The following is a 54,943-nucleotide window of genomic DNA, read 5'->3' as shown; positions in this document are numbered from 1 at the left end:
CCGGCCGGCGGACGTGCCCTGGGCCATCGTCTTCCCCCACGGCGGCGACGTACCGCGCCACCCCAGCCAGCTCTACGAGGCGGGCCTGGAAGGCCTGGTGCTGTTCCTGGTGATGCTGCTGGTGGTGCGGCTCGGCGGGCTGAAACGGCCGGGGTGGCGGCGGGCATCTTCGGCATCGGCTACGGCGTCTCGCGCATCGTCGGCGAGTTCTTCCGCGAGCCGGACGCCCAGCTCGGCTACCTGGCCTTCGGCACCACCATGGGCATGTGGCTCTCGGTGCCGCTGGTCCTCGCCGGGCTCGGCCTCCTGCTCTTCGCCCTGACGCGCAAGCGGCACCCGTGACCACGCCGCTCGCCGAGGAGATCCGCACCCTCATCGCCGCCGAGGGTCCCATGCCGGTGAGCCGCTACATGGCCCTCGCCCTCGGCCATCCCCGCCACGGCTATTACATGACGCGCGACCCGCTCGGCGCGCACGGCGACTTCACCACCGCCCCCGAGATCAGCCAGATGTTCGGCGAGCTCCTGGGCCTGTGGGCGGTGGCCAGCTGGCAGCAGATGGGCGCGCCTGACCCTTTCCGCCTGGTGGAGCTCGGCCCCGGCCGCGGCACGCTCATGGCGGATGCGCTGCGGGCGGCGCGCCTCGTGCCCGGCTTCGGCGCGGCGGCGCGCATCCATCTGGTGGAAACGAGCCCGGTGCTGACGGTGACACAGGCGCGAACCCTGGCGTCGCAAGCGTCCGCCGCCTCCTGGCACCAGCGGATCGAGGATGTGCCGGACGGTCCGGCCCTGGTCCTCGCCAATGAATTCTTCGATGCCCTGCCCATCGACCAATATGTGCGGACCGCCGGGCACTGGCACGAACGGCGGGTAGGGATGGATGCGGGCGGCCGCCTCGCGTTCGGCCTTGATCCGGCCCCGTCCCGCGCCGCCCAGTTGCTGGCCGGCCACCTGCCCCCGGCCCCCGATGGCGCGGTGCTGGAACATATGGAGAGCGGCCCCGCCCGCGCCCTCGCCGCGCGGCTCTTGGCGCAGGGCGGCGCCGCCCTGATCGTCGATTACGGCCATGCGGGCGGCTTCGGCGACACGCTGCAGGCGCTGGAAAAGCACCGCTTCGCCGATCCGCTGGCGGCGCCGGGGGCGGCGGACCTCACCGCCCACGTGGACTTCTCCGCCCTCGCCCGCATCGCCGTCGCGGCGGGACTGAAGGCTTTCGGCCCGCTGGAGCAGGGGGATTTCCTCGCCCGGCTCGGCCTTGCCGCCCGCGCCGAGCGGCTGAAGCGCGATGCCCCGGAGGCGACGCGCGCCGCCGTGGATGCCGCCGCCCGCCGCCTCGCCGGAACCGGGGACGCAGACATGGGGCGGCTGTTCAAGGTGCTCGTCCTCGCCCATCCTGACCTTGGGGCGCCGCCCGCGTTCGACCTGTCCGAGGAGTTCTGCCCATGAAGATCGAGGCGCCGTCGCTCGCGGCCCTGCCCGGCATCCGCCACGCCTTCTTCACCCGGCAGGGCGGCGTCTCGCAAGGCATCTATACGAGCCTCAACGGCGGCCTGGGCTCCAGCGACGATCCCGCGGCGGTGATGGAGAACCGCGCCCGCATGGCGGCGGAGATCGGCGTGGAAGCCCCGGCCCTCCTCGCCTGCTGGCAGGTGCACTCGCCCGACGCGGTGGTCGCCACCGAGCCCTGGACCCGGGAAACCGCGCCCAAGGCCGACGCGATCGTGACGCGGACGCAGGGCATCGGCGCCGCCGTCTCCATCGCCGATTGCGGGCCCATCCTGTTCGCCGATCCTGAGGCGCGGGTGGTGGCGGCCGCCCATTCCGGCTGGAAGGGCGCGCTCACCGGCATCGTCGCGTCCACCGTTTCCCGCATGGAGGAGCAGGGGGCGCGGCGGGCGGACATCCGCGCCGTCGTCGGCCCGCTCATCCGCCAGCAAAGCTACGAGGTGGGAGAGGACTTCGTCGCCCGCTTCCTCGCCGAGGACAAGGGCTTCGCCCGCTTCTTCGCCCCGGCCGACCGGGCCCACCATGCCCTGTTCGACCTGCCCGGCTTCATCCGCCTGCGCCTCGAGCAGGCCGGAATCGGCCATGTGGAGGATCTCGGCCTCGACACCTATTCGGACGAGGCGCGCTTCTTCTCCTATCGCCGCACCACCCACCGCAAGGAACCCGACTACGGCCGGCTGATGGCCGCCATCGCCCTCGCCTGAGCCTCCCGGACCAACCCATGCGCTCCACCGACGCCACCCTCCTCATCGTCCCTGGCTGGCAGGGCTCGGACGCCGACCATTGGCAGAGCCGGTGGGAGCGCGCCCTCTCCTCCGCCCGCCGGGTGGAACAGGCCGACTGGGAGCGGCCCGACCGCGTCGACTGGCCGCGCCGGCTCGCCGCGGCGGTGGCTGCGGCGGACAAGCCGGTGGTGGTGGTGGCCCATTCCCTCGGCGTGCCCACCCTGCTCCACGCCGCCCCCCTGCTGCCGCCCGGCAAGGTGAAGGGCGCGTTCCTCGTGGCACCGCCGGACCTGGACGCGCCCGGCCTTCCCGCCGTGCTCGCGCCCTTCGCCCCGGTGCCGACGGCGCCCCTGCCCTTCCCCTCCGTGCTGATCGCCAGCCGCACCGACCCCTATTGCGCCTTCGACCGGGCGGAGGGCTTCGCCCTCGACTGGGGCTCGGCGCTCGTGGATGCCGGGGATGCCGGCCACATCGGCTCGGCCTCCGGCTTCGGCCCCTGGCCGGAGGGCTCCATGCGGCTTCTCGGCTTTCTCCAGTCGCTGAAATAGAACGCTCTCGAGCGAAGCGGGCACCGGGGCGCGCGAAGAAAGCGCGTCAACTGAAAGACTTGTGGCACGCTGGCGATGCGATGCACCGCCAAATGCCCCAAGCGGCCCGGCCCGCATTTTCACAGGCCCGTTAACCGCATCTTAACCGTTTTTCTGGACCCGGCCGCCGTTTCCCGCTACGCCTGCGGCGACGAGACAAGCGCCGGGAGCCACCATGCGGGGACACAAGGCAGAGGTCGTACCGCCAGCGCCACCGCGCCGCCCGTGCGAGCTTTCCGCCAGCGTTCAGCTCCCGCGCGTATCCTGGCTGGCGGCCCGCTGCGCCGGGCTTTTCCTGTGCGTGGCCCTCGCCGCCTGCCAGACCGATGGCCCGGGCATGGCCGGGGCGGGCGGGCGCACCCTCGCCTTCGACACCATCGACGGCCCGCCCCCGGCCACCTTCGACAAGCTGGTGGGCGACCTGACAAGCGAGGCGCAGACACGCCGGGTCGCCGTGGTATCGCGCTCAACGCCCGCCGCCTACCGCGTGAAGGGCTATCTCGCCATGCACGTGGAGCGCGGCAAGGCCACCGTCGCCTATGCCTGGGACGTCTACGACCAGAACCAGACCCGCGTCGCCCGAGTGGTGGGCGAGGAGCCCGCCGGCCCGGTGAAGGGCGGCGCCGCCAACGGCTGGGCCGCCTGCGACGACGCCGTGGTGGCGCGCATCGCCGACCAGTCCATGGCGAGCCTCGCCGAGACGCTGGGCGCCTCCGGCGCCGTGCCAGCGGCGGCGCCGCAGCCCGCGGACACCCCGCGGCCCGACGGCGGATCCGGCGTGCCGGTGGCCGCCCTCACCACACCCGGCTCAGGCCTCCCTGCCTCCGGCGCTGCCCTGGCGTACGCCGACCGCTGACGTGGCCCAATCGCGCGGGGTCGAGCTGGCCCTTTACAACATTGTGACGGCCCGCCTATCAGAACCACGCACGCTTTCGATCAGGCTCGGAAGCACCGGCGGAGCATCCCATGTCAGCGGAGAACGGTCCCATGAAGCTCGTCGCGGGCAATTCCAACCGCGCGCTCGCTGAAGCCATCGCCGCCTACCTTGCCACCCCGCTCACAAAGGCCGTGGTGCGCCGCTTCGCGGACATGGAGATCTTCGTCGAGATCCAGGAGAACGTGCGCGGGCAGGACACGTTCGTGGTGCAGTCCACCTCGTTCCCGACCAACGACCACCTGATGGAGCTCTTGATCATCATCGATGCGCTGCGCCGCGCCTCGGCCAAGCGCATCACGGCGGTCCTGCCCTATTTCGGCTACGCCCGCCAGGACCGCAAGCCCGGCCCCGCACGCCCATCTCGGCCAAGCTCGTCGCCAACCTCATCACCCACGCCGGTGCCGACCGGGTGATGACGCTGGATCTCCACGCCGGCCAGATCCAGGGCTTCTTCGACATCCCCACCGACAACCTCTATTCCGCGCCGGTGATGGTGCGCGACATCAAGGAGCGGTTCGAGCTCTCCAACGTGATGGTGGTGTCGCCCGACGTGGGCGGCGTGGTGCGCGCCCGCGCGCTGGCCAAGCGCATCGACGCCCAGCTCGCCATCGTCGACAAGCGGCGCGAGCGCCCCGGCGAGAGCGAGGTGATGAACGTCATCGGCAATGTGGAAGGCCGCTCCTGCATCCTCGTGGATGACATCGTCGATTCGGGCGGCACGCTGGTAAATGCGGCGGAGGCTCTGCTCGCCCGCGGCGCCAAGGAAGTGCATGCCTACATCACCCACGGCGTGCTCTCCGGCGGAGCGGTGGCGCGCATCACCGCCTCCAAGCTCAAGGAACTGGTGATCACCGATTCCATCCAGCCCACCGAGGCGGTGCGGGTGGCGCGCAACATCCGCGTCCTCTCCATCGCCACCCTCATCGGCGAGGCCATCGCCCGCACGGCGCACGAGGAATCGGTCTCCAGCCTGTTCGACTGACCTGCGCCCTCGGCCGCCGGCCGTGCGCGCTCAGCGCCGGGTCGGCTGGACGCTGCCTTCCGACTCCACCTCACCCCGGCGCTGCAGCCACAGCATCAGCAGCCAGGACGCGGCGGCCCAGGCGGCACCCAGCGCCCAGCCGCCGAGCACGTCGGTGGGCCAGTGCACGCCGAGATAGATGCGGCTGACGCCGACGATCACGGTCAGCGCCGTCGCCGATCCCAGCAGGAACACCTTCACCCGCGTCCGCGCCTGGGTCCGCGCCAGCAGCGCCCCGAGGGTCAGGTAGACCACCGCCGAAAGCATGGCGTGGCCCGAGGGAAAGCTCTGGCTGTAGACCGACATGCCGTGCGGCACGAGATCCGGCCGCGGCCGGTCGAAGCCCCATTTCAGCACCTGCGACAGGAGCGTGCCCCCCGCCACCGACACCGCGACGACGATCGCCGCGTGACGCTTGGCGGTCATCATGAGGAAGATCAGCACCAGAACGGTGAGCAAGGTGAGCACCGCAGTCCCGCCCAGCGCGGTGAAATCGCGCATGCTTTCCTCCAGCCAGGGCGGCCCGAGCGGGTCCGACGGATCGGCGGGATTGCGCAGGGCGACAAGGATGCCGCGGTCGAGCGCCCCGGGCGCCCCCTCCATGACCTCGTCGGCCACCTTGATGAAGGTGTAGAAACCGAGGGCGCTGAAGGCGACCACGGCGAGCGTGGCGCGTTCCATGCCCCCCACGGAGGCAAGCAGCGGGCCGACGACGGGAAGGGCTTCGAGGTGGCGCCAGCCACGGCGGATCAAGGAACGCATGGGCGCAAGGGTTGGCTTGGCCGGGCGGCGGCGTCAACACCCCCTTTTGCGGTCCTCCTCCCCCGCCATGCCCCGGTCACGGCGCACGATCGCCCGCAGGCCCGCCTTGCGCCCCGGCCGCGCACCTGTCATCAGCCGCCCATGACCGCCCGTCCGGAGCCCATCGCCCTTTATCTCGACGCCGACGCCTGCCCGGTGAAGGAGGAGGCCTACAAGGTCGCCTTCCGCCATCAGGTGCGCGTGTTCGTGGTGGCCAACACGCCTTTGGCGGTGCCGCGCGATCCCATGGTGGAGCGCGTGATCGTGCCGGCCGGCCCCGACGCCGCGGACGACTTCATCGCCTCCCGCGCCCGCCGGGGCGACGTGGTGGTGACCGCCGACATCCCCCTGGCCGCGCGCTGCGTCGCCGCCGGGGCCGATGTGATCGGCCCCACCGGCAAGCCTTTCACCAAGGATTCCATCGGCATGGCGCTCGCCACCCGCAACCTGATGGAGGACCTGCGCTCGGCGGGGACGGTCACAACCGGGCCTCGGCCGTTCGCGCCGCGGGATCGCTCCGCCTTCCTCTCCGCCCTCGACCTCGCCTTCGTGCGGCTGAAGCGCGCGGGCTTTTCCACGAGCCCGCCCGGCCGGCCGGTGGACTGAGCGTTCGGACGGGCTTCTCCCGGGTCCGGTTCCCGTGCGCCGGGCCGGCGCGCGGGAACCGGGCACCCTGAGGGCCGCATCCGGTGTGACAACGCCCTGAAAACGCCGCGTTTGCCACGATGCAGCCGCATGGATACTTTACGCGCCCTTTTGCCGGCGTGCCGGCCCACACGAAGTCGCGGACCCATGACGGACATTTTTCACGAGATCGAGGAAGACCTCCGGCGCGAGCGCCTGCGCAAGCTGTGGGACCGCTTCGGCGGAGTCATCATCGGCCTCGCCGTTCTGGCGGTGGTCGGCGCGGGCTCCTGGAGCGGCTACCAGTACTGGCGCCACCAGCAGGCGGTTTCCGCCAGCACCGCATTCCAGGCTGCGGCAAAGCTGGCGGAAGACGGCAAGCTCGCGGAGGCGGAGGCCGCTTTCAACGCCCTCGCCAAGGACGCCCCCGGCGGCTACCGCATGGTGGCCCTGTTCCGCGCCGCCGGCGCGGCGGCGGCCCGCGACAAGGCGGCCGGCGTCGCTGCCTTCGACGCCATCGCCGCCGACACGCGCCTCGATCCCCTGGTGCGCGACCTCGCCCAGCTGCGCGCCGGCCTGATTCTCGTGGACACAGCAAGCCTTGCCGACGTGACACGGCGCGTCGGCCCTCTTGCCGCCGGCACCGGGCCGCTGCGCCATTCGGCGCGCGAGGTGCTGGCCCTCGCCCAGCTCAAGGCCGGCGACGCCGCCGCCGCCAACAAGACCGCGACCGAGGTCACCGCCGACGCCGCGACGCCCCCCGGCGTGCGCTCGCGCGCGGAGCTCATCCGTCGCCTGACCGCCAACGCCGCGCCAGCCGTCACCACCCCGGCGGCCGGCGCCCCAGCCGCCACGCAGTAGGATCAGAGCCAGTGAGGAGCCGCCCATGAAGATTGAGAACGGCGTTTTCAGGTCGCTGCGTCTGGTGCTCGGCCTCGGGCTCGCCTTGTCGGTCGCGGGCTGCGAATCGACGGATTTCTTCAGCTTCCTGGAGCAGCAGAAAAAGCCGCTGCCCGGGGCGCGCAATCCCGTGTTCCCCACCGGCGTACCGGGGGTGGACTACTCGTCCAGGAGCCTCGGCCAGCCCAGCAATCCGGCAGCCGTCGAACCGCCGCCGACCCCGCCGCCGAGCGGCCAGCAGCAACAGCAGCGCTGAGGCGCGGCTCCCCACCGCACCGGCCGGAAGGCCAAGCGCCGATCCCGTGGCCCTCCTTCCCTGGTGCCCATTCCCATGACCTTCTCCCTGGCCATCGTCGGCCGCCCCAATGTGGGCAAGTCCACCCTCTTCAACCGCCTCGTGGGCAAGAAGCTCGCGCTGGTGGACGACCGCCCCGGCGTGACCCGCGACCGGCGGGAGGGAGACGCCCGGCTCGGCGACCTCTCCTTCCGCATCGTCGACACCGCCGGCCTCGAGGAGGCGGACGCGGCCACCCTCGAAGGGCGCATGCGCGCCCAGACCGAGGCGGCCATCGGCCATGCCGACGCCATCCTCTTCATGATCGACGCCCGCATCGGTCTCACCCCCACCGACCGGGCCTTCGCCGAGCTGGTGCGCAAGTCCGGCAAGCCGGTGATCCTGCTCGCCAACAAGAGCGAGGGCCGCGGCGGCGAGGCGGGCACCATGGAAGCCTTCGCCCTCGGCCTCGGCACGCCGGTGCCGCTCTCCGCCGAACACGGGGAAGGCCTCGGCGACCTCTACGACGCCATCTGCGACGCCCTGCCCGAGCAGACCCGCCCGGACCCGGAGGAGGAAGAAGAAGAGGACGCGCCGGCCGAAGAGGATGCGGCGGAGGGGAAGCCCCGCCGTCCCATCAAGGTGGCGGTGCTGGGCCGGCCCAATGCGGGCAAGTCCACCCTCATCAACCGCCTGCTTGGCGAGGACCGGCTCCTGACCGGGCCAGAGGCCGGCATCACCCGCGACTCCATCTCCGTGGAAGTCACCTATGCGGGCGTGAAGCTGGAGGTGTTCGACACCGCCGGCCTGCGCAAGCGCGCGCGCATCGAGGACAAGCTGGAGAAGCTTTCCGCCGCCGACGCCCTGCGCGCCATGAAGTTCGCCGAGGTGGTGGTGCTGCTGGTGGACGCCACCCATCCCTTCGAGGAACAGGACCTGCGCATCGCCGACCTGGTTGCCCGCGAGGGCCGGGCGCTGGTCATCGGCTACAACAAGGCGGACCTCGTGGCCCGCGGCGGCCTCGCCACCCGGCTGCGCGAGGAGGCGGACCGCCTTCTGCCGCAGGTGAAGGGGTTGCCCATCGTTCCGGTCTCGGGGCTCATGGGGCACGGGCTCGACAAGCTGGTGGGGGCGATCTCGGCCGCCCACAAGGTGTGGAACAAGCGCATCGCCACCAACCCGCTCAACCGCTTCCTGCAGCAGGTGACCGACACCCATCCGCCGCCGGCGGTGTCGGGACGGCGGGTGAAGCTGAGTTACATCACCCAGCCCAAGGCCCGCCCGCCCTCCTTCGTGCTGTTCTGCTCGCGCGCCGATGCGGTGCCGGAGAGCTATATCCGCTACCTGGTGAACGGCCTGCGCGAGAGCTTCGACCTACCCGGCGTGCCGATCCGGCTGACCCTGCGGCAGAAGGACAATCCCTACGCGGAGTGAGGGGCGCCAAAGGTCCCCCGGCCGAAATTCCCCGGCCAAGCGACGGCGCAGCCGAAGCGCCGGGCCGGGGTCCAGCGCACCTCTCGCGTCTCCTTGCGCGGGTCCCGGCTCTCCTTCCACTGCGCTTCTCTCCGTTCCGGCCGGCCGGGACACGAGGGCCCCTACCCCGCCAGCGCCGCGATCACCGCATTGAGCACCGGGAAGCCGGCATCGGTCACTTTCAACCGGTCGCCGGCAAGCGTTACCATCCCCTCGGCCACCAGCGCCGCGATGCGCTCCGGCACCACCCGTCCGCCGAGCCGGGCGTGGCGGGCGAGGTCCACGCCTTCCTTCAGGCGGAGCCCCATCAGCAGCATCTCGTCTGCCTGCTCGGCGGGGGAGAGGGCCTCGTCGCTGACGATGCCGTGGCCGTTGGCCTCGACTTGCGCCAGCCAGCCCTCCGGCGCGCGTTCGGTGAAGAGGGCGCGGCGCGCGCCCTCCACCAGCAGCCGGCCATGCGCACCGGCACCGATGCCGGCATAGGTGCCGTAGCGCCAATACACCAGATTGTGCCGCGCCTCCGCTCCCGGACGGGCATGGTTGGAAACCTCGTAGGCGGGAAGGCCGGCCGCGGCCGTCACCTCCTGCGTCACGTCCCACAGGGCGCGCGACACCTCGTCGTCGGGCAGGATCAGCTTGCCGGCGCCGTAGAGCCGCTCGAACGGCGTGCCCGGCTCGATGGTGAGCTGGTAGAGGGAGAGGTGCTCGCAGCCCTCCGCCAGGGCGCGCTTCAGCTCTGCGGCCCATCCCTCCGGCGTCTGCCGCGGGCGAGCGTAGATGAGATCGAAGGACACGCGCGTGAACGCCCTCCGGGCGATGGCGACGGCGGCCAGGGCCTCGGCCACCGAATGCATCCGCCCGAGGCCCTGCAGGTCCGTGTCGTCAAGGGCCTGCACCCCGAGCGAGACCCGGTTCACGCCCGCCGCACGATAGCCGTGGAAGCGCTCCGCCTCCACCGAGGTGGGGTTGGCCTCCAGCGTCACCTCGGCATCCGCCGTGAGCGGCCATGCCGCGTCGATGGCGGCAAGGATGGCCGCCACCGTCGCCGGCGCCATGAGGGAGGGCGTGCCCCCGCCGAAGAACACGGTCTGCGCCCGCAGCGGTCCCGACAGGTCGCGCATGTGCGCGATCTCGCGCCGGAACGCGGCGATGAAGCGGTCCTGATCCGGCGGCGCCTGCCGCACATGGCTGTTGAAGTCGCAATAGGGGCACTTGGCCTTGCAGAAGGGCCAGTGGACGTAGACGCCGAAGCCGCCCTCTGCGGCGCCCAACCCGAGCGGGGGCGACCGCTCCGCCGGCGTCAGGGGCAAGGTGTCCGGCGTGCCGCCGGCGGTCTGCGGTCGAACGCTCATCCCTTCAGGCACGCCTGCGACAGCTTGAGGAACGCCCGTGCCCGGTGCGACAGGCCGAACCCCTTGGGCGGCATGGAATGCTTCTCGTCCGCCGTCATCTCGGCGAAGGTCTTCACATGGTCCTGCGGCAGGAACATGGGATCGTAGCCGAAGCCCTTGGCGCCCCGGGGCGGCCAGACCAGGGTGCCGTCGACCACCCCCTCGAATTCCTCCAGGTGCCCGTCCGGCCAGGCGATGCACAGGGCCGAGACGAAGCGGGCGCGGCGCTGTTCCGGCGCCGTGGCGCCCACCTTCTGCAGCTCCACCTCCACCTTCTCCATGGCCATCTCGAAGTCCCGCTCCGGCCCGGCCCAGCGGGCGGTGTGGATGCCCGGAGCGCCGCCGAGGGCATCGATGACGAGCCCCGAATCGTCGGCGAAGGCGGGAAGCTGCGCCGCCTGCGCCGCCGCCACCGCCTTCAGGCGCGCGTTGCCGAAGAAGGTCTCCTCGGTCTCCTCCGGCTCGGGGAGGCGCAGCTCCCCGGCGGAGACCGCCTCCACCCCGTGCGGTTCCAGCAGCATGCGCATCTCGATGAGCTTGCCGGGATTGTGGGTGGCCACCACGAGGCGGCCGTCAAGGCGGCGGTGGCCCATCAGCCCACCGCGAGCTTCTGCAGGCCCACCAGCTTGTCCACCCCGGAGCGGGCGAGGGCGAGGAGGGACAGGAGCTCGTCCTGGGTGAAGGGGGTCTTTTCCGCCGTGCCCTGGATCTCGACGATGCCGCCGGTGCCGGTCATGACGAAATTGGCGTCGGTCTCGGCCACCGAGTCCTCGGCATAGTCGAGGTCGAGCACCGGCGTGCCCTCATAGATGCCGCAGGACACCGCCGCCACGTGCTGCTTCAGCGGCATCTCCTTGATCATGGAGCGCTGGCGCATCCACGACAGGCAATCGTAAAGCGCGATCCAGGCGCCGGTGATGGAGGCGGTGCGGGTGCCGCCATCGGCCTGGAGCACGTCGCAGTCGAGGGTGATCTGCTTCTCGCCCATGGCCACGAGGTCGGTGACCGAGCGCAGGGAGCGGCCGATGAGGCGCTGGATCTCCTGGGTGCGGCCGGACTGCTTGCCAGTGGTGGATTCGCGCCGGGTGCGGTCGTGGGTGGCACGGGGCAGCATGGCATATTCCGCCGTCACCCAGCCGCGGCCCTGGCCCTTGAGCCATGGCGGCAGACGCTCCTCCAGAGTGGCGGAGACGAGCACGTGGGTGTCGCCGAACTTCACGAGGCAGGAGCCTTCCGCGTGGCGCATGACGCCCCGTTCGAAGGAAACGGCGCGCATCTCGTCGGCGGCGCGCTTGCTGGGGCGCATGGGAACTACCTCTTTCTTGGTATTCTATCGGGTCTCGGGCGCTCCTTTTAGAGCGGCCGGGCCCGCGTGGGAAGCAAGGCCGCGCGCAGGCCCCCGCGCAGGACGCTTGAACACAGGCCCGGTCATGGACACATAATGGGGCGTGCGGGCCCATGCCCGCCGAAAGGAAGACAAGCACAGTGGCGCTCGATCCCCTCCTGCCCCTCGCCGCCGGCGGCCTCGCGCAGATCGACCAGCGCGCGCGGGAGATCTTCCGGCAGATCGTGGAAAGCTACCTCGCCACCGGCGAGCCCGTGGGATCGCGCAACCTCTCTCGCCTCATCCCCATGACGCTCTCGCCGGCCTCGGTGCGCAACGTAATGGCGGACCTGGAGGGCGCGGGCCTCGTCTACGCCCCCCACACCAGCGCCGGGCGGCTGCCCACCGAGCGCGGCCTGCGCTTCTTCGTCGATGCCCTCCTGGAGATCGGCGACATCAACGAGCGCGACCGCACCAATATCGAGACGCAGGTGATGGCTGCCGCCAAGAACACCACGGTGGATGGCGTGCTGCAGGAAGCCTCCGCCCTGCTCTCGGGCCTCGCCCGCGGGGCCGGCGTGGTGACCACGAACAAGACCGATCCGCGGCTGAAGCACGTGGAATTCGTGCCGCTGGAGCCGGGCCGGGCTTTGGTCATCCTCGTCTCCGAGGACGGGCAGGTGGAGAACCGCGTGCTGCCGCTGCCTACCGGGCTGCCCGTTTCGGCGCTGACCGAGGCGACCAACTTCCTGAACGCCCACATCCGTGGCCGCACCCTCGCCGAGGCCCGCTCGGAGATGGAGACCCTGCTCTCCGACCTGCGGCGCGACCTCGACACCCTCACCGCCCGGGTGGTGGAGGCGGGGCTCGCCTCCTGGTCCGGCGACGCGCCGGGGGAACGCAAGCTCATCGTCCGCGGCCAGGCCAAGCTGCTGGAAGACCTGCACGCGCTGGAGGACCTGGAGCGCATCCGCCTGCTGTTCGACGACCTGGAGACCAAGCGCGAGGTGGTGGACCTGCTCGGCCGGGCGGAGGAGGCGCAGTCCCTGCGCATCTTCATCGGCTCGGAGAACCGGCTGTTCTCCCTCTCCGGCTCCTCCACCATCGTCGCCCCCTACCGGGACGGGCAGGGGCGGGTGGTGGGGGTGCTCGGCGTCATCGGCCCGACGCGGCTCAATTACGGGCGGATCGTGCCCATGGTGGACTTCACCGCCCGCCTCGTCAGCCGCGTGCTCGGCGCTCCGGGGGCGGATGCCGCCTGAACGCGATCTCGCGCAGTCTTGATTTTTCCCCGCGCCGCCCCGATATGCGCGGGGAAAGTTTGGCCTTTGCCTCCAATGGTGCGAAACCGGGGGGCAAAACTTGAGGCAGGGGAAGAAACCGGATGAGCGAGCAGAAGCGCGCGCCCGAGACCGGCGGCGACGCAAGCGAAAACGGTGCGGGCACGGCGGCCGTCAATGAAGCGACGGCCGAGGCGGAAGCCCTCGCCACCGCAGATGCGCAGATCGGCGTGGACGACGGCGAGAAGCAGCGCCTCGAGGCCGAGATCGCCGGGCTGAAGGACAAGTTCCTGCGCGCCTTCGCCGAGGCGGAGAACATCCGCCGCCGGGCCGAGAAGGAAGTTGCGGACGCCCGGACCTACGGCATCGCCTCTTTCGCGCGCGACGTGCTGAATGTCGCCGATGACCTGGCGCGGGCCCTGGGGTCGGTGGACGATGCGGCCAAGGCCACCGCCGAGGGCGGCCTGAAGGCGCTGCTGGACGGGCTGGAGCTGACCGAGCGCGGCCTGATCAAGGCGCTGGAGAAGCACGGCATCCGCAAGATCGAGCCGAAGGGCGAGAAGTTCGACCCCAACATCCATCAGGCCATGTTCGAAGTGCCCGACCCGAGCGTGCCCTCGGGCACCGTGGTGCAGGTGGTGCAGGCGGGCTACGTCATTGGCGAGCGCGTGCTGCGGCCCGCCATGGTGGGCGTGGCGCGTGGTGGCCCGAAGGCGGAAGCCGCCTCGCCCGGCAAGGAAGCCGGCGCGGCCTGAGGCCATGCGCCTTTTGCATTTCCGGAATGCTCGCTTCGGCGGATTGCGCTTCTCGTGATCCGCCTGTTCTGCCGCGCAGGCGTGAGCGTTCCGCTCAGGCCTCGCTCGGGGCGGCCCGGGCACCGCTGCCGCCGGCCGATCCGACTGTGCCGCCCGACAACAGGTCGGCGAGGGCGTCCGCGATGACCTGGCTGGTGTAGGGCTTGCCCACGCGGGGAGCGTCGGCGAATTCCCGCGGCACGCGCACCGCGCCCGTATAGCCAGAGCAGAAGATGAAGGGGATGCCGCGGCCGGCGAGGATGGCGGCGGCGGGGTAGACCGGCTCGCCATTGAGGTTGACGTCGAGGATTGCGGCATCGACGCGCTCGTGGGCCGCAGCCTCCAGCGCCGCCCGAAGGCTGGAAATGGGGCCGACGACGCTATAGCCGAGGGAGCGGAGATTGTCCTCCAGCCCCAAGGCGACGAGGAACTCGTCCTCGACCACCAGCACCCGCAATCCTGTGAAGTTCATCGCCAAACGCCTGACCCGCTGCCATTTTCCACCACAACAGACAGAACTGGTAAAAGTTCCATCCGTCGTGGCTGGCGGCTGAAATGCGTGTTCCCGGCCGGCGCCGGGACGAGGCGATCAGTCCTTCGCGCGTTCCACGTAGGAGGCGTCGGCGGTCATGATGACCACGCGGGTGCCGGCGGCGATATGCGGCGGCACCATGGTGCGCACGCCATTGGAGAGCATGGCCGGCTTGTAGGAGGAGGATGCCGTCTGGCCCTTCACGGTCGGCTCGGTGTCCACGATCTCCAGCGTCACCCGCGCCGGCAGCTCGATGGCGATGGGATTGCCGTTGTGGGTGGAGAGCATGCACTCCATGCCTTCCTGGAGATAGACCGACAGGTCGCCCATGATGTCCTTGGGGACGGTGACCTGGTCGAAATTCTCCGGGTTCATGAAGGTGTAGCCGTCCGAATCCTCGTACAGGAAGGTGTGGGGGCGGTCTTCCACGAAGGCGCGCTCCACCTGCTCGGTGGTGCGGTAGCGCTCCGAGATCTTCACGCCATCGGAGATCCGGCGCATGTCGAGCTGGGTGACCGGCGTGCCCTTGCCGGGATGAATATTCTCGGCGGTGAGCACCACATAGAGCTTGTCGTCGATATCGACCACATTGCCTTTGCGCAGAGAGCTGGCGATGACCTTGACCACGTCGCGTCTTCCTCGAACTTTGTGCGGCGGCGTGCCGCTCCTGAACCGTTGGCGGGCAACATAGCGATCTTCGCGCGCAACGCCAGTCTCGCCCCCGCCTTTCTGCCACCCGCGCCAGCGGGAACAAGGATTTTCAGCCACATGGTGGTATCTTCGTCCGCCCCGAGCCCCTGGTGGAGCCCCTCCATCCATGCCGACCGGCGGCCTTTCCTGCTCGCCCGGTCGCGGATCACGGCGACGGTGCGCGCCTGGTTCGGCGCCGATGGCTTCGTGGAAGTGGAAACCCCCGCCCTCCAGCTCTCGCCGGGCAACGAGGCCCACCTGCACGCCTTCGCCACCGACCTCCACGCCCCGGATGGCAGCGTCCACCGGCTCTATCTGCGCACCTCGCCGGAATTCTCCGCCAAGAAGCTGCTGGCGGCGGGGGAAGAGCGCATCTTCGAGTTTGCCCGGGTGTTCCGCGACCGCGAGCGCGGCATGGCGCACCACCCGGAATTCACCCTGCTGGAATGGTACCGCGCCGGCGCACCCTACACCCGGCTCATGGACGACTGCGCCCGGCTCCTCGCCCTTGCCGCAGAGGCCGGTGGCGTTTCCCCCTTCTCCTGGCGCGGCCGGAGCTGCGACCCGAGGGCCGAGCCCGAGCGCATCACCCTGGTGGAGGCGTTCGCGCGCTTCGCCGGCATGGACCTCACCCGCGTGCTCCCCGCGCCCGGCGGCGCGAGCGAACCCGGCCCGTTCGCCGCCCTCGCCGCGCATGCGGGCATCCGTACCGCGCCGGACGACACCTGGGCGGACATCTTCTCACGGGTGTTGGTGGAGCGAATCGAGCCCAATCTCGGCATCGGTCGGCCGGCGATCCTGTGCGACTACCCGGTGAGCGAGGCGGCGCTGGCGCGGCCGAAGCCCGACGACCCACGCTTTGCCGAGCGGTTCGAGCTTTATGCCTGCGGCCTGGAGCTCGCCAACGCCTTCGGCGAGCTGACCGATGCACGCGAGCAGCGGCGGCGGTTCGAACAGGAAATGGCGGAGAAGGCGCGGCTCTATGGCGAGCGCTATCCCCTGGACGAAGATTTCCTCGCGGCCCTGGCGCAGATGCCGCAGGCCAGCGGATGCGCGCTGGGATTCGACCGGCTCGCCGTGCTGGCGAGCGGCGCGCGGCGCATCGAGGACGTGCTGTGGGCGCCGGTGGCGGCACCCTGAGCCGCCACCGGCGTCCTCGAATTCAGAAGATCTCGATCTCAGGAAATCTCGAACAGGGTGGAAAAGCCGGAAATGTCGAACACTTCCCGGATCTGCGGCTGAAGCGAGGCCAGCGCCAGCTTGCGCTTGGCGCCACGCATGGCCTTGCCGGCCACGAGCAGCGCGCGCAGGCCCGAGGAGGAGACATAGTCCACCCCCGCGAGATTGACGACGATGCCGCCATCGGTCGTGGACACGACCTCCATCAGGCTGGCCTCGAACGGCTTGGCATTGGGCGTGTCGAGGCGCCCCGCCACCTTCAGCAATACGTCGCTTCCGACTTGCTCACGCTCGATGTGCATCGGCCTCTACTCGCTTCAGATCCGTGTCCGCGGCGACGGATGCCTCCCGCTTAGCCTCATTATCGGGGGTGCGCAACGCCACCGCAATGCGGCGCACAAGCCAGACCGCCCGTTCGAACAGGCTGGTGGCGAAAAGCAGTTGCCGCGTATCCACATCCGACCCCAGGGCGGAGGCGGCCAATTGGCGGCGGATGCGGTTGAGCAGCTCGCTGCGATCGCCCGCGAGGGTGATGATGATGTCGAGGTCCGCCGCCTCCGCCCCGGCCGCGTCGGCGAGTGACAGGACGATGGCGCGCAGCGCCTCCGACAGGTTGAAGCCGAGGGGGGGAACGTCCTCGAAGCCCTCGATCACCTCGGTGAAGTCGTGCAGCGTGTCCTGGAGCGTGCGCACCGTCTCCAGCAGGGACTGGTGGTGCAGCGCGATCCTCAGGCTCTCCCGGGGCATGCCGTGGGCGATGAGGTCGGCGAGGAAATGGTCGACCGCCAGCGCCACCGACGCCCCGCCCCGCCAGGTGCCGAGCCGCACCTGGGCATCGCCGGCCTCGGCGCCGTCGAGGTCGGGCAGCAGCAGGGGCAGCTGGTGCAGGAGGCGCAGGGTCTCGCGTTCCGCGAGGTCGAGGGCGGTCGCCGGGTCCTGGCGCGCCTGCGCGTCGATGAAGCGGGGACGCGCCGCATCGTCCTCCACCGTCGGCGGGCTGAGGCGCATGGCGATGGCCTCGGCGGTTCCCCGCAGCAGGGCGACGGGGAGCGCCCCGGCCACCTGGAGCAGGAGGAACAGGACCGACACCGAGGCGGTCGGCGTTCCGCCGCCGGCGCCGGCGAGCAGGGCGAACGGGTCGGCCCCGGCCGCGCCCAGGACGGCGAAGGCGGCGCCCACGAGAAGGCAGCCGGCGACCTTCACCAGGACGTGGACGTAGCACAGCTGCCGCCCCGTTCCCGCCAGGCCGCTGGACGAGATCAGCACCGCGAAGCCGGAGCCGAGATTGGCGCCGAGCACCAGGAAGAAGGCGTCGTGCAGGCCGAGCAGCCGCGCCTGGATCAGCGCCACCACGAGGATGGTGGGGGTGGAGGAGGATTGCGTCACGGCCGAGGCGAGGAAGCCGAGGCCGAAGGCGAGGAGAGGGGTGATGCCCGCGCTGAGCGTCCCGGCCAGGGCCTCCACGTCGATGTCCGCCGGCCCGTGCTTGATGAAGTCGAGGCCGAGCAGTGCCAGCGCGAGGCCAAGGCCCACACCCATCCATTCGCGCCAGGCGCTGCGGCGATCGAGCCTGAGGTGGAAGGTGAAGCCCACCGCGGCGACGAGATAGAGGACGACGAGGCGGAAATCGATGGCGGCGATGAAGACGAGGCCCGCCGTGCCCACGTTGCCGCCAGCCACCACCGGGATGGCGTCGCGGGTGGCGAACACGCCGCCGCGCACCAGATTGCCGCACACCACGGCGACCGCGTTGCTCGATTGCGTGGCCAGCCCGGCAAGGGTGCCGCAAGCGAGGCCCGCGAGCGGGGACCTTGTCGCGCCGCGCAGCAGGCGGCGCACCTTGCGCCCCGTCGCCTGCTGCAGGTGCGTCGCCATGATCCTCAGCCCGACGAACAGCAGCCCGAGCCCGGCGAGGATCTCCGCCAGCACCGTCATCGCGCACGCACCGTCACGCGCAAGCTCATTCCAGCCGCGCTCGTCTCAAACGCGCTCGTCTCAAACGCGCTCATGGACGAGGCATCAGGCCCCGCCTCCGGCGACGCCGGCAACCAGCGTCAGCTGGTTTTCCTCGCCTTCGCGGGCATAAGCGAGGGTCTCCAGGAAATGCCGCATGAGTTGCACCCCGTGACCGCCGATCTTGGCGTCCTCGATGGAATCGGGCGTCTCCGGCTCGCTCACGTTGGTCGGGTCGAAGGGGACGCCGTTGTCGATGAGGCGCACCGCCACCCGCCGCTCGGGCAGGCGGTAGCACTCGATGCGGATGTGCGGGGCGGCGTGCGCGCCGCGGAAGCCGTAGGACACCACGTTGGTGAGCGCCTCCTCGAGGCTGAGCTCAAGGGCGAAGCGGGTCGCGTCCGGCCACCCCTCCTCCAGCGCCACGACGCCGAGCCAGCTCGTCGCCTCCGTGATGTCATCGATCTGCGCCCCCACCTCGATGGCGGAGATCAGCGTGCCGGCGGCGGGGGCGGCCATGGCGCCGTCCGTCACGTGGCGGTGGGGCTGGCGGGGGACACGCCCGCCACGGCGAGCGCCTCGTCCCGCGTGCCGTAAATGGAGACCAGCTGATCGACGCCGGTGGCACGCAGCACCTTCTCCACCTGCGGATCGCAGGCGAACAGGCGCATGACGCCGCCCTTCCGGTGCAGGCCCTTGGCCCCGGCCAGCAACAGCCGGATGCCGATGGAGGCCATGAAGGGAGTGCCCGAGAGATCGACCAGCAGCACCTGCGCCTCGGCGCAGGCGGCCTTGAACTCCGGTTCCACTTGCGCGGCGCCACCGATGTCGAGCCGTCCATCCAGGACGACGAGCACGAGGTCAGGGCCGAGCGACTTCTTCTCGATCTTCATGCGACGCCGTCTCTCGCATCCCGCCGGCCGGCGGCAGGACCATCCACAGGTTGGAGAATTGCTGCGACAGTTTAGTGAAGTCGTGCCCGTGCGGAAATAGCCCGCCGGGTCCAGTTCGGCGGCATGGGGGATGACTTCGGGTCTCACGGCGCCCCCTGACCGCGCCATGCATTTGATTTATAACGACTTAATCACACCAGCCCGGCGCGAAGCCTCCTCGGTAGGATTGGCCCCGGCAGCGGGGCCGGGCGCAGACCATCCGTCGCGAAACCGAGGCAGAAGAAGGCTTTTCCAGCCGGACCACGCCGCAAGCCGCCGGGAACGGGTCCTAGCTGCCGACGGCCGGGATGGGCTTGGCGAAGACGACCCCCGTCGCCCCCGATTCGAGCCGCCCGCGGGCATAGCCGCGCCAGCCTTCCGCGAACAGCGCCTTCTGGCGCGGCGTATCCAGCGGATCGACGAGAAGGGTGCGCCCCGGATCGTAGGTGGTGCCGTCGCGCACCATCAGGTAGCGGGCGTAGCCGCCGAAGAAGAACTGGATGTCCCGGATGGGGAACCCCTCGGCGAGGAGGTTGGACCAGCTGGCCGTGTTCACCGGCGCGGCGGTGGAGAAGAGCAGCATGTCGGGCGGGGCCGCCCTCACCCGCGCCGCGATCAGCGCGCGCTGGAGGCCCTGGCCGCGATAGGCCGGCGCCACCCGCGCCCCGGCGAGCCGCCCCACCGGCGCCCCGGGCGCAAGGCCCAGGCTCGCGCGCGGATCGTCGGACGCCGCATGGTCGTGCTGCAGGATGGCGTAGGCGACGAGCTCCGCACCGTCGAACACCCCGACGAAGAAGCCGCGGCCGGCGAAGATGGTCTCGAAATAGGCGTGGCTTTCGGGCTTCACCACGTTCGGATCGATCACCGGACCCACCGCGAGCCGGTTCAGCCCATCGACCTGCTCCAGATCCTCGATTGTCAGCCGGCGGACGGAAAGGCTGGGGGAAACAGCCAGGGAACCCCGCATCATGTCACGACTTCCGCATAGTTCAGCATGGCGATGGGCGGATAGATTCCGAGTTCCTTCGCGACCTTCAGGTTGATGATGAGGGTGAAGCGCTTCACCGTCTCGATGGGAATGTCCTGCGGCGGCCGGTGGTTGACCAGGATCGCCGCCGCCTTGGAGGCGGCGAGCTGGCCCACGGAATAGAACCGGCTCACCAGCCCGACAAGACCCTGCCCCTCGCGCATGAAGAACTCGGTGGCGCCGAAGGTGGGAAGTCCCACCGAAAGGGCCACCGGCCCGACCCGGTTGAAGATGGAGGCGAGGAAGGTGTCGGCGGGCAGATAGAGCCAGTCCGCGCCCTTGGCCCGCAGGTCGCGGACCAGGTTCTCCACCCCGTCCGCGGTGGGGCGGTTGCCGTCCATGTTGAGGGGCTGGGCCATCACGGTGGCGCCGATGCCGGCGCAGAAGGCCTTCATCTCCTCGATGATGGCGAGCGAGTTGTTCTCGTTGGGCGAGAAGATCACCCCCACCTTCTTGAACGCCTTGTAGCTCTGCATGGCGCGCATCTGCACGTCGGTGGGCACCACGTGCACCGCCCCGGTCACGTTGCGCCCGGAGGAGGCGAGCGACGGGGCGATCTTCACCTGCACCGGCGCCGCCACGAGGGCGAAGACCACGGGGATGTCGCGGACGAAGCTGGCGGTGGGCGGGGCGTCGTACGGGCCGGCCACGGCAAGGGTGTTGGGCGTGCCGTAGGTGTAGATGAGCTCCGGCTTGAAGGTGGGCAGCACCTCGGCGAGGATCGGCTTCACCTTGGCCGGGTCGCGCTCCACGTCGCGGGTGATGAACTCCACCTTGATCTCGTTGGCGGCGAAGTAGTCGCGGAAGCCGCGCTCCACGTCGGTATCGCCGCGGTAGGTGAGCATGAGGATCCGGTAGGGCCCGCCCGACGTCTGGGCGCGGGCCAGGGGCCCGGCGAGGCTCGCGGCGCCCGCGCCGAGGCCGAGGGAGAGAAGCGATCGGCGGTCCATCATCAGGCTGAGGTTCCTTCCGATGCGGCCGCGGACGAGGCGCGGCCGGATTGAACGGCGGGCTTTCCCCGCCCGGATAGCGCAAACAATACCGCACCCGCCACAACCACGGCACCGAGAAATGCGGTTGCGGGCGCAAATCCCAGCGCCGCCATGAGAAAACCGGCGCTGGCCGGCCCGGCGGCATTGCCGGAGCGCTCCACCAGCCGGAACAGACCGAGCACGCCGGCGCCGCGCCCGCCGCCCATGGCGGAGGCGGTATCGGCCACCAGGGCGGACTGGGAGGCGATCGACATGGCCTGTCCGTAGCCGAGCGTCACCAGCGCCACCACGATCAGGGCGATGGAGGGCTGGATCGGCACCAGCATGGCGCCGATCCCGGCGACAAGGGCGCCGGCGACCACGAAGCCATGGCGCACCTGGAAGCGGTCGGCGAGGGTGGCGAAGAAGGGCACCGCCAGCACCATGATCAGCGGATAGATCATCTGGAAGCGGCCGATGGCGGCGGAGGAATAGCCCTGCCGTTGCAACTCCAGGGGCACCAGCAGGAAGCAGAGGGCAGCGAACAGGAACTTGGCCGGAAAGGCGCATCCGAACAAAAGCGCCATCAGGCCGGGCGCGCGGGCCGCCTGCTTCAGCTGCGACCAGCCGACGCCCCCGGTGCGCTCGTCCGGCCTGCCGCGCGGCAGGGTGAAGGCGGCGACGAGGAGGGCGACCAGCGCCAGGCCGCAGGAGGTGGCGAAGGCCGCCTCGGCACCCAGCCGGTCGGCGATGACGCCGCCGATCGGCGGCCCGCACAGGCTCGCCACCATGATGGCGCGCACGAAGACGGCGAGGGCGGCGGCGCGGGCGGCACCGGCCGAATGGTCCACCACGTGGCCCTGGGCGGAGACGAAGACGAGGGCGTAGCCGATGGCCGTGGCGACGCGCGCCGCGATGAAGAGGGAATAAGTGGGGCTGACGGCGGAAAGCGCGTACCCGGCGGCCGCCAGCAACGCCCCGATGAGGAAGCCGGAGCGGCGGCCGAGCCGCTCGGACACCCCAGCGAACGGCACCTGGCACAGGGCCACCACCGCCATGAAGGCGACGATGGGCAGGCTGGCCGCCAGGCCGGGCGAAATTTCGGTGGACGACGCGATGGACTGGGCGAAGTGCGGCAGGAAGGGGCGAGTGAGCTCCTCCGCCAGCATGAAGAGAAAGAGGGACGGCCGCACCGCCACCGCCGCCTGGCTCTCCACCGCATGAATGCGGCCGAGCCCGGTGCGCTCCTCCACCTCCTCCAGCCAGACGAGCGCGTCCTCGTCGCCGCGCCGCTCGGCCTCCGCGCGGGCGCGGGCATGCACGTCGCCCAGTTCCTCCATGTGCAGGTCTATGGGCTGGATGAGGCCGCGGGCGCTGGTGCCCTTCCCGGTGTCGTGCAGCACGAAACGACCGCGCGCCAGCGCCCGCAGCCGCTGTTCCACGGCGATGAGCGCCTCCAGGCCGCGCGTGCCGACCACCAGGGCGACGAGCTCCAGCGCCACCAGCAGCGAGACGATGCCGATGAAGGCCACGTCCAAGAGCACCCCGCCCACCTGGGCCGACACCACCGTGGGGTCCACCACGATGAGCAGCTCGCCGGTGCGGCGGCCGTCGCGATCGGTGACCGGGATGCGGACCATGGGCGGGTCTTCGAAGCCCGATGCATCGCCCGCCCGCGCCGTCTCGGCGCCGCCGGCGTCGAACAGGCTCAGCTGGGCGAACTCCGCATTGGCCGCGCGCAGGTCCTCGAGATAATCGGTGACACCCGCCAGGCGTTCGAACGGGATGCCCAGGGTCTGGGCCCGCTCCATGAGGGCGGCGGCGGAGCGGCCCACCGAATTGGCCTTGGCGGTGATCTCCGGCACGATGGTGTGCCGGGCGGCGCGCTCGGCGGCCCAGCCGATCACCGCCAGCGCGGCGCACAGGATGATGGCGATCGCAAAGGAGATGCCGCCGCGCAGGCCGATCATTTGCGCCCCCGAAGAGACCAGGACGCGCCCGCCCGCTGGTGGGCGGCGGCGACGCTTGCCAGGGCCGATTTCGCGGCCGCCGGCCACATGGCGGGCTCGGCCGCCCGCCGCACCGCGCGACGCAGGGCCGCGGCCAGCAGAAGCCCGATGAGAACCGTCGCGACGAAGGCGCCGCCGAGGGTCGCCAGCGAGACGGTCTTGAGCCCGTCGAACAGCGCCGCGGCGCCCGCCGCCAGGATGTGCGGATCATAGCGCACCACGACGCTGCCGATGGACCGGCCGAGATCGTCGCGCACCTGCGCGACCACCCGCCCGCCGCCGTCCGCCGCGGCGTGCCCGCCGGCGCGGCCGGGCGCGCTCGAGAACAGGACCGTGCCGTGCTCGTCCACCAGGTCCATGGACAGAAGGGCCGGCTCGATTCGCGCCTCGCGCGCAAGGATGTCAGTGAGCGCCTGCTGCGCCGGCAGGGCGATGCCGAAGGAGGCCGCCTGCTCGGCCACGTCGGCCACGCGACGGGCGGCGATGCCGAATCGCGCCTCGATGATTCCCTTGTGCGCGTTCAGCAGCGTAACGTACGAGAAATAGGCGCCGAACGTGACGCAGGCTGCTGCGATCAGCGCGAAAACCGCGATCAGTCCGAGGGTGGTCCGCGTCATGCCTCTTGCGTCCGAGGGTTACGTCACACGGGCAGATCCTTCATGCCACGAAAACCCGTCTGAGATTGAAGGTTTTTTCGTCGCGGTGGAGTTTTTTGTCTGGTTTGGCACCGAGCGCGCGGTTAACGTCCCGCCGGTCATCCTTCCGAAGATCCGCGCATGACTTTCGTGAGCCGACTCATCCTGGTCGTCGTCGTTTCCGTGACCGCAGCCGTGGTGGCGGTCGCCGTCATTGCCTTCGGCGCGAGCGACCGGGTGGGTGAGGAAATCGAGCGGGCGCGGGTCGCCAACCTCCTCGGCACCCTGAAGACGTCCACGGAAGCCAACCTTTCCATCGGCCTCCAGCTTGACCAGGTCTCCCTGCTGCAGCCGCGAATCGAACGCGAGAAGGCGGGCGACACGTCCATTCTCGCCATCGACGTCTTCAATGCGGCAGGGCGCGCCGTGTTTTCCACCGACCGCTCCGTCATCGGCGAGGAGGTCAGCCCCGATTGGGTGAAGCGCCTCACCAATGATGACGTGTGGACCACGGTGGAGCGCGGCGACACGGTATTCGGTACGCGGTTCGAGAACGATCTCGGCGTCGCCGGCGGCATCTCCGTGACCGTCTCCGACGAAGCCCGGTCGGCCCGGGCCGACCGGCTGGGGCTCGACCTCGCCACCCGCACCGCCGCCCTCGGCTTTGCCGGGGCGCTGCTCGCCGCCGCGGCGGCGGGCGTGTTCGCCTATGTCTTCAGCCGCCCCTTCGACCGCGTCGCGCGCATCCTGCGCAACGACGCGGTGCGGTCCGGCGACGACGGGCCCCTGACCCAGCTGGCCGATGCCACCGTACGCAGCTGGCAGAAGGCCGAGGCGCAGGTGGACCGCGGCCTCGGCCAGCTCGGAGCGCTCGACGATGCAGCCTGAGCTTCCGGAAAGCGGGCGCGGTCGCCTCATCGCCGGCCTGTTCGCCCTCATCCTCACCCTTGTGCTCGGCGGCGCCGCCGCGGCGCTGCTGGTCAACGGCTACCGTGCCCGGGTGGAGGAGAGCGCCCGCCGCGACGCCCTGGTCATCGGCACCTCGGTCGCCCGCGTGCTGGCGCAGCAATTCGAGAAGGCCTCGCGCTTCGGCATCCCCCTGAAGCTGCTGCCCGGCGTCGAGGTCCACCTGTCGGAAACCCTGGCACGCACCCCGGGGCTCACGCAGATCGTGCTGCGCGGCGCCGACGGCCGGGAAATCCGCAGCGCCATCGGCGAGCAGCCCGGCACTGATTCGGTGAGCGCGCCGGTCAGCGTGGACGGAAACACCGTCGCCTCGGTGGAGGTCACCACCAATCCGGCGGCGCTCGCCACGTCCTTCGCCGACATCGGCGTGAAGGCAGCCGTCGTGGTGGTCATCTGCGCCGCTTTGGCCGCGCTCGCCGCGGGCCTCCTCGTGGGCGCCGCCATCGAACGGGCCCGCGATCGGCTGGCCACGGGCATGATCCGGGCGATCGAGGGCGATTTCGGCGGGCCCGCGGAAACCGGCCGTCGGCCGCGCGGCGGCATGCAGCATGGGGCCGTGGGCGGCGCGTTCCGGGCCCTGGAGCGCGGCAACCGCCGCGTCGCCGAGCGGCGGTCGGTGTTCGAAGCCTATGCGGAGGAGCTGCTTGCCGTGGATTTCGACGGCGGCCTCAGGCCCGACGTGGAGCGGGTGCGGCGCGAAGTCATGGCGCCGCCCGCCGAGAGCGAGAAGGGGCGTAGGGTCTGATGCTGCTGCGCACCCGCATCACCCTCATCGTCGCCACCGGCTTCGCCCTCCTGATGTTCGGCATCTGGGGCGCCACGGTGCTGCGCGACCGGGTGGCCCAGTCCCGCGAGGGCGAACTCGCCATCGACGGCCAGACAGTGCTGTGGCGCGAGATCGTCGCGTTTCAGACCGCGAACCTCGCGCGCATCCTCGAACGGGTGGAAAGCTCCAGCAGCTTCACCATCGCCCTCGGCTTCTCCGATCGCCCGGGGGTCGCCGCCGCCTTGCGCGACCTCGGCATGAACATCATGGAGGACGACACCTATTTCGAGGTGGTGAACGCCGACCGCGAGGTGGTGTTCGGCGACGGCGGCACCACCGCGCGCTACATCCTCGATGCCAGCAGCGTCGACCGGGCGCTCAAGGGGGAAGTCCTGTCGGGCCTGCGCCAGGTGAGCGCGACGCAGGTGATCGTGCTCACCACCCGCACCGTTGAACTGCCGGCCCTCGGCCGGGTCGTGCTGGTGCTCGGCCGCAACGCCGCGCTCGGCATGGACCGTTTCGCCCGCGGCCTCAGCGCCACCACCACCCTTGTCACCCTGCGCGGCCGCGTGGTGGCGAGCACCGATTTCCGCCTGTGGGAGCGCGCCAAGCTCGCCATCACGCCGCGCCGGCCCAAGGCCGACCGCATGACGCTGGACGGGCGCATCTACAACGTCACCAGCATCCCCATCGACGACATTTCCGGCAGTGCCGTGGGCGCGCTGGTGAGCTTCGTCGACACGACGCAGACGGTGGAGGCCACGGCCTTCATCCGCCAGTGGGCGGCGGCCGGCGCCATCGCCCTGGTGCTGATCGGCGTGGTCGGGCTCAACGTCTTCCTGTGGTACAGCTTCCGCCCCCTGGAATCCGCCATCGACGTGCTGCAGGCGCTCTCGCGCGGCGACACCTCGGTGACGGTGGGTCACGTGGGCAACGACGAGATCGGCCGCATCGCCTCGGCGGTGGTGGCCTTGCGCGGCAACGTGCAAGCGCTGGCCGAATCGCGCCGCCAGCGCGAGCGGGTGCGCCGCCGGCAGGAGGCGGTCATCACCTTCGAGCTGCAGGCCCTGGCCGATGCCATCGATCCCACCGATCGGGAAGAGGTGCTCGCCCTGCTGGCCAAGGGCGGCGAGGGTTCGGAGCAGGACGACGAGCTCAAGCGCGTCGCCCGCGTGCTGCACGACCTCGCGCGCCGCATCGTGGAGCAGCACACGCGCCTGTCGTCCATGGTGGTGGAGCTGCGCGAGGCCCTCATCACCAAGACCAAGCTCGCCGGCCTTCAGCAAGAGCTGGAGATCGCCCGCCAGGTGCAGCTCGCCATCCTGCCCAAGGAATTCCCGCCGGACGCGCGCGTCGCCGTGCACGGTCAGATGACGCCGGCGCGCGAGGTGGGCGGCGATTTCTACGACTACTTCATGATCGACGACACGACCCTCGGCTTCGTCGTGGCCGACGTGTCGGGCAAGGGCGTGCCGGCGGCCTTGTTCATGGCCATCTCCCGCACCCTGCTGCGCTCTACCGCGCTGTTCGAGCGCTCGCCGGCCGGCTGCATCCGCCGCCTCAACGACCTGCTCGCGGTGGAGAACGAGCAGATGCTGTTCGTCACCGTGCTTTACGGCGTCATCGACCTCTCCTCGGGGAAGGTCACCTACGTGAACGCCGGGCACAACCTGCCCTACCGCATCGCCCGCTCCGGCGAGGTCACCACCGTGCCCTCCACCGGCGGCATGGCGGTGGCGGTGCTGGAGGGCTTCGTCTACCAGCAGCACGAGCTGCACCTCGCGCCGGGCGACACGCTCTTCCTCTACACCGATGGTGTGACCGAGGCGTTCGACGTGGACAACCGGGCCTACGGCGAGGAACGGCTCGAGGAGCTTCTCCACAGCGGCGCCGCCGAATGGTCCGTGCCCGAGCTCAGCGAGCGCGTGCTCGCCTCGGTGCACGTATTCGAGCGCGGCGCCCCGCAGGCGGACGACATCACCTGCCTGACTCTGCGCTATTTCGGCGGGCACGGGCCACGCCGCACGAGGTGAGGAAGAACCTCACCCGACCGACCAGAACCGGAAGAGGGGAAACACCGGCCGGGCGGCATCCGCCACACCGGCCCCGGCAGCCAGCGCCGGATCCGACCGGGCCTTCATGGCCTGGGGATTCCGTCGCCGAGCGTGAGAAGGCGCGCGCGTGATCCGGCCGGCCGTGATGGCCGGCAGGCGGACGCGGGCGCCGGCCGGCCACGGACGGGAGGATGGTGAAGTGTCCATGGAATTGCGCGCGACCGGCTGGCCCGCCGCGGAAGTTTCCACCCTGGGGGCGGTGGGCGTCGCCCATTTCTGCAGCCACTTCCTCCAGCTGGCCCTGGCGCCGCTGTTCCTGCTGATGCGGGCGGACCTCGGCGCCTCGTTCTTCGCCCTCGGCGTGGTCCTGTCGGTATTCTACCTCTGCTCCGGCATCGGGCAGGTCGTGGCCGGCATCCTCGTCGACCGCTTCGGCGCGGATCGCCTGCTGCTCGGCGGACTGATCCTGCAAGGAACCGCCACCGCGGCCATGGGCTTCGCGCCCCACTACGCGATGCTGGTGCCGCTGGCCGCGCTGGCCGGGCTCGGCAATTCCGTCTACCACCCGGCGGACCTGTCCATCCTCAGCCATCGCGTGGCGCCGGCCCGCCTCGGACGGGCATTCGCCGCGCATGTGATCGCGGGCAGCATCGGCTTTGCCCTGTCGCCCCTGGTCTCGGCGGCCATCGCCACCGGCTATGGCTGGCGCGCGGCGCTGCTCGCCATGGGCGGGATCGTGGTGCTCATCGGACTCGGCCTCCTGGCCTTCCGCTCCGCCCTCAAGGCTCAACCCGCCGCAGTGCCGCACAGCGCGGGCGGTCAGGCCGGCAAGGCGCCGGGCTTCCTCCAGGTGCTGGCCATGCCGGTGGTGCTCATGGCCTTTCTCTACTTCCTGCTCACCTCCATCTCCCTCTCGGGCTTCCAGAGCTTCTCCATCGTCGCGCTGCAGGAAGGCTACGGCGCCACGGTGGCTCTGGCGACCCTGGCCGTGGCCCTCTATCAGGTGGGAAATTCCATCGGCGTCGCCCTCGGCGGAGCGGTGGCCGATCGCACCAGCCAGCACCACCGCATCGCCATGGGCGGGCTGGCGGCGGCCTGCGGGCTCACCTTCCTCGCCGCGGTGCTGCAGGCGCCGCCGGAGGTGGTGGTGGGCCTCATCGCGGCCGTGGGCGTGGCCATGGGCCTCACCACGCCGTCGCGCGACGTGCTGGTGCGCAGCGCGGCCCCGGCCGGGGCCATCGGCAAGGTGTTCGGCGTGGTCTATTCCGGCTACGACATCGGCGCGCTGCTGGGGCCGCTCATGTTCGGTCTGCTGCTCGACCATCATCTGCCGCGGCTGGTGTTCGTCGGCGCCGCGGTGCCGCTCGGCCTCGCCATCCTGACCGCCTTCGCCGTGCGCCGGCGGCCGGCGGGCTGACCCGCAGCACCGCTCAATCCCGCTTCAGCACCTTGCCGGGATTGGCGATGCCGGCGGGATCGATGGCCGCCTTGATGGCCGCCATCAGCTGGAGGGCGACGGGATCCTTGTAGAGCGGCAGCTCGTCCCGCTTCAAAAGGCCGATGCCGTGCTCGGCGGAGATCGAACCGCCGAGGCCGGCCACGAGGTCGTGCACGATGCGGTTGAAGGCCTCCCAGCGGGCGAGATAGTCCGCCTTGTCCATGCCCACGGGCTGGCTGAGGTTGAAGTGGATGTTACCGTCGCCCATGTGCCCGAAGGCGCAGACCCGCACCCCGGGCAGGTGCGCCTCGCAGCGCCGTGCCGCCTCGGCGATGAAGTCCGGCACGCGGGACACCGGCACCGACACATCGTGCTTGATGGAGCCGCCCTCGAACTTCTGCGCGTCCGAGAGCGCCTCGCGCAGGCGCCAGAGGCCGTCCGCCTGCGCTTCGCTGGCGGCGACCACCGCATCCTCGATCTCGCCCGCCTCGAAGGCGGCGGCGAACACCTCCACCGCCAGCTCGGACAGATCGTCGCCGCGCCGGGTGGAGCTGAGCTCGGCGAGGACGTACCAGGCATGATCGCCGGCGAGGGCCCGCACCGTGCCCGGCATGTGCTTCAGCACCGTCTCCATGCCGAACCGCGGCAGGATCTCGAAGCCGCTGAGGGCATCGCCCGCCACGTCGCGCAGGCGGCGGAACAGGGCGAGGGCGGCGTGCGGGTCCGGCAGGCCGATGAGCGCCGTGGCCCGCGAGCGCGGGGCCGGATAGAGCCGCAGCACGGCGGCGGTGATGATGCCGAGGGTGCCCTCCGCGCCGATGAACAGGTCCTTGAGCGCGTAGCCCGTATTGTCCTTCCGCAGCCGCGACAGGCCGTTCCAGATGCGCCCGTCCGGCAGCACCACCTCGAGGCCGAAGGTCAGCTCGCGCATGTTGCCATACCGCAGCACCGCGGTGCCGCCGGCATTGGTGGAGAGGTTGCCGCCGATCTGGCACGATCCCTCCGAGGCGATGGAGAGCGGAAACAGGCAGCCGGCGGCGGTTGCCGCCTCGTGCACCTGATGGAGGGTGCAGCCGGCCTCGGCCACCACGGTCAGGTCCACCGGATCCAGATCGCGGATGCGGTTGAGCCGCCGCAGGGACACGAGAAGCCCGCCGAACGGCATCTGCCCGCCCACGAGGCCGGTATTTCCACCCTGCGGCACCACCGGCACCCCGGCCTCGGCGCAGGCGGCGACGATGAAGGCCACCTCCTGGGTGTCCGACGGCTCGACCATGGCCGGTGTCGTTCCCCGGAACAGGCCGCGCCCCTCCACCAGGTGCGGGGCGAGGTCGGCCGTGTCCGTCACCACGTGGCGGGCGCCGATGCGCGCGGCGATACGCTCCAGCAGCCCGGCGACGCGGGCGGCATCGAGGAGGAGAGGCTTCGGCGAGGCGCTCGACATGGCGAGACACTGCCGCAGCCTCTCCCCGTCCGCAAGCGCCGCATCCATCCCCCGCAGGAGGACGCGGCGGACGGATGGCTCAGGCGGCGGCCTTCAGCCCCACGTCGGGCAGTTCGGGCCGGGTCTTCAGGGCGGCCGCCATGAGCGCCTCGACCTCGGCCCGCTCGTGGTCCAGCAGCGCGAGGCGGGGCGGACGGGTGCGGAAGGTGCCACGACCCATGATGTGCTCGCACAGCTTGATGCACTGAACGAGGTCGGGGCGGGCATCCAGGTGCAGCAGCGGCATGAACCACTCGTAGAGCTTCATGGCCTCCGCGTAACGGCCGGCCCGGGCGAGGCGGAACAGGGTCTCGCCCTCGCGCGGGAAGGCGTTGGACATGCCGGACACCCAGCCCTGGGCGCCCATGGCGATGCTCTCCACCACCACGTCGTCGAGGCCGGCGAACATGATGAAGCGATCACCCACCTTGTTGCGTAGGTCGATGAAGCGCCGGGTGTCGCCCGAGCTCTCCTTGAAGCAGACGATGGTCTCGCAGTCGACGAGGGTGGCGACCACGTCGGGGGTGACGTCGTTCTTGTAGACCGGCGGGTTGTTGTAGATCATCACCGGCAAATCGGTGGCGCCGGAGACGGTACGGAAATGCGCCGCCGTCTCGTGGGGCTTCGACGAATAGACGAGGGCCGGCATGAGCATAATGCCGTCCACGCCCACCTTCGCCGCTTCCTTCGCCGTCTGGATGGCGAATTCGCTGGTGAATTCGGCGATGCCGCAGATCACCGGCACCTTGCCGCCCGCGACCGACTTTCCGGCCTCCATCACCTGGATCTTCTCAGCGGTGGTGAGCGAGCAGTTCTCGCCCACCGTGCCGCAGACGATGAGACCCGACACGCCGTCCCGGATCAGGCCTTCCATCACCTTGGCGGTGGCGTCGATATCCAGCGAATAGTCCTCGCGGAACTGGGTCGTCACGGCCGGGAAGACGCCTTCCCAGCTGATTGCCGGCTTCATCTCTCACATCCTTGTCTCTGGGTGGCGGAAGGGCCCTGCCCTCCCGCGCATGGGGTTGGGTCAGAGCTTCGCGCCTTCCTTGCGCAGGTCGGCGAGGATCGGGGCCTTGGGCAGCCAGATCTTGTCGTACTCGGCGACGATCTTCTCGCGGTCGGCGACCTCGGCCACCTTGACCGGGATGACCGCCTTGAACTTCTCCAGCAGCACCGGCTCGTTCACCACCGTCTCCTGCACCTGGGCGTCGAGGGCGATGCGGGTGAGGCGGCTGATGAGCGCCTTGTCGCCGGTGGACAGGGTCTGCCACACCCGCCCCGAGACCAGGGCGATGACCGGCATGAAGATGGCGTCCATCTTCAGCATGGTCTTCGAGACCTTGTCGAAGCGCTGGTTCCAGGAGAAGTCGAGGTCGGCCTCCAGGCCGTCCACCTGGCCGTTGGACATGGCGTCGAACACCGCCGGCGTGGGGATCGGGGTCGGGGCGGCGCCGAGCAGCTGGTAGAAGTCGCGGTAGGCCGGCGTCGTGTTGATGCGCAGCTTCATGCCGTTGAGGTCCTTGATGCCCGAGATGGGCTTCGCGGAGAACACGACGCGCATGGTGGTGATGCCCCAGGCGAGGCCCACGGTGCCCGTCTCCTTCGGCAGCACGTCCAGGAGGCTCATGGCCACCGGAGTACCCACCAGCTTGCCGGCCTTGGCGGTGGAATCCACCACCCACGGCGCATTGATGGCAGCGATGGCCGGCACGCGCGAGCCGAGCTCGGCGGTCATGATCCAGCCCATGTCGAGGGCGCCGGTCTGCATCTGCTGCAGCATGGCCGCCTCGTTGCCCAGCTGGCCCGACGGAAAGACGGTGAGGGAGAGGCGGCCCTTGGTCTCCTCCTTCAGCATGGCGCCGACCTTCTCGGCGGCCACGTTCCAGGGATGGCCCACGGGGGTGATGATGCCGAGGCGGAATTCCTTCGCCTCCTGCGCCCGCACCACGCTCGGCGCGGCCAGTGGCAAGGCGGCGCCGGCGGCGGCGCTGAGGAGGAAACGGCGTCGATCGAGGATCATGGCAGGCTCCGGAAAGCAGGTTGTTATTTGACGAGGATCGTGGACAGCGACGGCACGAGCGACAGCAGCAGCAGGAGCGCGCAGGCCGCGAAGAAGAACGGCAGGGTGACGATGAACATCCGCCCCACCTTCGCCCCGGTCACCGCCGAGGCCACGAAGAAGCACAGGCCAACCGGCGGGGAGAGGAAGCCGAGGACCAGGTTGATCACCACCACGACGCCGAAATGGACCGGGTCGATGTGGTAGACGAGGGTCGCCACCGGCAAGAGGATCGGCACCGTCATGATCAGGCCCGGCGCCCCGTCGATGACCGTGCCGATGACCAGCAGGATGATGTTGACCAGCAGCATGAAGCTGACCGGGCCGCCGGCCACGGTCTGCACCCAGGTGGCCACCGCCTGCGGCACCTTCCCGTAGACCAGCACCCAGGAGAACACCGCCGCCACCGCCACCAGGAACAGGATGACGGAGGAGTAGAGCCCGGCCTTGAGCAGCATCTGCGGCAGGTCGCAGAAGCGCAGCTCCCGGGTCCAGTAGCGGCCGATGAGGAGGGCGGCGAGCGCCCCCACCGCCGCCGCCTCGGTGGCGTTGGCGAGGCCGGTCAGGATCGAGCCGACGATGACGATGGGGATGATGAGGGTGGGGATGGCGTTCAGCACGATGTCCACCCGCTGGCGCCAGGTCATCGCCTCGCCGCGCGGGTAGTCGTAGAAGAAACCCATGATGTAGACGCAGAGGCAGAACAGGGCGGTCAGCAGCACGCCGGGGATGATGCCGGCGATCAGCATGTCGCTGACCGACACCTGCGCCAGCACCGAATAGACCACGAACATGATCGACGGCGGGATGATCGGCCCGAGCATGCCGGCATAGGCGGTGAGGCCGGCGGCGAAGGTCTTGTCGTAGCCCTTCTTCTCCATCTCCGGCACCAGGATCTGCGCCATGATGGCGACCTGCGCCGTGGCCGAGCCGAGGATGGACGACACCAGCATGTTGGCGATGAGATTGACGTAGGCGAGCCCGCCCTTCAGCCGGCCCACCACCGCCATGGCCATGTCGATGAGGCGGCGGGTGATGCCGCCGCCGTTCATGATCTCGCCGATCAGCACGAACAGCGGGATGGCGATGAGGCCGTAGCTGTCCACCCCGCCAAACAGCTGGGTGGGAAAGGTCTGCAGCAGCAGCGGGTTGCCGGTGGCGAGGATGAACGCCACCCCCGACAGGGCGATGCAGATGCTGATGGGCACGCCCACCAGCATGGTGATGAGGAAGGCGGCCGTGGTGATCATCAGCTCGCCGCCTCCGCATGGGCCATGGGGAAGCCGTGATGGACGCGGCGCGGGACGATATCGAGATCTTCGATGAGATTGGCCACGCCGTGGAGCGTGATCGACACGGCGAACAGCGGCATGATGAGGCTGACCGCCCAGGTCGGCCAGTTCAGCGTCTGGGTGTGCTCGGTGTAGAGGAAATTGAAGGTCTGGCCGGCGAATTCCTTCGCGTCGAAGCCGGCTGCGGCGATGCCCACCGGGTCCATCCAGATCCAGCACATGTAGGAGAGGCTGACACCGAACAGGACGGTGAAGAGCGTGGCCACCACCCGCGCCACCTTCACGCCCCGGGGCGGCAGGCGCTCCGTGAGCAGGCCCACCGAGAAGTCGAGCCGCAGGCGCGTCATGGCCGATGCGCCGGTGAAGGCGAGCCAGACCACCGCGTAAATGGCCGATTCGTCGATCCAGTAGATGGGCGTGCCGGTATATCGGGTCACCACATTGAGCAGGATCAGACCGAAAAGCAGGGCCATGAAGCCGATCACGGCCACCCGCTCCACCTTCAGCAACGTGGAGGAAAGGCAGAGCACGAAGCCCAAGGGACTCCGGCCCGCCGCGTCTATGGTTTTCGCGTCGCTCATGTTTTCGCTCTGGGAAGGCGGACCCTTGAGGGCCTCGATTTGTGCTTTCGTCCTGATCGTAGATTTTATACATTCGACGGGTCAATACCCGATCGGTGAAATTTCCTGTAGCTCGGTGTCTCAATGAAATCCGGCGTCGCTAAATCAGGCCTCAAGCATCGCACCCTGTCGGCGGCGATCCTCGACCAGCTGCGCCAGGCCATCCTCGACGGCAGCCATCCGGCGGGCACGCAGCTGCGGCAGGACGCGCTGGCGGAGCTCTATGGGGTCAGCCGGATTCCGGTCCGCGAGGCCCTGTTCCAGCTCGAGGCGGAAGGCCTGGTGCGGATGGTGCCGCAGAAGGGGGCCATCGTCTCCGGTCTCTCGGTGGAGGAGATCGACGACGTGTTCGAGCTGAGGCGCATCATGGAGCCCCGGCTGCTCGCCCGCTCGGCACCGCTGTTCGACGCGGAGGACCTGGCCCGGCTCGACGCCATCCACGCGCAGTTCACCGCCGCCGTGCGCACGCTCGACGTGAGCCAGTGGGGCATCCTCAATGCCGACTTCCACATGGCGCTCTACGCACGCGCCCTCCTGCCCCGCACCCGCCAGATCGTCGCGGCGCTCCTGCAGACCTCGGACCGCTATACCCGCCTCCAGCTCTCGACCACCGAAGCCATGGGCCGCGCCGAAAGCGAGCACGCCCGGCTCATCGCCATGTGCCGGGCGGGAGAGGTGGAGGACGCCTGCCGCTTCCTCGACGCCCACATCGCCACGGTCCACGCTGACCTGCTGCGGGTGATCGAGAACCGGGTGGCCCGGGCCAATGCCGGCACCTTGGCAAAGGGCGCCGTATTGGGCTAGAGCACGCGCCGATCCTCTTGCGCCGCAGGCGGATCGGACAACGCGTTCTCTTTCCTAGAATGAGAGGGCGATTCACCGATCAAATTGATTCAATTTGATCGGATCGCGCTCTAGAGCACGCGCCCCGTCCGGCTTGCGGCGCAGGCCGTGTTGAGAGGCGCGGCTTTATCGAGGCGGACCTGCCGCCCGGAGACCCCATGGCCGAACGCATCCTTGTCGCCCGCATCGGCGCCCCCCATGGCGTAAGGGGCGAGGTCCGCCTGTTCGTCTTCACCGGGGACCCCGAGGCGGTGCTCCACTACGACCCGCTCACCGACGCCAGCGGGCGCGCCTTCCGCATCACCACCCTGCGCGCGGCCAAGGACCATTTCGTCGCCCGCCTGGACGGCGTCGCCGACCGCACCGCCGCCGAGGCGCTGACCAATGTGGACCTGTTCGTTCCCCGCGCCGCCCTGCCGGCGCCGGAGGACGAGGAGACCTTCTACCACGCCGACCTCATCGGCCTCGGCGTCGAGGACGAGGCCGGCGCGCGCATCGGCGCAGTGACGGCGCTGCACGATTTCGGTGCCGGCGACATTCTCGAATACGCCCCGGCTTTGCCCGGCATCAAGGCCAAGACGCTGATGGTGCCCTTTACCCGCGACGCGGTGCCGGTGGTGGACGTGGCGGGCGGCCGGGTGGTGATCGCGGAGGCCTTCGTGGAGCGCCGTCCCTCCGCGCCGGAGGATGGCGAGGACACGGGGGCGGAGGACTGAGGGTCCCGTCCGGCGCCGGCGCCCCCTCGCCGGCGGACGTGACCCGGCGGCGTCATTTGACTTGCTCCCGCCCCTCCCCCATCACGCTGCGATGACCTTCCGCGCCAGTATCCTGACCCTGTACCCGGAGATGTTTCCGGGCCCGCTCGGCCACGCGCTGGCGGGCCGGGCGCTGGAAAAGGAGCTGTGGGCGCTGGACGCGGTGCAGATCCGCGACTTCGCCCTCGACAAGCACCGCTCCGTGGACGACACCCCCGCCGGTGGCGGCCCCGGCATGGTGATGCGCGCCGACGTGCTCGCCCGCGCCATCGACGCCGTCTCGCCGGAGGGCGACCTTCGCCCGCGCCTGCTCATGACCCCGCGCGGCCGGCCGCTCACCCAGGCGCGGGTGCGGGCGCTGGCCGCCGGCCCCGGCGCGGTAATCCTGTGCGGGCGGTTCGAGGGGGTGGACGAGCGCATCGTCCCCGCCCGGGGTCTGGAGGAGATCTGCGTCGGCGACGTGGTGCTCTCGGGCGGCGAGGTGGCGGCGCTGCTGCTGCTCGACGCCTGCGTGCGGCTCATTCCCGGCGTCATGGGCAAGGCCGAGAGCGGGACCGAGGAGAGCTTCTCGGCGGGCCTGCTGGAATATCCGCAATATACGCGGCCGCAGCTGTTCGAGGGTGCGCCGATTCCGGAGGTGCTCGTCTCCGGCGATCATGCCCGGATCGCCCGCTGGCGGCAGGCGCAGGCGCAGGCCGTCACCCGCGCCCGCCGCCCGGATCTCCTCGCCCCCTCCCCCGACCGTGACGGGACGATGAAGGAAAGGGAATGACACGGCGCCATTTCTCGGCTATGGAGCCGCGTCCCTTAACTTAAAACGACACCATGTGGCGCCGGGGCGTTGAGCTATCGGTGACCGCTTAAAGGTTGGCGACATGAACATTATCCAGACGCTCGAAGCCGAGCAGGCGGCGAAGCTCGCCGAAAAGCGTGCCGTTCCGGACTTCCAGCCCGGCGACACCATCATCGTGAACGTGAAGGTGGTCGAAGGCGAGCGCTCGCGCGTGCAGGCCTACGAGGGCGTATGCATCGCGCGCTCCGGCGGCGGCATCAACGAGAGCTTCACGGTCCGCAAGATTTCCTATGGCGAGGGCGTGGAGCGCGTGTTCCCGGTCTATTCGCCGCTGATCGATTCCATCAAGGTGGTGCGCCGCGGCAAGGTGCGCCGCGCCAAGCTCTATTACCTGCGCGATCGCCGCGGCAAGTCCGCCCGTATCGCCGAGCGCCAGGACCGCACCGCGGACGGCAAGATCAAGAAGAACAAGACCGCTCCCGCCGCCGCCGAGTGATCCGCGCCGCAACTCGGCCGCGACACCCGTCGAAGAGATCAAGCGCCGTCGGCACAGCCGGCGGCGCTTTTTTGTCGGTCGGTCCCGGCCCGCGCCCGCCCTTAGCCGGCAAGGTCGATCCCGAGCGCGAGGCATGCCAGCCAGCTCGCCTCATCCCACAGGGTAAACGAGCGCGTGAACACGCGCTGGCGCAGGAGGAGGGCGCCAACCACGGCGACCGTCGCGTAGAGCACGAGGAAGGCCGACACGAACGTAAGGAACGGCCCGTTGAGAAGGCTCGCCAGCAGTGCGGCCATCGGCGGCTTGAAGAGGAAACGCGCCACCACCGCGCGCGACATCGCATCCATCGTCGCGCCCCGTGACGGATGGCGGGGCGGCCGCGACGGCTCGAACGGCATCACCCCACCCCCTGCGCGCCGCCGGCAGCGGCCCACCGACACGCCACATGCCCGCCGGCCGTCATCGCCAGCCTGCGCGCCGGGGGCTGCCCGCGGGCGCCGGCACCCCGCCCCGCGACGGCGTGACGGGCCGGACGAGCGCGGGGAAAGGCGCGACCCTGGCGAAGCCCGCAATCGGACCTGTGCCGTGAAAGCGGCGTCTCCGGCTCGATTGCATCTGACGCTCCCTGGGAAGACCAGCGCGGATCCTGGCCCTGTGACCCGAAGAAGGTCAAATAAAGATTCCATAGTGAAAGCGCCGCTCAAAAATAAAACCGCATATATATGCGAGATTTTATACGAACGACCACGCGGACGTATCGATTACTTATCTGTCGCCATCTAGATTTACCGAACGAAACAAGGTGTTCGAACGGACACATCCATGAACCGAAACAGTGCTACCCCCCTCGCCTCCACCTCCGACCCGGCGCAATCCGCGCCTCGGCCGGTGCGGCGGACGGGGGCGATCCGGCGCTTCCTGCCGGAGATCGGCCTCCTCGCCGTCATGGTGGCGCTCGCCATCGCCCTGAGGGCCGTGGCGTTTTTCCATTGAAGACTTCGGGGTGGCGCAAGCGGCCCGCCGACTTCGGCTGAAGCAGGCTCGGCGGCCCGCGTCCCATCCCACCCCCGGCGCGCGGCGCATGCCAGGAACCGGGCAGGACTCAGAGAGAGGATCACAAGATGACGATCATCCGGCCAGCTTCCGCGGACGACCCCCACCGATGCATCCTGCCCGACTTCATCGTCGGGCAGGATCGCAGCGGCCGCTGGATCGTGCGGGACGAACAGGGCCTCATCGGCGGCGTCTTCAGGGATCGCGAGGCCGCCGAACGCTTCGCCGCCTTCGAGAGCGGACACCGAGCGGGTGCGGTCCGCCATGTCCCCCAGGGCGTCAGGATCGAGTTGACCGGCCCCCTGCCGCGCGCCCTCGCCCGGAATGTGTTCGTGCTGCCGGCGCCCCACCCCGCCGCCCGTCCGTTCGCGGATGCAGGGGCGCGGGCAAGGGCCGCCGGCTGACGGCGGCGGCGGGCCGCTCAGTCGCCCTGGCCGGGCTCGGCGGAGAACTGCTCTTCCTTGCCGGGCTTGCCGTCCCACTCCTTCGCGTCCGGCGGCGGATCGCGCTTCAGGGTGATGTTCGGCCACACCTTGGCATATTCCGCATTCAGCGCGAGCCACTTCTCCAGCCCCGGCTCGGCATCCGGCTTGATCGCCTCGGCCGGGCATTCCGGCTCGCAGACCCCGCAGTCGATGCACTCGTCGGGATGGATGACGAGCATGTTCTCGCCCTCGTAGAAGCAGTCCACCGGGCACACGGACACGCAATCCATGTACTTGCAGCGGATGCAGTTCTCGGTGACGACGTAAGTCATGATGGATCCCTTTCGAGGCGCTCGGGTAGCGCAGAGGGACGCTGGGTGCAAGGGCGCGCAGGGACGCGGCGCCAATTCAGCATCAAACCTCTGTGATTTCTTCAAAAAGTGCGCTGGCTGATGTAGCACTCCCACGCCGCTCGGAAAAGCCGACCACCCGCAGAAGCCGCACCTGGCGGTCGAGGGCGACGGTCAGCACCTGGCCCGTCTTCACCGGATGCGACGGGCTCGTCACCCGCGCCCCGTCGAGCCGCACGTGGCCCGCGCGCACCAGTTCCGCCGCCGCTTCCCGGGTGCGCACCACACGGGCGTGCCAGATCCAGCGGTCGACCCTCTGCCGGTCCGCTGGATCCGCCATGCTCAGCCGCCCTTCTTCTCCGCCTCCATGCGCGCCTTGAGGGCGGCAAGCGCGGCGAAGGGGCTGTCGGGGTCCGCCGGCTTGTCGCGCCGACGCTCCTGGTGCGCCGGGCGATGCTCGGGGCGATGCTCGGGACGCGGGCCACGATTGCCCTCTCCCTCCCGCGGGCCGCGGAAGGAAGGACGGTCGCCGCGTGGCGGGCGCGGAGCGCGCTCGCCCTCGGCGGCCGGCGCGCCGGCCGCCGCAGCAGGAGCCTGTTCCGGGCGGCGATGGGGCGGACGGCCCTCGCGTCGCTCGCCACGAGGCCCACCCTCCTTGCGCTCACCGTCCTTGCGCTCGAAGCGCCGGCCCTCGCCGGGCTGGCGCTCGCGGCGCGGCGCGCCGGGCGGACGGCCAGGACGCCAGACCTCGATCATCTCGGGTTCGGCCGGAGCGCCTTCCACGGCCTCGGGGCCGCCGGGGGCGGCGGGCACATCCACCTCGGCCGCCACCTCGGCGGTGGTGGGGTCGCCGGTCTCGTCGAGCACGGCAATGGCGGCCTCCGCCTCGATCTCGTCGGCGGCGGGCGCATCCACCTCCTCGGGCTCGGCCGCCGGCTCGGACGGTTCGGCCTCGGCGACCTCGACCTCGGCGACCTCGACGTCAGGAATCGCGGCCTCCGGCTCGGCGGGGCCGGCCTCGACCGGAGCGACGTCGGCGGAGATCGCCTCCGCCGGCTCCAACGCCACGGGCGCCGGCTCAGCCGACGGCGAATCGAACAGCAGGTCGGCCTCGATGGCGCCTTCCGGCAGAGGCGCGAACTCCGCCGGCACCAATTCGGCCGACGCGGGGACGGCCGACGCAGCCGGCGCCTCGGGCTCCGGCGGGGGCGGCAGGCGGCGCTCCATGCGGTAGCCGAGCGACTTCAGGATGGAGGCGAAATCCTCCCCCGAGCAGCCGGCGAGCGAGGTCATGCCCACGGTCACGGTGAAGCCGCGCCCGTCCACGGCACCCGCCGGCTTGGGGCCGGGCGAGTTGGGCCGCCAGGCCAAAGCCGGGCGGATGAGGTCGGCGAGACGCTCCAGGATGTCCACGCGCACCGCCCGCTCGCCGCACACGCGGAAGCCCACGGCCCGGTAGAGGCCCTTCTGGATCTCGTGGTCCACGGGAATGGACGTGCGCCCGGACGCCGCCAGATGCGGCAGCTCGTCGAGCCCCTTCTGGGCGAGGCCGCCATGCTTGAGCGCGTAGAGCTCGGCCGCGAGCGAGCGCGGGGCGGGCTTCAGCAATGCCGGCAGGTAGATGTGGTGGGCACCGAAGCGCACGCCGTAGCCGCGCAGGGTGGCGCGGGCGGCCTGGTCGAGGCCCTTCACCTCCTCGGCGACGCGGGCCCGCTCCAGCACGCCGAGGCTCTCGACGATCTGGAAGGCGATGCCGCGGGCGATGCCGGTGATGTCCTCCGCCGTGCCGACCTTCATCAGCGGCCCGAGCAGCTTCTCGATGTGAGCGGACAGCCACAGGGCGATGCGCGCGTCCACCTGGTCGCGGACCGGGCCGGTCAGGTGCTCGTCGGCGATGATCTTGAAGCGCGGCTTCAGCACCTCGTCGCCGGGGATCAGCTTGGCCACGGCCTCGCCGGTCCAGCGGATGGTGCCGTCGAAGGTGAGCACGAAGGCTTCGTCCACCGCCTGGGACAGGCGGGTGGCGCGCTGCTCGATCTCGCCCGCCAGCGCCTTCTGGGCGGCGGCGCGCAGGGCCTTGGCCTCCTCACCGCCCGCTGCCGGGTCGGGAGCGAACTGGAAGCCGTGGAGATGGCCGATGACATGGCCTTCGACGGTAACGTCACCGGTCTTGCTGATTTCAGTTTCGAGCATCGTGTTCTCTCGCAAGCGCCGCATGAGCACGCTGGTCCGCCGGTCCACGAAACGCTGCGCCAGCCTTTCGTGCAGTGCGTCCGACAGCTTGTCTTCGACCCCTCTCGTGACGCCTTGCCAGTGCTCCGGATCCTTCAGCCAGTCGGGCCGGTTGGCGACGAAGGTCAGGGTCCTAACCTGCGCGATCCGGTTCGACAACGTGTCGATGTCGCCTTCTGCGCGATCGGTCAAGGCGATTTGACGCGCGAACCACGCGTCGGGGATGCGCCCGCCCCCGCTCAGGTGCCCGAAAAGCGTGTTGACGAGGTCCGCATGGGCCCCCGGCGAGACCTTGCGATAATCGGGAACCTGGCACGCTTCCCATAGCCGCTCCACCTCGGCGGACGTGGTGAGACGCCGGGCTACCTCGGTGTCCCGGCTCATGATTTCGAGCACGGCCACGTCGTCGGCGGTGGGTGCGCGGGCCAGCCCCTCCTCGCGCGGCGGCTGGGCGAGACTGGCGATGAGAGCGGTGACGGAGCGGAAATCCGGGACAGCGTTGCGCCATTGCAACACCTTTGCGGTGTCGAACACATGCTCCTCGAGCCGGCCGACAAGTTCCTCCTCGAAGGGCGGACAGCGGCCGGTGGTGCCGAAGGTGCCGTCCCGCGTCGCGCGCCCGGCGCGGCCGGCGATCTGCGCCATCTCGGACGGGTTGAGCTTTCTGAACTGCCACCCGTCGAACTTGCGGTCCGAGGCAAAGGCCACATGGTCCACGTCGAGGTTGAGGCCCATGCCGATGGCATCGGTGGCCACCAGGTAGTCCACGTCGCCGCTCTGGTACAGCTCCACCTGGGCATTGCGGGTGCGCGGCGAGAGGGCGCCCATCACCACCGCCGCCCCGCCGCGCTGGCGGCGGATGAATTCGGCGATGGAATAGACCTCCTCCGCCGAGAAGGCGACGATGGCCGAGCGCCGGGGCAGGCGGGAAATCTTCTTCTCCCCGGCGAAGGTGAGGGTGGAGAGGCGCGGGCGCACCACCACGTTCACACCGGGCAGCAGCTTTTCCACCAGCGGACGCATGGTGGCCGAGCCCAGCAGCAGCGTCTCGTGGCGGCCCCGGCGGTTCAGTATGCGGTCGGTGAAGACGTGGCCGCGGTCGAGGTCGGTGGCGAGCTGGATCTCGTCGATGGCGACGAACGCCACGTCGAGATCGCGCGGCATGGCCTCCACCGTGGACACCCAGTAGCGGGCATCCTTCGGCTTGATCTTCTCCTCGCCGGTGATGAGGGCGACCTTGCCCGCCCCCACCCGCTCGACGATGCGCTGGTAGACCTCGCGGGCGAGCAGGCGCAGCGGCAGGCCGATGATGCCGCTCTCGTGGCCCAGCATCCGCTCGATGGCGAGGTGGGTCTTGCCCGTATTGGTGGGGCCCAGGACCGCGCTCACCCCCCGCGCCCTCAGGGTGCGCGGCAACACGGGCCATCGGGTGACGTCGTCCATCAGCTCTCGCGCAGGTCCGCTCGGTGTTCGGAAGGTCCGTATCATATCGGGACGGGAATGGCAGAACGAAAGGACCGGAGCGAACCTTTCGCGAACGAAAGCAGCGCGAATCGGTGGCCGGGCCCCGTTCGCCTCCCGTTCGCCCGGCCCCCGGCTGTCCCGAACTGGAACATGCCCGGCCCGTGCGGCGGAACGGGGGCGCAACAAAAGGCGAGCGAATCGCTGCGCCGGCCATCGTCCGGGTTTGTTCCCGGGCCGCGCGCTCCCCGGCACCGGAGGAGCCCGCCGGGGACCCCTTTCCCTGGGTCCCCCTTGGACACCCCCCTTGGACACCCCCTTGACTTGGCGCAGCTATTCGGCCCCATGGACGAATGGTCGCGGGCGGCCGGAGCTGGGCGAAAAAGGGGGCGGCGGTGTTTCTCAAGTGGGCAGAACTTTCCTCACCAGCCGTCGCCGCCATCGACAAGAACCGCCTCGTCGCCGTCCTGCCCGTCGCCGCCGTCGAGCAGCACGGTCCGCACCTGCCGCTCGGGACCGACCTCTTCATCGCCGAGGGCTATGTGGAGCGCATCTCCACCATGGTTCCGCGCGAGGTGGACGCCGCCTTCCTTCCGGTACAGGCCGTGGGAAAATCGGACGAGCACATCACCTTCGCCGGTACGCTCACGCTGGCCCCGGCCACCGCCATCGCCGCCTGGGTGGAAATCGGCCGGAGCCTTGCCCGCGCCGGGGTGCGGCGGCTCGTCATCCTGAACACCCACGGGGGCAACGTGCCGGTGATCGACCTCGTGGCCCGCACCCTGCGCGTGGAGCATCGCATGCTGGCGGTCACCTGCTCCATGCACCGCTTCGGCTATCCGGTGGGCCTGTTCGCCGACCATGAGCGCGCCCACGGCATCCACGGCGGCGAGATCGAGACCTCGCTGATGCTCGCCTTCCGGCCCGAGCTGGTGGACATGACCCATGCCGGCGAGTTCACGCCCTATTCCATCGCCATGGAGAGCGAGTTCGCGCGGCTGCGCGCCAACCATCCCGTGGGCTTCGGGTGGCTCGCGGAGGACCTCTCCCACGACGGCGCCATGGGCGATGCCCGCGGCGCCACCGCGCTGAAGGGCGAGGCGGCGGCGGAGTTCGGTGCCCGCGCCTTCGTGGAATTGCTGAAGGACGTGGCCGGCTTCGATCTCACCCGGTTCGATCACCACGCGTGAGCCCGCCACGCGGGGACCTGAGCATCCCTCATGCCCGGCCTTGTCCCGGCCATGACGGTGAAAAAGGCGCCCGGCGGAGGCGATGAGCCTCCGCCGGGTCCATGCCGGAATGCGCTTTCAGATATTGGTCTTGTCGGCGCCCTTGAGATCGAGGATCTCGCGCGCCTCGTCCGGCGTCGCGATGTCGAGGCCCAGGCCCTCGATGATCTTGCGCGCCAGCTTCACCTGGTCGGCGTTGGAGGTGGCCAGCTTGCCCGGCCCGGCCCACAGGGAATCCTCCAGCCCCACCCGGATGTTGCCGCCCATGGACGCGGCCATGGCGGCGATCGGCAGCTGGTTCCGCCCCGCCCCCAGCACCGACCACCGATACTGGTCGCCGAACAGCCGGTCGCAGGTCCGCTTCATGTGCATCACGTCTTCCGGATGCGGCCCGATGCCCCCCAGGAGCCCGAACACCGACTGCACGAACAACGGCGCCTTCACCAGCCCCCGATCGAGGAAGTGGGCGAGGTTGTAGAGGTGGCCAATGTCGTAGCACTCGAACTCGAACCGCGTGCCGTTGTCGTAGCAGGTGTTCAGGATGTACTCGATATCCTTGAACGTATTGCGGAACACCAGGTCGCGCGTGTTCTCCAGGTGCGTGCGCTCCCAGTCGAACTTGAACTCCTTGTACTTGTCGAGCAGGTGGTACAGCCCGAAATTCATCGAGCCCATGTTGAGCGAGGCCACTTCCGGCTTGAAGGTGGCCGCCGGCAGAACCCGCTCCTCCACCTTCATGTACGGGCTGCCGCCCGAGGTGATGTTGATCACCGCGTTGGTCGCCTGCTTGATCCGCGGCAGAAACGGCGCGAACGCCTCCGGACGCTGGTCCGGCTGGCCGGTCTCCGGGTTGCGCGCATGCAGGTGCAGGATCGCCGCACCCGCCTCCGCCGCCGCCAGCGCGTCGGTGACGATCTCGTCCGGCGTGATCGGAAGATAAGGCGACATGGTGGGCGTGTGGATGGCACCCGTCACGGCGCAGGTGATGATCACTTTCTTGGAGGATTTCGCGGGACGCGCGGGTTCGGCCATGGTCGTTTTGCCTTTTTGCGGAGTTGGAACGGAATGGGGGCGCCTCAGGCGCCGATATCCTTGGCGGCCTTGCGCTTGTGGGCGGCGAGGGCCATGAGGCGGCGGTCGCGCCACACCTGGCGCGCCTGGAGCTGGTCTTGCGGCAGGCGCGCGCGGCGCTCGGCAAGCACGGTGTCGAGCACCGGCCCGGCCCAGTCGGCACGGCGCCACTGGTCGGGCGAGATGCGCGCGTAGATCTGCTGGTAGCGCGCCACATAGTCGGCGACACCGCCCGGCGCGTTGAGGTCGATGGTCTCGAACGGCCCCATGAACGACCAGCGCAGCGCCAGCCCCTCGCGGATGCCGATGTCCACGTCCTCCACACTGGCATAGCCGTCGGCCACCAGCCGGAAGGCCTCTTCCAGCAGCGCGCCCTGCATGCGGTTCATGACGAAGCCGTCCAGCTCGCGCTTCATCACGATCGGCGACTGGCCCGCGGCGCGCATGAGATCCGCGGCGCGCGCCATGGTGGCGGCGCTGGTCCAGGGGGCGGGCACCACCTCCACCGCCGGGATGAGGTAGGGCGGGTTGATGGGGTGGCACACGCACACCCGCTCGCGGTGCTTCAGATGCTCGGAAAAGAGCGAAGGCAGGATGGCCGAGGTGGAGGAGGCCAGAACCGTCTCCGGCGCCGCCAGGGCGTCGAGCTCGGCATAGAGCGCCTGCTTGAGGGCGAGGTCTTCCGGCGCGTTCTCCTGCGCGTGGGCCGCGCCCTCCAGCGCCTCGGCATAGGAACGGGCGGCCGAGAGGCGCGCGCGCACCGCCTCGGGCGTGGCGCCGCCGAGGAGGTCGTTGGCGGCAAGGTCCGGCAGCACCCCCTCGATATAGGTGAGCGCGGCGTCCGGAGCTCCCTCGGCCTTGTCGGCCAGCGCCACGTCGAAGCCGGCGCGGGCGAAGGTGATGGCCCAGGCCCGGCCGATGAAGCCTGAGCCGATGATGGCGATCTTGGTCATGGAAGCCTCTTTAGGTCGAATGAGCCCGTGCCCCGGACCAGCGACACCGCAGGTGGAGCGCCGATCCGGGGCCCAGGGGAAAAGTCGGCGAAGCCGGCAATGCCCGCCGTCGCAGGAGCCGGAGCCGCCTTCGGCGAACTCGTGCGCTGGGCCCCCGGCTCTCCTTCCGCTCACGCTGCGGTCGGCCGTGGCGCGAGTCTGGCCCCCTCACAGCCACAGCACCTGGCGCCGCAGGTCGAGGTCGCGGGCGAGCGGCCGGGCGGGGCCCTCGTGCATCACCTCGCCACGCTCCAGCACCACTGCCCGGTCGGCGAGGTTCAGCACCACGTCGAGATGGTGGTCCACGATGACGAGGGTCAGCGACTGCCGCAGCCGGTCGAAGGCGTCGAACAGTTCTTCCGTCACCGCAGGCGACAGGCCCTCGAACGGCTCGTCCAGCAGCAACACGCGGGTATCGCCCATGAGCGCGCGGGCCACCGCCACCATCTGCTGCTCGCCGCCGGAGAGCAGGTCCGCCGCCGTGTCGAGGCGCACTTTCAGGCGCGGGAAGAGGTCGAGCACCTCCTCCTCGGAAAAGTGCTTCCCGGCCCCGGTGATGCGCTTCAGCCGGCCGAGCTCCAGATTGTGCCGCACGCTCATGCCGTGGAACAGGGCCCGGCCCTGGGGAACGTAACCGACGCCGCGGCGGGCGATGGCGGCGGAGGAGAGGCCGGCCAGCTCCGCGCCGGCGAGCGTGATGGAGCCGGAGGCCGGCTTCACGATGCCGGTGATGGTCTTCAGCAGCGTCGACTTGCCCGCCCCGTTGCGGCCGAGCAGCGCCAGGATCTCCCCCTCTTTCGCCTCCAGCGAGACGCCGGTGAGGATGCGGCTCTTGCCGTAGAAGGCGTCCACCTTGGAGAGGGTGAGCATGGGGGTGTCGGTGGCGGCCGATTGCAGGTCCCGCGCCGCCAGCGCCGCCGCCCCCGAGCCGATATAGACCTCCTGCACCCGCTTGTCGGAGCGCGCATCCTCCACCGTGCCGTCCACCAGCACCGCCCCGTCGGCCATGACGGTGACCGCATCGGCCAGCTCGAACACCCGGTCGATGTCGTGCTCCACCAGCAGCACCGGCACCTCCCCCGAGATCTGCTTGATGAGGTTGGAGACGCGCGTGCGCTCGGCGGCGGCAAGGCCCGCCAGCGGCTCGTCCAGCAGCAGCACCCGCGGACGGGAGGTGAGGGCGAGGCCCATGTCGAGCAGCCGCTGGCCGCCATAGGACAGGGCGCCGGCCTCCGCCTTCTCCATGCCGGCGACGCCGAGGAAGGCGATCATCTCCCGCGTCTCGGCGACGATCTCGGGGATGGAGGCGGCGTCGCGCCAGGGGTCGAGCCGGCTCGCATGGGTGGCCTGCACGCCGAGGCGCAGGTTCTCCTCCACGGTGAGGGTGGGAAACAGGTTGGTGATCTGGAACGAGCGCGACAGGCCCTTCATGCACACCGCCTCGGGCGCGAGCCCGTCGATGCGCTCGCCGGCGAGGCGGATCTCGCCGCTCTGCGGCGCGAACATGCCGGAGATGAGGTTGAAGGCCGTGGTCTTGCCCGCCCCGTTCGGCCCGATGAGGGCATGGAGGGTGCGGTCCTTCACCGCCAGCGCGCCATTGCGCACCGCCTTGATGCCGCCGAAGCTGCGCACAAGGTCCTTTGCTTCCAGGATGGGCGCGTCCTGGTCCCAGCGCGCCCGTGCCGTGAGGCCGGCGGGCAGCGCGCCCACCTGCGCCCCCGCCCGCTGGCCCATGGCGGCGGCTTCCTCGGTCTTCCGGCGCAGCGGCGCGATCAGCCGGCCCGCGACCCCGACCAGGCCGGTGGGTGAGAACACGATGAAGCCCATGAACAGCAGGCCGAAATAGAACAGCCAGTTGGGCGTCCACATGGACAGGAACTCACGGAACAGCACGAAGAACAGCGCGCCCAGCGCCGGGCCGAGAAAGCTGCGCATGCCGCCGATGACCACCATGGCGAGCAGCTCGCCGGAAAAGGCGATGGCGATGGGATCGGCCGAGGCGAAGCGGTGGTTGAAGGTCATGAGCGCGCCGGCAAGGGCCGTCACCCCGGCCGACAAGGTGAAGCATGCGATCTTGTAGGCGCGCGTGTCGTAGCCGATGAAGCGCGCGCGCTGCTCGTTCTCGCGGATGGCCACCAGCACCGAGCCCATGGGCGAGCGCACGAAGCGCTGGAGCTTGAACAGCACGATGAACATCACCACCGCCACCACGGCGTAGAAAGCGGCGCCGGTCTCCAGGTCGATGCCGAACAGCGTGCCGCGCCGCACGCCGCCGAGGCCGTTCTCGCCGCCGGTCACATCGGTCCAGCGGAAGGCGACCGAAAACAGCAGCGCGGTGAAGGCCAGAGTGAGCAACGAGAAATAGACGCCGCGGCGCCGCAGCACCACGAAGCCGACCGGAATGGCGGCGAGCGCCACCACGAGCGCCGCCGGCAGCGCCAGCACGACGCCCCATCCCGGCAGCACGTTCTGCTGAATGAGCGCCGCCGCGTAGGCACCAAGGCCGAACCATGCCCCATGGCCGAAGGAGACGAGGCCGGTGTAGCCCACCAGCAGGTTGAGCGCCATGCAGGCCATGGCGAGGAGCACCACGTCGACGGCCGAGGTGAGGGTGAGGCCGAGCGCCGAGAGCACGGACGGCAAGAGCAGGAGGCTTGCCGCCGCGACGAGAAGATTGGCGTTGCGCGCCAGCATGGCGCCTCCTTTTGCGGGGCGGGTTTCGGTCTCGGGGCGATGGGCGGGGCGGGGGCTCTGGAGCATCTCCGCCTCACTCGAACCTGAGGATGCGCTCGCCGAACAGGCCGCGCGGCCGCAGCAGCAGCACCATGAGCATGAGCAGGTACATGGAGGCCTCGGCCGCCGGCGGGATGAAATAGACGGTGAGCCCGCGCACGAGGCCCACCAGCAGGCCCGCCAGCACCACCCCCAGAACGATCCGAGGCCGCCGATGACCACCACCACGAAGGCGGCGGTGAGGATTTCCGCGCCCATGGCCGGATGCACCCCGGAGATGGGCGCGAGCATGATGCCGGCGAGCCCGGCAAGGCCGATGCCGATGGCGGCCACCGCGGTGAGATAGGGCGTGAGCGAGATGCCGAGCGCGCCGACCATGTCCGGATTCTGCACCCCGGCCCTCACCACCCGGCCGAAGGCGGTGCGCTGGAGCAGCAGCCACAGGCCGAGCACGGCGACGGCGGCGACCACGAGGATGGCGAGGCGGTAGCGCGAATAGATGAACTCGCCGATGAACACCTGCCCCTTCAGGAATTCGGGGATGGCGAAGGGGATGGGCGTGGCCCCGAACGCCATGCGCAGCGCCTGCTCGATCACCATGGCGAGGCCGAAGGTGAGCAGCAGCGAGAGGATCGGATCGGCGCGGTAGAAGCGCGAGAACAAGGTGCGCTCGATGACCATGCCGATGAGCGCCACCGACAACGGCGCCGCGACGAAGGCGGCAGGAAAGCCGAAGCGGTTGCCCACCTCCACGCCGATATAGGCGCCGATGGCATAGAAGCCGCCATGGGCGAGGTTCACGATGCCGCCCAGCGAGAAGATCAGCGACAGGCCGAGCGCGATGAGCAGGTAGGCGACGCCCACCAGGAGGCCGTTGAGCAATTGCTCGATGAGGAAGACGAGTTCGACGGGCATGGTGTCTCTCCGGCCTGAGGCCTCTTAAAGGGGCCGGAACAGGCTTGGCCAAGCGGTCGAGACGTCGTGTCCAGCCTCGTGCCGGGCATGACGGTTACGAAGGCCCCCTGGATCGTGGCCTTCACGGCGGTTACGGACCTTCTCCGAAGGCTGGCCTGACCTGCGGATAAGCCCCGCTGGGCCCCGGCTCTCCTTCCGCTTGACGCTTCAGTCGGGCGGAGCGCGGGAACGCCCCTGCCGCGAGCGGCAGGGGCGAGGGCCAAAGCCACGTCTCAGGTCGGGAAGGTGCAGGCGTTCTCCTCCGGCGTCGGCGCGATGGCACTGAGCGCGGTCTCCGGGCCGGGCACGGCGGGGCCGAGGATCATGAGGTCCCACTGGTCCTTCACCTCGGCCACCGGCCGGGCGGTCACCGTGTACATCTCCTGGATCAGCTGGTGATCCCAGGCGCGGAAATAGCCCTTGCGGCCCTTCAGGATGTCGAGCTCCGGCTCCTTCTCGAAGAAGGCGATGAGGTCGCCGGCGGCGGTGCTCCTGGTCTCGTTCATGGCGCGGGCCACCACCTTGGTGGCCACATAGTCGCCCCAGGCCTGATTCTCCGGCGGCTTGCCGAACTTCTTCACGAAGGCGGCGACGAACGCCTTGGAGTCCGCCGTCGGCACGTCGTGATGCCAGATCATCGGCCACAGGCCGCCGAACGTGCCCTTGCCCGCGCCCCAGGCCACCGCCGTGTCGAAGCCGAAGCCGCCAAACGGATACTTGAGGCCAAATTCCGAATACTGCTTGATGAAGTTGGTGATCTGGTTGCCGGCGAGGTTGGAGATCACCACGTCGGGGCGCGCCTGCCGCACCTTCAGCAGATAGGGCGAGAAGTCAGTAGCGTCGGTGGGCACCAGCTCGTCGGCGATCACCTCGCCGCCATTGGCGGTGATATAGCGCTTGGCGACGCGGGAGAGATCGTGGCCGAAGGCGTAGTCGGCGGTGAGGAAGAACAGCTTCTTGCCCTTCACCAGCCCGTCGCGAACCATGGCCGCGCCCACCGCCTTCACATATTGCGTGTTGGCGCCTTCCACGTGGAACATGTAGCGGTTGCAGTCCTTGCCGCGCAGGGCGTCGGAATTGCCGCCGGTGTTGACGAACACCACCTTCTGGCGTGCCACCACCTGGGCGATGGCGAGGGCCGAGGCGGAGGAAATCTCGCCGATGATCACCGCCGCCTTGTCGCGCTCGATGTAGCGCTCCGCCTTGGAGGAGGCGGTGGCCGGGTTCACGCTGTCTTCCATCACCAGGTTGATCTTGCGGCCGTTGACGCCGCCGGCCGCGTTCAGCTCCTCCACCGCCAGTTGCACGCCCATCTGCCCGTAGGCGCCGAGCGGGCCGAGGAAGCCGGTGAGCGGGGTGAGGTGGCCGAAGGTGATGGTGTCGGCCTGCGCCCGCGCGATGGCCGGCATGCCGACGCCGCCGAGCAGGGCGGCGGCGCCGGCACCCTTCAGCAGGGTGCGGCGACCGACGGGCGCAGAGGCGAGGGCGCAAAGAGGGGGTGTGTCTTTCACGGCTAGGTCTCCTCCCAATGGCCGGCTTGTCGTTGCGGAGACGGGATTTTTCCCTGTTCCCCGCGCCGGGATGATTGCCGAGTGGCTCGACTATCTGTTATCTGTGATCACACATAGCAGACGGGAAACATGGAACACAAGACAGCATCTGCGGACGCGCGGGACGACGGGATGGCGGAGGCCTCCGGGCTCGACGCCCGCATGGTCCGCATCGTGCGCCAGACGCTGGCGGACCAGGTCTATGGCGACCTGAAGGAGCTGCTACTGGCGGGCCGCGCCGCCCCCGGCGAGCGCTTCACCCTGCGCGGCCTCGCCGGCGCCATCGGCACCAGCGCCATGCCGGTGCGCGAGGCGGTCTCGCGCCTCGTCACCGAGAACGCGCTGGAGGTGCTGCCCAACCGCGCGGTGCGCGTGCCGCTGATGTCCCGCGCCCGGTTCACCGAGCTGCGCCTCATCCGCGTGAGCCTGGAGGGGCTCGCCGTCACCGTCGCCGCGACCGCCGCCACCGACGAGGAGATCGCCGAGGTGGCGCGGTTCGAGCGCCTGTTCGCCGCCGAGCGGGACAAGAAGCGGCCCGACGGCGCCGCCGCCATGCGCCACAACAAGGACCTGCATTTCGCCCTGTACCGTGCCGCGCACCTGCCCACCCTCATGCAGATGATCGAAGGCCTGTGGCTGCAGATCGGGCCGGTGCTGAACCTCGACTTCCGCGCCGGCCCCGAGCGCGTGCGCGAGGGCGAGGCGCACATCCACCACGCCGCCCTCATCGGCGCCCTCAGGGCCCGCGACCCGGAGGCGGCCCGCGCCGCCCTCGTCACCGACATCTGGAGCGCCGGCGACTTCATTCTCTCGCGCGGCGTGCTGCCGGACTGATCCGGCCTCCCCTTCCAGCCAGGACCTCTCACGGAGATATAGAAATGGACCTCGGCATCACCGGCCTCAGGGTGCTCATCACCGCGGGCTCGGGAGGCATCGGCCTCGAGATCGCCCGCGCTTTCCTCAAGGAGGGCGCGCGCGTCGAGGTCTGCGACGTGGACGAAGCGACCCTCGCCGCCCTCGCGGAAACGGCCCCCGGTGCCGTCGGCACGGCGTGCGACGTGTCCGACCGCGCCGCCGTGCAGCGCTTCATGGACGGCGCCCTCTCCCGCCTCGGCGGGCTCGATGTGCTGGTGAACAATGCCGGCATCGCCGGCCCCACCGGCCGGGTGGACCAGATCGACCCGGCGGACTGGGACCGCACCCTCGCCGTGGACATTACCGGCCATTTCAACGTGACGCGGCTCGCCGTGCCGGCGCTGAAGGAGAGCGACAACGCCTCCATCATCGGCCTGTCCTCGGCGGCCGGGCGCTTCGGCTTCCCGCTGCGCTCGCCCTATGCGGCGGCGAAATGGGGCGTCGTCGGCTTCATCAAGTCGCTCGCCATGGAGCTCGGCGAGTTCGGCATCCGCGCCAACGCCATCCTCCCGGGCTCGGTGGACGGGCCGCGCATCCAGTCGGTGTTCCAGAACAAGGCGCGCGAGCGCAACCTGTCGGTGGAACAGGTGCAGGCCATGGCGCTCGCCGCCACCTCGCTGAAGAAGCTCGTCCCGCCGCAGCACCTGGCGAACCTGGCGGTGTTCCTCGCCTCCCCCCTGGGCTCCACCATCTCCGGTCAGGCCATCGCGGTGGACGCCGACCTGCAGATGCTGTTTTGAGCGCCCGATAGCCCCGCCGCGCAGCGGAGGCGGGGCTATCGCCTTTGCCGGGGGCCTCGGCTAGGTTTCGTCCCATGAAGAGCGAACCCATCCGCATGCCCACCGCCGAAGACGTGGACGCCGCCGCGGCACGGCTGGCGGGCGTCGCCGTACGCACGCCCCTCGTCTTCTCCCCCGTGCTCAGCGCGCGCGCTGGAGCCCGCGTGTTCCTGAAGCCGGAGACGCTCCAGCTCACCGGCAGCTTCAAGTTCCGCGGCGCCTACAACCGCCTGGTGCAGATTCCCGAATCGCGGCGGCCGGCGGGCGTGGTCGCCTGCTCCTCCGGCAACCACGCCCAGGGCGTGGCCGCCGCCGCCCGGCTCCTCGGCATGCCGGCGGTCATCGTCATGCCGCACGATGCGCCGGCCCTGAAGCGCGATCGCACCAGGGCCCTCGGCGCCGAGGTGGTGGGGTATGACCGCCGCACCGAGGATCGCGACGCCATCGCCGGCGCCATCGCCGAGCAGCGCGGCGCGACGCTGGTGCCGCCCTATGACGACCCACAGGTGATCGCCGGGCAGGGCACGGTGGGGCGCGAGATCATGGAAGACCTCGCGGCGCAGGGCCTCGCCCCCGACCTCGTGGCCGCCAACGTCTCCGGCGGCGGCCTCATCGCCGGGATCGCGCTGGCGGTGAAGCGCCACACGCCCGGCGCGCGGGTGGTCGCCTGCGAGCCCGCCGGCTTCGACGACCATGCCCGCTCCTTCCGCTCCGGCGTGCGCGAGCGCAACGCCGAGCCGTCCGGCTCCTTCTGCGATGCCCTGCTCGCGCCGATGCCCGGCGTCCTCACCTTCGAGATCACCCGCCCCCTGGTGGGAGAGGCGGCCAGCGTCACCGACGCCGAGGTGGCGCGGGCGGTGGCGTTCGCCTTTCGCGAGCTGAAGCTGGTGGTGGAGCCGGGTGGCGCGGTGGCGCTCGCCTGCTTGCTGGAAGGCCGGCTGAACCTGTCCGGAGGAACAGCGGTGATCGTCCTCTCCGGCGGCAATGTGGATGTGGAGACCTTCATCCGCTGCCTGGGCGCCTGAGGCCGGCCAAGGTCCCGGCCGACCAAGGCATCGCGCGCATTAAGGCATCGCGCGCAGGTCGGCGAACGGGATGCCGCTGCCGGTCAGAACGATCTCGACCCTGTAGGGAACGGCAGCCACCAGTGCATCAAGGAAAGCACGTGCCGTCGCCGTGACGGCCTGGTCGACGAGCGGGGCAAGGGCGAACTTCGAGGTGCGGTCGATGCCGACATGCAGATGCGATTCGCCTTCCGCCGTCCGCACCTCGGCGATCTCACTGTGGAAAAGGCCGATCGGGTCGGCCTTGAACTTGCCTCTGGCCGGCTAGGCGTCCTTCGGGCCGGCCGAACGATCCGCGCAGGAGGTCCGCTTCTTCCATTTGGCGACTGTTTTCTGGTTGATCCCGTAGCGCGCCGCTCGCTCTTTGAGCGGAGCCTTCGATCGCTGGATCGCAGCTCGGATGGCGTGGGTGGTCGTAGCGCTGCCATGGAGTATCTGGCCCAGAACTCCTCCCGGAATGCGGGACCAGCTTCGCTGATTCCCCCACACTCTGGGACTGAACCCCTAGACGGCGTGACCGACCAGCGCCCCGATGGCCGCTGTCGCCGCCATGGCGATCGCGCCCCAGAAGGTCACACGGACGGTCGGCCTCCAGATGTCTGCACCACCAACCCGCGCGCCGAGCGCACCAAGTGCCGCCAGACAGATCAGCGATCCTCCCGAGACGATCGGCGCGATCAGGGCGGCGGGTGCCAGAAGGGAGATGGCCAGCGGAATCGCAGCCCCGACCGTGAACGTCATCGCCGATGTCAGCGCAGCCTGAACCGGACGCGCGACCACATGCTCGGCAAGCCCCAGCTCATCCCGCGCATGGGCGGTGAAAGCGTCCTTTGCCGTCATCTGCTCGGCCACCTGACGCGCCAGCGCCGGCTCGACACCGCGCCGCACATAGATTTGCGTCAGCTCGTTCAGCTCGCTTTCCGGCTGCTCGGCCAACTCTCCCCTCTCCTTCTGCAGATCGGCATTCTCTGTGTCGGCCTGGGAACTCACCGAGACGTATTCC

53 protein-coding genes and 3 pseudogenes (2 of these 56 cut by a window edge) are annotated in these 54,943 nt (G+C 70.0%); 27 read left to right on the top strand and 29 right to left on the bottom strand.

The window, feature by feature from the left end; genetic code table 11:
• The 6 genes and pseudogenes from lgt to EZH22_RS10005 form a co-directional block, all read left to right on the top strand.
• Positions 1 to 342, top strand: a pseudogene (gene lgt / locus EZH22_RS10030) (prolipoprotein diacylglyceryl transferase); it begins 476 nt to the left of the window's first position.
• The gene (locus tag EZH22_RS10025; RefSeq protein WP_231711408.1) at positions 339 to 1,445 is read left to right on the top strand and encodes a class I SAM-dependent methyltransferase; all 1,107 of its coding nucleotides are present in this window, start codon (positions 339 to 341) and stop codon (positions 1,443 to 1,445) included. Before lgt ends, EZH22_RS10025 begins: the two are co-directional and overlap by 4 nt.
• Positions 1,442 to 2,209, top strand: a complete 768-nt coding sequence (gene pgeF, locus EZH22_RS10020; protein ID WP_203195492.1) for a peptidoglycan editing factor PgeF — start codon at positions 1,442 to 1,444, stop codon at positions 2,207 to 2,209. Before EZH22_RS10025 ends, pgeF begins: the two co-directional genes overlap by 4 nt.
• A gap of 17 nt (positions 2,210 to 2,226) precedes the next feature.
• Positions 2,227 to 2,778 (top strand): RBBP9/YdeN family alpha/beta hydrolase, encoded by a 552-nt coding sequence (locus tag EZH22_RS10015; protein WP_203195491.1) that lies wholly within the window; start codon positions 2,227 to 2,229, stop codon positions 2,776 to 2,778.
• 214 nt (positions 2,779 to 2,992) lie between these two features.
• Positions 2,993 to 3,673 (top strand): hypothetical protein, encoded by a 681-nt coding sequence (locus EZH22_RS10010; RefSeq protein ID WP_203195490.1) that lies wholly within the window; start codon positions 2,993 to 2,995, stop codon positions 3,671 to 3,673.
• A gap of 110 nt (positions 3,674 to 3,783) precedes the next feature.
• Positions 3,784 to 4,736, top strand: a pseudogene (locus tag EZH22_RS10005) (ribose-phosphate pyrophosphokinase).
• A 30-nt stretch (positions 4,737 to 4,766) separates the two neighbouring features.
• Here EZH22_RS10005 and EZH22_RS10000 read toward each other — a convergent pair.
• Positions 4,767 to 5,537 carry a phosphatase PAP2 family protein gene (locus EZH22_RS10000; RefSeq protein WP_203195489.1) on the bottom strand — a complete coding sequence of 257 codons (771 nt, stop codon included), beginning with the start codon at positions 5,535 to 5,537 and terminating at the stop codon, positions 4,767 to 4,769.
• Between the two features lie 141 nt (positions 5,538 to 5,678).
• Between EZH22_RS10000 and EZH22_RS09995 the strand changes: the two genes are divergently transcribed.
• The 4 genes from EZH22_RS09995 (at position 5,679) to der (ending at position 8,808) form a co-directional block, all read left to right on the top strand.
• Positions 5,679 to 6,182 carry a YaiI/YqxD family protein gene (locus EZH22_RS09995; RefSeq protein WP_203195488.1) on the top strand — a complete coding sequence of 168 codons (504 nt, stop codon included), beginning with the start codon at positions 5,679 to 5,681 and terminating at the stop codon, positions 6,180 to 6,182.
• Positions 6,183 to 6,368: 186 nt separating this feature from the next.
• Positions 6,369 to 7,061, top strand: a complete 693-nt coding sequence (locus tag EZH22_RS09990; protein WP_203195487.1) for a tetratricopeptide repeat protein — start codon at positions 6,369 to 6,371, stop codon at positions 7,059 to 7,061.
• A gap of 25 nt (positions 7,062 to 7,086) precedes the next feature.
• Positions 7,087 to 7,356, top strand: coding sequence for a hypothetical protein (locus EZH22_RS09985; RefSeq protein WP_203195486.1), 270 nt, complete (start codon positions 7,087 to 7,089; stop codon positions 7,354 to 7,356).
• A 75-nt stretch (positions 7,357 to 7,431) separates the two neighbouring features.
• Entirely contained in the window at positions 7,432 to 8,808 is a 1,377-nt protein-coding gene (gene der, locus EZH22_RS09980) for a ribosome biogenesis GTPase Der (RefSeq protein ID WP_203195485.1), read from the top strand.
• A gap of 161 nt (positions 8,809 to 8,969) precedes the next feature.
• Here the strand turns inward: der and hemW are convergent, their stop codons facing one another.
• Genes hemW through rph form a run of 3 tightly spaced genes read right to left on the bottom strand, consistent with a single transcriptional unit; the run spans position 8,970 to position 11,544 of the window.
• Entirely contained in the window at positions 8,970 to 10,199 is a 1,230-nt protein-coding gene (gene hemW / locus EZH22_RS09975) for a radical SAM family heme chaperone HemW (RefSeq protein ID WP_231711407.1), read from the bottom strand.
• On the bottom strand, positions 10,196 to 10,831 hold the full coding sequence (gene rdgB, locus EZH22_RS09970) for an RdgB/HAM1 family non-canonical purine NTP pyrophosphatase (RefSeq protein ID WP_203195484.1): 636 nt from the start codon (positions 10,829 to 10,831) through the stop codon (positions 10,196 to 10,198). Before rdgB ends, hemW begins: the two co-directional genes overlap by 4 nt.
• Positions 10,831 to 11,544, bottom strand: coding sequence for a ribonuclease PH (gene rph / locus EZH22_RS09965; RefSeq protein WP_203195483.1), 714 nt, complete (start codon positions 11,542 to 11,544; stop codon positions 10,831 to 10,833). Before rph ends, rdgB begins: the two co-directional genes overlap by 1 nt.
• 152 nt (positions 11,545 to 11,696) lie before the next feature.
• On the opposite strand from rph, the gene hrcA reads away from it, so the two are divergent.
• Both hrcA and grpE read left to right on the top strand, forming a co-directional pair.
• Positions 11,697 to 12,824, top strand: coding sequence for a heat-inducible transcriptional repressor HrcA (gene hrcA, locus EZH22_RS09960; RefSeq protein ID WP_408647688.1), 1,128 nt, complete (start codon positions 11,697 to 11,699; stop codon positions 12,822 to 12,824).
• A 122-nt stretch (positions 12,825 to 12,946) separates the two neighbouring features.
• Positions 12,947 to 13,597 (top strand): nucleotide exchange factor GrpE, encoded by a 651-nt coding sequence (grpE, locus tag EZH22_RS09955; protein WP_203195481.1) that lies wholly within the window; start codon positions 12,947 to 12,949, stop codon positions 13,595 to 13,597.
• Between the two features lie 94 nt (positions 13,598 to 13,691).
• Here the strand turns inward: grpE and EZH22_RS09950 are convergent, their stop codons facing one another.
• Together EZH22_RS09950 and efp are read right to left on the bottom strand one after the other, a co-directional pair.
• Positions 13,692 to 14,108, bottom strand: coding sequence for a response regulator (locus tag EZH22_RS09950; RefSeq protein ID WP_203195480.1), 417 nt, complete (start codon positions 14,106 to 14,108; stop codon positions 13,692 to 13,694).
• Between the two features lie 117 nt (positions 14,109 to 14,225).
• Entirely contained in the window at positions 14,226 to 14,795 is a 570-nt protein-coding gene (gene efp, locus EZH22_RS09945) for an elongation factor P (protein ID WP_203195479.1), read from the bottom strand.
• Positions 14,796 to 14,936: 141 nt separating this feature from the next.
• Between efp and epmA the strand changes: the two genes are divergently transcribed.
• Positions 14,937 to 15,998: an EF-P lysine aminoacylase EpmA gene (gene epmA, locus EZH22_RS09940; protein WP_203195478.1), complete on the top strand. Its 1,062-nt coding sequence runs from the start codon at positions 14,937 to 14,939 to the stop codon at positions 15,996 to 15,998.
• 38 nt (positions 15,999 to 16,036) lie between these two features.
• On the opposite strand, the gene EZH22_RS09935 is transcribed toward epmA, so the two are convergent.
• The 8 genes from EZH22_RS09935 to EZH22_RS09900 all read right to left on the bottom strand — a co-directional run bounded on the left by EZH22_RS09935 (position 16,037) and on the right by EZH22_RS09900 (position 23,546).
• Entirely contained in the window at positions 16,037 to 16,339 is a 303-nt protein-coding gene (locus EZH22_RS09935) for an STAS domain-containing protein (RefSeq protein WP_203195477.1), read from the bottom strand.
• Entirely contained in the window at positions 16,323 to 17,972 is a 1,650-nt protein-coding gene (locus EZH22_RS09930) for a Na/Pi symporter (RefSeq protein WP_203195476.1), read from the bottom strand. Before EZH22_RS09930 ends, EZH22_RS09935 begins: the two co-directional genes overlap by 17 nt.
• 84 nt (positions 17,973 to 18,056) lie before the next feature.
• A complete protein-coding gene (locus EZH22_RS09925; protein WP_203195475.1) occupies positions 18,057 to 18,509 on the bottom strand; it encodes an ATP-binding protein in 453 nt (150 codons plus the stop codon).
• 11 nt (positions 18,510 to 18,520) lie between these two features.
• On the bottom strand, positions 18,521 to 18,883 hold the full coding sequence (locus tag EZH22_RS09920) for an STAS domain-containing protein (protein ID WP_203195474.1): 363 nt from the start codon (positions 18,881 to 18,883) through the stop codon (positions 18,521 to 18,523).
• 328 nt (positions 18,884 to 19,211) lie between these two features.
• Positions 19,212 to 19,892, bottom strand: coding sequence for a GNAT family N-acetyltransferase (locus EZH22_RS09915; protein ID WP_203195473.1), 681 nt, complete (start codon positions 19,890 to 19,892; stop codon positions 19,212 to 19,214).
• Positions 19,889 to 20,902: an ABC transporter substrate-binding protein gene (locus EZH22_RS09910; protein WP_203195472.1), complete on the bottom strand. Its 1,014-nt coding sequence runs from the start codon at positions 20,900 to 20,902 to the stop codon at positions 19,889 to 19,891. Before EZH22_RS09910 ends, EZH22_RS09915 begins: the two co-directional genes overlap by 4 nt.
• Positions 20,902 to 22,890 carry an MFS transporter gene (locus tag EZH22_RS09905; protein ID WP_203195471.1) on the bottom strand — a complete coding sequence of 663 codons (1,989 nt, stop codon included), beginning with the start codon at positions 22,888 to 22,890 and terminating at the stop codon, positions 20,902 to 20,904. Before EZH22_RS09905 ends, EZH22_RS09910 begins: the two co-directional genes overlap by 1 nt.
• The gene (locus tag EZH22_RS09900) at positions 22,887 to 23,546 is read right to left on the bottom strand and encodes a hypothetical protein (protein ID WP_203195470.1); all 660 of its coding nucleotides are present in this window, start codon (positions 23,544 to 23,546) and stop codon (positions 22,887 to 22,889) included. The genes EZH22_RS09905 and EZH22_RS09900 overlap by 4 nt, the downstream gene beginning before the upstream one ends.
• A 159-nt stretch (positions 23,547 to 23,705) precedes the next feature.
• On the opposite strand from EZH22_RS09900, the gene EZH22_RS09895 reads away from it, so the two are divergent.
• From EZH22_RS09895 to EZH22_RS09880, 4 genes are all read left to right on the top strand, one after another.
• On the top strand, positions 23,706 to 24,452 hold the full coding sequence (locus tag EZH22_RS09895; RefSeq protein ID WP_203195469.1) for a hypothetical protein: 747 nt from the start codon (positions 23,706 to 23,708) through the stop codon (positions 24,450 to 24,452).
• Positions 24,442 to 25,275, top strand: a complete 834-nt coding sequence (locus EZH22_RS09890) for a hypothetical protein (RefSeq protein ID WP_203195468.1) — start codon at positions 24,442 to 24,444, stop codon at positions 25,273 to 25,275. The genes EZH22_RS09895 and EZH22_RS09890 overlap by 11 nt, the downstream gene beginning before the upstream one ends.
• Positions 25,275 to 27,329 carry a SpoIIE family protein phosphatase gene (locus EZH22_RS09885; RefSeq protein ID WP_203195467.1) on the top strand — a complete coding sequence of 685 codons (2,055 nt, stop codon included), beginning with the start codon at positions 25,275 to 25,277 and terminating at the stop codon, positions 27,327 to 27,329. Before EZH22_RS09890 ends, EZH22_RS09885 begins: the two co-directional genes overlap by 1 nt.
• Positions 27,330 to 27,555: 226 nt before the next feature.
• A complete protein-coding gene (locus EZH22_RS09880) occupies positions 27,556 to 28,767 on the top strand; it encodes an MFS transporter (protein WP_210352038.1) in 1,212 nt (403 codons plus the stop codon).
• A gap of 13 nt (positions 28,768 to 28,780) precedes the next feature.
• Here the strand turns inward: EZH22_RS09880 and EZH22_RS09875 are convergent, their stop codons facing one another.
• The 5 genes from EZH22_RS09875 to EZH22_RS09855 form a co-directional block, all read right to left on the bottom strand.
• Positions 28,781 to 30,232 (bottom strand): FAD-binding oxidoreductase, encoded by a 1,452-nt coding sequence (locus tag EZH22_RS09875; RefSeq protein ID WP_203195465.1) that lies wholly within the window; start codon positions 30,230 to 30,232, stop codon positions 28,781 to 28,783.
• Positions 30,233 to 30,311: 79 nt separating this feature from the next.
• The gene (locus tag EZH22_RS09870) at positions 30,312 to 31,241 is read right to left on the bottom strand and encodes a dihydrodipicolinate synthase family protein (RefSeq protein WP_203195464.1); all 930 of its coding nucleotides are present in this window, start codon (positions 31,239 to 31,241) and stop codon (positions 30,312 to 30,314) included.
• A 60-nt stretch (positions 31,242 to 31,301) separates the two neighbouring features.
• Positions 31,302 to 32,294, bottom strand: a complete 993-nt coding sequence (locus tag EZH22_RS09865; RefSeq protein WP_203195463.1) for a TRAP transporter substrate-binding protein — start codon at positions 32,292 to 32,294, stop codon at positions 31,302 to 31,304.
• A gap of 23 nt (positions 32,295 to 32,317) precedes the next feature.
• The gene (locus tag EZH22_RS09860; RefSeq protein ID WP_203195462.1) at positions 32,318 to 33,583 is read right to left on the bottom strand and encodes a TRAP transporter large permease; all 1,266 of its coding nucleotides are present in this window, start codon (positions 33,581 to 33,583) and stop codon (positions 32,318 to 32,320) included.
• Positions 33,583 to 34,206, bottom strand: a complete 624-nt coding sequence (locus tag EZH22_RS09855; RefSeq protein ID WP_203195461.1) for a TRAP transporter small permease — start codon at positions 34,204 to 34,206, stop codon at positions 33,583 to 33,585. The genes EZH22_RS09860 and EZH22_RS09855 overlap by 1 nt, the downstream gene beginning before the upstream one ends.
• 123 nt (positions 34,207 to 34,329) lie before the next feature.
• Here EZH22_RS09855 and EZH22_RS09850 point away from each other — a divergent pair, with 123 nt between their 5' ends.
• The 4 genes from EZH22_RS09850 to rplS all read left to right on the top strand — a co-directional run bounded on the left by EZH22_RS09850 (position 34,330) and on the right by rplS (position 37,132).
• Entirely contained in the window at positions 34,330 to 35,049 is a 720-nt protein-coding gene (locus tag EZH22_RS09850; RefSeq protein WP_203195460.1) for a GntR family transcriptional regulator, read from the top strand.
• A 197-nt stretch (positions 35,050 to 35,246) separates the two neighbouring features.
• Positions 35,247 to 35,804: a ribosome maturation factor RimM gene (gene rimM, locus EZH22_RS09845; RefSeq protein WP_203195459.1), complete on the top strand. Its 558-nt coding sequence runs from the start codon at positions 35,247 to 35,249 to the stop codon at positions 35,802 to 35,804.
• Between the two features lie 91 nt (positions 35,805 to 35,895).
• Positions 35,896 to 36,615: a tRNA (guanosine(37)-N1)-methyltransferase TrmD gene (trmD, locus tag EZH22_RS09840; protein WP_203196483.1), complete on the top strand. Its 720-nt coding sequence runs from the start codon at positions 35,896 to 35,898 to the stop codon at positions 36,613 to 36,615.
• A gap of 103 nt (positions 36,616 to 36,718) precedes the next feature.
• Positions 36,719 to 37,132, top strand: a complete 414-nt coding sequence (rplS, locus tag EZH22_RS09835; RefSeq protein ID WP_203195458.1) for a 50S ribosomal protein L19 — start codon at positions 36,719 to 36,721, stop codon at positions 37,130 to 37,132.
• Between the two features lie 101 nt (positions 37,133 to 37,233).
• Here rplS and EZH22_RS09830 read toward each other — a convergent pair whose 3' ends face one another.
• Entirely contained in the window at positions 37,234 to 37,530 is a 297-nt protein-coding gene (locus tag EZH22_RS09830; protein ID WP_203195457.1) for a hypothetical protein, read from the bottom strand.
• Between the two features lie 424 nt (positions 37,531 to 37,954).
• On the opposite strand from EZH22_RS09830, the gene EZH22_RS09825 reads away from it, so the two are divergent.
• The gene (locus EZH22_RS09825) at positions 37,955 to 38,125 is read left to right on the top strand and encodes a hypothetical protein (RefSeq protein ID WP_203195456.1); all 171 of its coding nucleotides are present in this window, start codon (positions 37,955 to 37,957) and stop codon (positions 38,123 to 38,125) included.
• Positions 38,126 to 38,253: 128 nt separating this feature from the next.
• The gene (locus EZH22_RS09820) at positions 38,254 to 38,589 is read left to right on the top strand and encodes a hypothetical protein (RefSeq protein WP_203195455.1); all 336 of its coding nucleotides are present in this window, start codon (positions 38,254 to 38,256) and stop codon (positions 38,587 to 38,589) included.
• A gap of 17 nt (positions 38,590 to 38,606) precedes the next feature.
• Here the strand turns inward: EZH22_RS09820 and fdxA are convergent, their stop codons facing one another.
• The 3 genes from fdxA to EZH22_RS09805 all read right to left on the bottom strand — a co-directional run bounded on the left by fdxA (position 38,607) and on the right by EZH22_RS09805 (position 42,635).
• Entirely contained in the window at positions 38,607 to 38,942 is a 336-nt protein-coding gene (gene fdxA / locus EZH22_RS09815; RefSeq protein ID WP_203195454.1) for a ferredoxin FdxA, read from the bottom strand.
• 82 nt (positions 38,943 to 39,024) lie between these two features.
• Positions 39,025 to 39,300, bottom strand: coding sequence for an RNA-binding S4 domain-containing protein (locus EZH22_RS09810; RefSeq protein WP_203195453.1), 276 nt, complete (start codon positions 39,298 to 39,300; stop codon positions 39,025 to 39,027).
• A gap of 2 nt (positions 39,301 to 39,302) precedes the next feature.
• Complete coding sequence (locus EZH22_RS09805; RefSeq protein WP_203195452.1) at positions 39,303 to 42,635, bottom strand: helicase-related protein; 3,333 nt, start codon at positions 42,633 to 42,635, stop codon at positions 39,303 to 39,305.
• Positions 42,636 to 43,048: 413 nt separating this feature from the next.
• On the opposite strand from EZH22_RS09805, the gene EZH22_RS09800 reads away from it, so the two are divergent.
• Positions 43,049 to 43,843, top strand: a complete 795-nt coding sequence (locus tag EZH22_RS09800) for a creatininase family protein (protein WP_231711406.1) — start codon at positions 43,049 to 43,051, stop codon at positions 43,841 to 43,843.
• A 117-nt stretch (positions 43,844 to 43,960) separates the two neighbouring features.
• Here EZH22_RS09800 and EZH22_RS09795 read toward each other — a convergent pair whose 3' ends face one another.
• The 4 genes from EZH22_RS09795 to EZH22_RS09775 all read right to left on the bottom strand — a co-directional run bounded on the left by EZH22_RS09795 (position 43,961) and on the right by EZH22_RS09775 (position 51,143).
• A complete protein-coding gene (locus EZH22_RS09795; protein ID WP_203195450.1) occupies positions 43,961 to 44,914 on the bottom strand; it encodes a BKACE family enzyme in 954 nt (317 codons plus the stop codon).
• Positions 44,915 to 44,958: 44 nt separating this feature from the next.
• Positions 44,959 to 45,906: a 3-hydroxyacyl-CoA dehydrogenase gene (locus EZH22_RS09790; protein ID WP_203195449.1), complete on the bottom strand. Its 948-nt coding sequence runs from the start codon at positions 45,904 to 45,906 to the stop codon at positions 44,959 to 44,961.
• Positions 45,907 to 46,113: 207 nt separating this feature from the next.
• On the bottom strand, positions 46,114 to 49,593 hold the full coding sequence (locus EZH22_RS09785; protein ID WP_231711405.1) for an ABC transporter permease subunit: 3,480 nt from the start codon (positions 49,591 to 49,593) through the stop codon (positions 46,114 to 46,116).
• A gap of 272 nt (positions 49,594 to 49,865) precedes the next feature.
• Positions 49,866 to 51,143, bottom strand: coding sequence for an ABC transporter substrate-binding protein (locus EZH22_RS09775; protein ID WP_203195447.1), 1,278 nt, complete (start codon positions 51,141 to 51,143; stop codon positions 49,866 to 49,868).
• Between the two features lie 129 nt (positions 51,144 to 51,272).
• On the opposite strand from EZH22_RS09775, the gene EZH22_RS09770 reads away from it, so the two are divergent.
• From EZH22_RS09770 to EZH22_RS09760, 3 genes are all read left to right on the top strand, one after another.
• Positions 51,273 to 52,016, top strand: a complete 744-nt coding sequence (locus EZH22_RS09770; protein ID WP_203195446.1) for a GntR family transcriptional regulator — start codon at positions 51,273 to 51,275, stop codon at positions 52,014 to 52,016.
• Between the two features lie 44 nt (positions 52,017 to 52,060).
• The gene (locus EZH22_RS09765) at positions 52,061 to 52,837 is read left to right on the top strand and encodes an SDR family oxidoreductase (RefSeq protein WP_203195445.1); all 777 of its coding nucleotides are present in this window, start codon (positions 52,061 to 52,063) and stop codon (positions 52,835 to 52,837) included.
• 74 nt (positions 52,838 to 52,911) lie between these two features.
• On the top strand, positions 52,912 to 53,901 hold the full coding sequence (locus tag EZH22_RS09760) for a threonine ammonia-lyase (protein ID WP_203195444.1): 990 nt from the start codon (positions 52,912 to 52,914) through the stop codon (positions 53,899 to 53,901).
• Positions 53,902 to 53,964: 63 nt separating this feature from the next.
• Here EZH22_RS09760 and EZH22_RS31700 read toward each other — a convergent pair.
• Together EZH22_RS31700 and EZH22_RS09750 are read right to left on the bottom strand one after the other, a co-directional pair.
• Positions 53,965 to 54,384 (bottom strand): annotated as a pseudogene (locus EZH22_RS31700) (IS481 family transposase); the annotation flags it as partial.
• A 60-nt stretch (positions 54,385 to 54,444) separates the two neighbouring features.
• Positions 54,445 to 54,943: the 3' portion of a VIT1/CCC1 transporter family protein gene (locus tag EZH22_RS09750; RefSeq protein WP_203195442.1), read on the bottom strand. Its footprint extends 197 nt past the window's final position; 499 of the gene's 696 nt are visible here — the last part of the coding sequence; the start codon falls outside the window, past its right edge — the gene reads right to left on this strand; the stop codon is at positions 54,445 to 54,447.

The organism is Xanthobacter dioxanivorans, from assembly GCF_016807805.1.
In the GTDB taxonomy this organism is placed as follows: domain Bacteria; phylum Pseudomonadota; class Alphaproteobacteria; order Rhizobiales; family Xanthobacteraceae; genus Xanthobacter; species Xanthobacter dioxanivorans.
The sequence above is the reverse complement of the archived record's forward strand: the minus strand, read 5'-3'. Positions and strand labels throughout refer to the sequence as shown.

Bases quoted from the DNA above. Each gene is read 5' to 3' on its own strand.
- EZH22_RS09875 (WP_203195465.1), bottom strand. From the start codon at position 30,232: ATGTCGAGCGCCTCGCCGAAGCCTCTCCTCCTCGATGCCGCCCGCGTC.
- trmD (WP_203196483.1), top strand. From the start codon at position 35,896: ATGACCTTCCGCGCCAGTATCCTGACCCTGTACCCGGAGATGTTTCCG.
- EZH22_RS09855 (WP_203195461.1), bottom strand. From the start codon at position 34,206: ATGAGCGACGCGAAAACCATAGACGCGGCGGGCCGGAGTCCCTTGGGC.
- EZH22_RS09825 (WP_203195456.1), top strand. From the start codon at position 37,955: ATGAACCGAAACAGTGCTACCCCCCTCGCCTCCACCTCCGACCCGGCG.
- EZH22_RS09785 (WP_231711405.1), bottom strand. From the start codon at position 49,593: ATGCCCGTCGAACTCGTCTTCCTCATCGAGCAATTGCTCAACGGCCTC.
- EZH22_RS09880 (WP_210352038.1), top strand. From the start codon at position 27,556: ATGGAATTGCGCGCGACCGGCTGGCCCGCCGCGGAAGTTTCCACCCTG.
- EZH22_RS09920 (WP_203195474.1), bottom strand. From the start codon at position 18,883: ATGAAGATCGAGAAGAAGTCGCTCGGCCCTGACCTCGTGCTCGTCGTC.
- EZH22_RS09950 (WP_203195480.1), bottom strand. From the start codon at position 14,108: ATGAACTTCACAGGATTGCGGGTGCTGGTGGTCGAGGACGAGTTCCTC.
- EZH22_RS09760 (WP_203195444.1), top strand. From the start codon at position 52,912: ATGAAGAGCGAACCCATCCGCATGCCCACCGCCGAAGACGTGGACGCC.
- EZH22_RS09885 (WP_203195467.1), top strand. From the start codon at position 25,275: ATGCTGCTGCGCACCCGCATCACCCTCATCGTCGCCACCGGCTTCGCC.
- hemW (WP_231711407.1), bottom strand. From the start codon at position 10,199: ATGAGCGTTCGACCGCAGACCGCCGGCGGCACGCCGGACACCTTGCCC.
- EZH22_RS09765 (WP_203195445.1), top strand. From the start codon at position 52,061: ATGGACCTCGGCATCACCGGCCTCAGGGTGCTCATCACCGCGGGCTCG.
- EZH22_RS09820 (WP_203195455.1), top strand. From the start codon at position 38,254: ATGACGATCATCCGGCCAGCTTCCGCGGACGACCCCCACCGATGCATC.
- EZH22_RS09805 (WP_203195452.1), bottom strand. From the start codon at position 42,635: ATGGACGACGTCACCCGATGGCCCGTGTTGCCGCGCACCCTGAGGGCG.
- EZH22_RS09850 (WP_203195460.1), top strand. From the start codon at position 34,330: ATGAAATCCGGCGTCGCTAAATCAGGCCTCAAGCATCGCACCCTGTCG.
- EZH22_RS09895 (WP_203195469.1), top strand. From the start codon at position 23,706: ATGACTTTCGTGAGCCGACTCATCCTGGTCGTCGTCGTTTCCGTGACC.
- EZH22_RS09770 (WP_203195446.1), top strand. From the start codon at position 51,273: ATGGAACACAAGACAGCATCTGCGGACGCGCGGGACGACGGGATGGCG.
- der (WP_203195485.1), top strand. From the start codon at position 7,432: ATGACCTTCTCCCTGGCCATCGTCGGCCGCCCCAATGTGGGCAAGTCC.
- EZH22_RS09905 (WP_203195471.1), bottom strand. From the start codon at position 22,890: ATGATCGGCCTGCGCGGCGGCATCTCCTTTGCGATCGCCATCATCCTG.
- EZH22_RS09795 (WP_203195450.1), bottom strand. From the start codon at position 44,914: ATGGCCGAACCCGCGCGTCCCGCGAAATCCTCCAAGAAAGTGATCATC.
- EZH22_RS09990 (WP_203195487.1), top strand. From the start codon at position 6,369: ATGACGGACATTTTTCACGAGATCGAGGAAGACCTCCGGCGCGAGCGC.
- EZH22_RS09860 (WP_203195462.1), bottom strand. From the start codon at position 33,583: ATGATCACCACGGCCGCCTTCCTCATCACCATGCTGGTGGGCGTGCCC.
- rplS (WP_203195458.1), top strand. From the start codon at position 36,719: ATGAACATTATCCAGACGCTCGAAGCCGAGCAGGCGGCGAAGCTCGCC.
- EZH22_RS09790 (WP_203195449.1), bottom strand. From the start codon at position 45,906: ATGACCAAGATCGCCATCATCGGCTCAGGCTTCATCGGCCGGGCCTGG.
- EZH22_RS10000 (WP_203195489.1), bottom strand. From the start codon at position 5,537: ATGCGTTCCTTGATCCGCCGTGGCTGGCGCCACCTCGAAGCCCTTCCC.
- EZH22_RS10010 (WP_203195490.1), top strand. From the start codon at position 2,993: ATGCGGGGACACAAGGCAGAGGTCGTACCGCCAGCGCCACCGCGCCGC.
- rimM (WP_203195459.1), top strand. From the start codon at position 35,247: ATGGCCGAACGCATCCTTGTCGCCCGCATCGGCGCCCCCCATGGCGTA.
- EZH22_RS09995 (WP_203195488.1), top strand. From the start codon at position 5,679: ATGACCGCCCGTCCGGAGCCCATCGCCCTTTATCTCGACGCCGACGCC.
- EZH22_RS09985 (WP_203195486.1), top strand. From the start codon at position 7,087: ATGAAGATTGAGAACGGCGTTTTCAGGTCGCTGCGTCTGGTGCTCGGC.
- pgeF (WP_203195492.1), top strand. From the start codon at position 1,442: ATGAAGATCGAGGCGCCGTCGCTCGCGGCCCTGCCCGGCATCCGCCAC.
- hrcA (WP_408647688.1), top strand. From the start codon at position 11,697: ATGCCCGCCGAAAGGAAGACAAGCACAGTGGCGCTCGATCCCCTCCTG.
- fdxA (WP_203195454.1), bottom strand. From the start codon at position 38,942: ATGACTTACGTCGTCACCGAGAACTGCATCCGCTGCAAGTACATGGAT.
- EZH22_RS09810 (WP_203195453.1), bottom strand. From the start codon at position 39,300: ATGGCGGATCCAGCGGACCGGCAGAGGGTCGACCGCTGGATCTGGCAC.
- EZH22_RS09915 (WP_203195473.1), bottom strand. From the start codon at position 19,892: ATGATGCGGGGTTCCCTGGCTGTTTCCCCCAGCCTTTCCGTCCGCCGG.
- rdgB (WP_203195484.1), bottom strand. From the start codon at position 10,831: ATGGGCCACCGCCGCCTTGACGGCCGCCTCGTGGTGGCCACCCACAAT.
- epmA (WP_203195478.1), top strand. From the start codon at position 14,937: ATGGTGGTATCTTCGTCCGCCCCGAGCCCCTGGTGGAGCCCCTCCATC.
- EZH22_RS09925 (WP_203195475.1), bottom strand. From the start codon at position 18,509: ATGGCCGCCCCCGCCGCCGGCACGCTGATCTCCGCCATCGAGGTGGGG.
- EZH22_RS09865 (WP_203195463.1), bottom strand. From the start codon at position 32,294: ATGATCCTCGATCGACGCCGTTTCCTCCTCAGCGCCGCCGCCGGCGCC.
- grpE (WP_203195481.1), top strand. From the start codon at position 12,947: ATGAGCGAGCAGAAGCGCGCGCCCGAGACCGGCGGCGACGCAAGCGAA.
- EZH22_RS09830 (WP_203195457.1), bottom strand. From the start codon at position 37,530: ATGCCGTTCGAGCCGTCGCGGCCGCCCCGCCATCCGTCACGGGGCGCG.
- EZH22_RS09910 (WP_203195472.1), bottom strand. From the start codon at position 20,902: ATGATGGACCGCCGATCGCTTCTCTCCCTCGGCCTCGGCGCGGGCGCC.
- EZH22_RS09890 (WP_203195468.1), top strand. From the start codon at position 24,442: ATGCAGCCTGAGCTTCCGGAAAGCGGGCGCGGTCGCCTCATCGCCGGC.
- EZH22_RS09930 (WP_203195476.1), bottom strand. From the start codon at position 17,972: ATGACGGTGCTGGCGGAGATCCTCGCCGGGCTCGGGCTGCTGTTCGTC.
- EZH22_RS09900 (WP_203195470.1), bottom strand. From the start codon at position 23,546: ATGACGCGGACCACCCTCGGACTGATCGCGGTTTTCGCGCTGATCGCA.
- EZH22_RS09935 (WP_203195477.1), bottom strand. From the start codon at position 16,339: ATGCACATCGAGCGTGAGCAAGTCGGAAGCGACGTATTGCTGAAGGTG.
- EZH22_RS09870 (WP_203195464.1), bottom strand. From the start codon at position 31,241: ATGAAGCCGGCAATCAGCTGGGAAGGCGTCTTCCCGGCCGTGACGACC.
- rph (WP_203195483.1), bottom strand. From the start codon at position 11,544: ATGCGCCCCAGCAAGCGCGCCGCCGACGAGATGCGCGCCGTTTCCTTC.
- EZH22_RS10015 (WP_203195491.1), top strand. From the start codon at position 2,227: ATGCGCTCCACCGACGCCACCCTCCTCATCGTCCCTGGCTGGCAGGGC.